This is a genomic window from Dyadobacter psychrophilus, assembly GCF_900167945.1.
Classification (GTDB): Bacteria; Bacteroidota; Bacteroidia; order Cytophagales; family Spirosomataceae; genus Dyadobacter; species Dyadobacter psychrophilus.
The window spans coordinates 461,372-519,042 of sequence record NZ_FUZA01000003.1; the positions used below are offsets into that span (position 1 = coordinate 461,372).

Sequence of the window (57,671 nt, forward strand, 5' to 3'; positions counted from 1 at the left end):
AAGGTCCGGAAGCTGGCTGGGCCACTTTGGAAGAAATCCGGAACCAGCTTTTAGAATTCAAAAAATCGAAGAAATTCATCGTCACTTACGGCGAATCCTACTCAGAAAAAGGTTATTACATTGCTTCGCTAGCCGACAAAATCTACCTCAATCCGGCAGGTGGCATTGAATGGAACGGGCTCTCAGCTGAATATAGTTTCTTTAAAGGCACATTTGATAAATTGGAAATTAAACCATTGGTTTTCCGGGTGGGTGAGTTTAAAAGTGCTATCGAAATGTTCTCCCGTCAGGACATGAGCGAAGCCAGCAAAAAACAGTCATCCGAGCTGATAGGTGCTATTAATGGTAATTTTCTCAAAAATATTTCCGCGTCCCGTAATATTTCGGTGGCCGAATTGAAAGGACTTGCAGATTCGTTGGCAGTTGATAACCCTAAATCAGCATTGCAACATAAATTCATCACAGACCTTGGTTATCAGGACGAATTGGAGGCTTATCTGAAAAGGAATCTGAAAGTTGAAGAAAAAAAGAAGATCGCTTATGTGGGTGTTGACAAATATCTGAAAGGTGGAAAAAGATCAGAGGATGGCGATTTTAATAAAAGAATTGGTGTTTTGGTAGCCGAAGGAGAGATTACAAGCGGTGAGGGCGGTGATGGAAACATTGGTTCTGAAAAGTTTGTGAAAGAACTGAAGGAAATTCGGGAAAATGACAAGATCAAGGCCATTGTGATCCGCATTAATTCCCCGGGTGGAAGCGCGCTGGCGTCTGATGTCATGTGGCGTGAAATTCAGCTTACTGCCAAAAAGAAGCCTGTCATTGCTTCAATGTCTGATGTTGCAGCTTCCGGCGGCTATTATATGGCTATGGGTTGTGACAAAATCGTTGCTCAGCCGAATACCATTACGGGCTCAATCGGGATCTTTGGACTAATTTTCAATGTCACCGACTTCATGAACAACAAGCTCGGGATCACATTCGACGGCGTGGGCACCAGTCCGCACGCTGACTGGCCTACCGCAACACGCGACATGACCGAATTTGAAAAATCGATGATCCAAAAGAGCGTTAATGAGGGTTATGAGACTTTTACCAAAAAAGCAGCTGCCGGCAGAAAGATGTCAGTTGAAAAACTAAAAAGCCTTGCGCAAGGACGCGTTTGGTCTGGGGTTGAGGCAAAAGAAAATGGGCTTGTAGACGTTTTGGGAGGTGTTGATGATGCCATTAAAATAGCTGCAAAAGCTGCCAAACTCGATGAAGGTGATTACAGGGTTCGTTACTATCCTGAAAAGAAAAAGCCTTTTGACGAGCTCATAACCAAAATGATGGGTGACAACGAAGAAAAAGCAACCACCAAAGCGCTTGGCGATCTTGCTCCGTATGTTAAAATGTACAAGAAGCTTACCAACATGGGCGGCATGCAAACTAGGATGCCATTTGAGCTGGTGATCCGCTAAAAATTAATCCACAATCAGCTTACCCGTTTTTTCATCGATTTCTCTTCGCACGATCAGCACGGCGTGTTTATTTGGCGCAATGCCAATGCCGTCCTGCCTGGCGTAAACTTTGGTAAATTCCGCCCCGAAGTAGAGGATAATGGAAGAATAATAGATCCAGGTTAGCAGGATGACGATGGAAGCTGAGGTGCCATATGCGGCCCCAAGATCCGATTGGCCTAAGTAAAAGCTAATCACAAACTTGCCTATCAGGAACAAAATGGCTGTAAAAGCAGCTCCGACCATACACTCTTTCCATCGCAGGTCACCATCGGGCAACACTTTGAATATGACTGTAAATAATGCCGTAATAATAGTTAAAACGAGTGCGAGGTTTATGATATAAAAAATCACAACTGAGGCCTCGGAAAAATATCTTTCCAGTTGATTACTAAGCACATCCACAAGCGCGCTCGCGCCTAAGGAAACCACCAGCAAAAATCCTAACGTAAGAATAAGCGAGAAGGAAGTAAGGCGATTTTTGAGATATTGAAGCCAGCCTTTTTTGGGTTTTGATTTGATAGACCATATATAGTTGATCGAATCCTGCATTTCCGCAAAAACACCCGTTGCCCCAATAAGCAATGTTCCAATCCCGATCGCGGCGGCAATGCCCGATTTATTTGATAGCTCCGCATTTTTAAGAATTTCCTGCAACTGAAGCGCTGCGTTCGCGCCAACAAGGCCTCTGATTTGCCCAAACAACTCACCCTGAATGGCCTCCTTTCCAAAGAAAATGCTGAAAATCGAGATGATAACCAGCAACATAGGAGCCAGTGAAAATATCGTGTAGTATGATAAAGCCGCGCTCAGTTTCAGCCCGTTATCATTCATAAACTCATTAAAACTTTCCTTGATTATAGAGAAATACAGCTTTACGTTTTTCATATTCGCGTTATCTAACAATGCCTAAGTGTGGCGACATAAGCTGTTAGACACAAATATCCATGCCAAAGCAAGGCATTTTGAAGCATTAGAGTAGTAATCCCGCCAGCGTCGCAGACATGTAGGAAGCCAACGTCCCGCAAATGAGCGCTTTGAACCCCAGCCGCGCGAGGTCAGCGCGCCGGGATGGAGCTAGCTCGCCAATGCCACCAACCTGGATGGCGATGGAGCTGAAATTGGCGAATCCGCAAAGCGCAAAACTGGTGATAACAATGGTCTTATGGTCAAGCGTATCCTTCATTTTTACCAGATCCAGATATGCGACAAATTCGTTGATAACCATTTTTGTTCCCATCAAGGAGCCCGCCGCTTCAATATCCTTACCCGGAACACCCATGGCCCAGGCAAACACCGAGAACACTTTGCCCAGAAGAAAATTAAAACTCAGTTGCGGAAAAGCGAACAAACCACCGATCAGTCCGAGTAAGTAATCCAGCAGCGCAACCAATGCTATAAAGCCGATCAGCATGGCAATTACATTAAAACCAACTTTTAAACCTTCGCCGGCCCCTGCTGCGATTGCGTCCAATAAATTCGCGTGTGTTTTCTGAATTTCCAGTTTGACAACACCCTTCGTACTGGAATGCTCCGTTTCCGGAAAAACAATTTTTGATATAACCAATGCACCCGGCGCTGCCATTAAACTTGCAGCAATGAGGTAAGGAGCGGGAACGCCCAGCGAAATATAAACGGCCATAACCCCACCTGCAATACAAGCAAAACTGCCTGTCATTGAAGCCATTAACTCTGAGTTGGTCATGTTTTTAAGATAAGGCTTAATCATGATCTGAGCCTCCACCTGACCTACGAATGTACTGGCAACATTGGAAAGCGCTTCTGCACCGCTCACACCCATAAGCCAATAAACGCCGCGGGCAATAATAGAAACAACCCGCTGCATAATGCCCAAATGGTAGAGCATATTCACCAGAACGGCGACGAAAATGATCGTAGGAATTACCTTGAAGAAAAATACAAAGTCGTTGCCGGGACCGAATGCGCGTTGCATTAGGTCAGGCCGAACTAAGGTTCCGAATACGAAATCTGCACCCCGATCGGAAAAAGAAAGTAATTTTTGGACTTTACCGCCCAACCACTGAAAAATGGCCTGACCGGTTTCCGTACGAAGAATAAAGACAGCCAAACCAAATTGAAGTGCCAGCCCCACGCCTACTGTCCGGTAATTGATAGCTTTTCTGTTATTCGACATCGCGAACGCAATGCCCAGGATCAATATAATACCCAGTAGTCCTGTAAATCTTTCCATAAATTGTTAAGTCGCCCTTTGCCAAAAGGTGCAAAATAACAACAAATTAATTGGAAGCTATGTATTGAAGAAAATATAGAGAAGCGACAGGAATTATTTAACTGCAATAGCAGACCCTACTGTCATAGCCAGCTCATCAGATTGGCGGTGGACAATTTTCCATTGATTGTCCTCGCGACGGAAAACGATGGTTACATGAAGATCAAGATTTTGGCCGTCTGCAAGCACATAATGTTCTTTTTGAAGCACATATCCCTGTTCCGGACCTGCATGGCTTGCGATCTTTTCCAGCTTATAAGTCTTCCTATTGGCAATTTTTTTTCCAAAGGCATCTATACTTCTTTCTACATCCTGCCATCCTTTGGATTCCTTACTATTAAGACCGCAAACATTGGTAACTTCCTCCTTGCGAGACCAAAGCGATTTGTATGTTGAAGCATTGCCCTGCGCAAACTCTCTGTTTCCCTGCTGCATCTTTAACACCGTTTCATCAAATGTGGACGACTCCAAATCAACGTTGGAAACCAATTTTTCGGTACCAATATTAGATGGTAAAACAGCCTCCCGGGTTTTTGACCTGTATTTAAATGACGATGCGAGGAGTATGAGTAGGATAAAAACTGAAATATTTCTTTTCATGGCTAATAAACTTTTAATTCTTACTTAGAATCGTAATACAAATATTCAATGTAAAAAATTAATAAAATAGCGTAGTACTACCTGTTTACAGCACATTACACCACCTTATTACGACTTTTGGCAAAGAAAAGTATACAAATAGTCATAAAAAATGGGAGAACAGGTTGCCCCGCTCTCCCAATGAACCTTAAGTATTAATATTCTAATAACCTAAAACAGGTGACAACCACCTTTCGATTTCTTCCAAAGGCATATCTTTACGTCGTGCGTAATCTTCCACCTGATCCTTAAATATCTTACCCACAGGGAAATAACGGCTATCCGGATGAGAAAAATACCAGCCGCTTACACTGCTGGCAGGGTACATTGCGTAACTCTCCGTTAATGTGATTCCCAGCTGTTCAGCGTCCAGCAAGTCAAACAACATGCGCTTCTCGGTATGGTCAGGGCAAGCCGGATATCCCGGTGCCGGACGAATGCCTACATAGCTTTCCTTAATGAGGTCCTCGTTGCTGAATGTCTCATTTTTGGCATATCCCCAAATTTCTTTACGAACACGCTCGTGCATTAGTTCGGCCAATGCCTCGACCAGGCGATCCGCCAGGGCTTTCACCATGATGCTGTTGTAATCATCATGGTCTTTTTCATATTTGTCCAGAAGCGCTTCGATGCCAATTCCGGCCGTGACCGCAAAACCGCCAACATAATCCATTTGGCCTGTTTCCAGCGGGGCGACGAAATCAGACAAGCAATAATTAGGCAAATTTGACGCTTTCTGGCTCTGCTGACGCAAATGATGCAACACAGCAGCTGTATCGGCAACCAGTTCGCCGGCATTCAGATTTTCTGTTGCGTGCTGGCTGATCTTGTACTCAATGTGCTGGTGCGAACCGTGCCTTTCGCAAGGCACCTCGCGCGTTTCCTCCTCGAAATGATGCAAAACAATGTCGTCCTGAATAGCATTTGCAGGCCAGAAACCAATTACAGCTTTGGCTTTCAAGGTCTTATCCCGAATAATTTCTCCTAGGAGAACGGCCGCATCTTCATATAACTTAACCGCCTCAGAACCAACGACTTTATCTTCAAATATTTTTGGAAACTTCCCATGCAATTGCCAGGTCTGGAAAAATGGCGTCCAGTCGATGTACTTGGCGATGTCGGCCAGATCATAATCGTCGTAAACGCGTGTTCCCAGAAACTGCGGCTTGGTTGCCTGGAAATTAGTCCAATCAATTTTTGCTTTGTTTTCACGTGCTTTTCCTATCGCAACATGCGCTTTTTCACCGCCCCGTTTGGCATGGTCTTCGCGCAGCTTTGCATATTCTGCCTTGATATCCGTCAGCACATCTGCCTGGCTCTGCTCATTTTGAATGAGCTTACCTGCAACCGGAACTGATCTTGAAGCGTCCAAAACGTGAATGACTGCTCCGGAATAATTTGGGTCGATTTTTACTGCCGTATGGATACGCGAAGTGGTTGCACCACCGATCAGAAGCGGCATTTTGAAATTTCTGCGCTCCATCTCTTTGGCAACGCCCACCATTTCATCCAGCGAGGGCGTTATCAATCCCGAGAGACCGATAATGTCCACATTGTGCTCGATGGCAGCCGCCAGGATTTTGTCAGTCGGCACCATTACGCCGAGATCGATTATTTCGTAATTGTTGCAGCCCAGCACCACGCCAACGATGTTTTTACCAATGTCGTGGACGTCGCCTTTTACCGTCGCCAGCAAAATTTTCCCGGCTGAATTATTGCCCTCACTTTTCTCCGCTTCAATGTAAGGCTGCAAGTAGGCAACGGCTTTTTTCATCACCCTTGCAGATTTAACAACCTGGGGAAGGAACATTTTACCCTCTCCAAAAAGGTCACCGACAATGCTCATTCCGTCCATTAGAGGGCCCTCAATCACCTCCAATGGCCTCGCAAACAAATGCCGGCATTCCTCTGTATCTTCATCAATATAATCTGAAATTCCTTTTACCAAAGAGTGCGATATGCGTTCTTTTACAGGCAACTGCCGCCATGAAAGATCAGGCCCGCTTTGCGTTTTCCCTTTATCTTTTACAGTTTCAGCATAGGTTACAAGGCGCTCTGTTGAGTCCGCACGGCGGTTAAGCAACACATCTTCAACCAGTTCCAGGACATCTTTTGGGATTTCATCATAAATACCAATTTGTGCAGCATTCACAATCCCCATATCCATTCCCGCACGAATTGCGTGGTACAAAAATGCGGTGTGAATGGCCTCACGAACGGGTTCATTTCCTCTGAAACTGAAAGAAACATTGGAAACACCACCTGAAACTTTTGCGTGCGGCAGGTTTTCCTTGATCCAGCGAACCGCGTTAATGAAGTCAACTGCGTAGTTGTTGTGCTCCTCCATTCCGGTAGCAACCGTCAGAATGTTCGGGTCGAAAATAATGTCCTCGGCAGGGAAACCCACTTCCTCTGTCAGGATGCGGTAAGCTCTGGAACAAATTTCAATGCGTCGTTCCAGGTTATCCGCCTGGCCTTGCTCGTCAAATGCCATCACAACCGCAGCCGCTCCATAGCGCAACACCGTTCTGGCCGACTCCTTGAACTTTTCTTCGCCCTCTTTCAAAGAAATCGAGTTCACAATCGACTTGCCTTGTACACATTTCAGCCCCGATTCGATCACCTCCCATTTGGAAGAGTCGATCATTAAAGGCACTTTTGAAATATCAGGTTCGGAAACAATCAGGTTTACAAACGTTTTCATTGCTTCGACGCCATCGATCATTCCCTCGTCCAGGTTAATGTCGATCACCTGCGCGCCACTTTCAACCTGTTCGCGGGCAATGGCAAGCGCCTCGTCGTATTTTCCTTCGCGAACGAGTCGGGCAAATTTCTTGGAGCCAGTCACATTGCAACGCTCCCCAATGTTCACAAAATTGCTCAGCTGATTGATCTTAACTGGCTCCAATCCTGACAATTTCATGACCGTTTCGGTCGAAGGAAGTTCCCTAGGGCTATATTTTACGGCCAGGTCCGCAATGACGCGAATATGATCGGGCGTCGTTCCGCAGCAACCGCCGATGATATTAACGAGATTATCCCTCAAAAATCCGTCAATAACTTCGCCCATTTGCTCGGGTGACTCGTCATATTCGCCCATTTCGTTTGGTAACCCGGCATTCGGGTGTGCTGATGTGAAAAACGGGGCCTCCTTTGCCAGAATCTGCACATACGGCCGCATTAAGTCTGCTCCCAATGCACAGTTCAGACCGACTGAAAGTAATGGTAAATGTGAAACAGAGGTCAAAAATGCTTCCGTCGTCTGGCCTGATAATGTCCTTCCGGAAGCATCTGTGATCGTTCCGGAGATCATGATTGGCAATGATTCGCCGGGCTTATTTCTCCACGAATCCAGACGTTCCACCTTACCATTTTTGGCATCAACAAAAAACTTATCTATTGCAAAAAGCGCTGCTTTTGCATTCAATGTATCGAATATGGTTTCAACAAGCAGCACATCGCAACCTCCATCGGTCAAGCCCTTAATCTGCTCATAATAAGCCTCAACCAGCTGATCAAAGCTGATGGCACGGTAACCCGGATTGTTAACGTCCGGTGACAGTGATGCTGTCCGGTTAGTGGGCCCGATTGAACCTGCTACAAAACGGGGCTTGTCCGGATCTCTTTCTGTGAATTCATCTGCAACTTCCCTCGCAAGGCGTGCGGACTCGAAGTTCAGCTCGTAAACCAGTTCTTCCATACCGTAATCGGCCATGGCTATGGTGGTGCCCGAGAATGTATTGGTTTCAGCAATGTCGGCTCCTGCTTCAAAATATGCCGCGTGAATGGCTTTGATAATGTCCGGGCGGGTCAGCGAAAGCAGGTCATTATTTCCCTTTACATCGCGTGGCCAATCCGCAAAACGCTCGCCTCTGTAATCATGATCCTCCAATTTGTATCGCTGGATCATCGTGCCCATAGCGCCGTCAAGTACCAGAATACGATTTTTCAGAATTTCACGAATATCTGCCTTTTGCGTTGCTACCATTGTGTTGTATTTGTATTGACAAAAAAATTTGTACTTGGGATTCCAGTGCTAATTGGAAAGCAAATTTAGCTTAATAGATGTTTTGTTCAATAAATTCAAAAAATTTAGACTAATAGTCTGCCATAACTCAATTGCCTAAATTATTTATCTACTTTTGAAGCAATCAAAAAGTGAATAAAGATATTCTATCTATGTATAATCCCGACGAAACGGATGCTAAAATCCTGCATTATCTGCAACAGGATGCTACCTTGAAAACAAGGGAATTATCAGAAAAGTTAAATCTGTCCTACACGCCTGTGTATGAAAGAGTAAGAAGGCTGGAAAAAGAGGGGATCATTAAGAAATACGTGGCGCTCGTTGACCGTGAGAAAGTCGGCAAGAAACTAATGGCTTTCTGCAACATTGCCTTGAAAGAACATTCTAAATCTATGGGAGAAAAATTTGTGAAAGCCGTTGTAGCGATGCCGGAAGTGATGGAATGCTTCAACATTTCCGGTGACTATGATTTTTTACTGAAAGTTGTGGTGGACGATATGTCTCAATATCAGCAGTTTTTAATGCAAAAACTGGGCTCTCTTGAAAACATCGGCAGCACGCATAGCTTGTTTGTAATGGGGGAAATCAAAAATTCTTCTGCACTGGAAATGCACGTCCAGAAAAAATAAATACGGCACCGGAAATTCCAGGCCGTATTCCAACTCACCCCTAACAAAAATTTTTAATGTCTTTGAATGCAAGGGCATTCCTATAACTATTTACGTCCATCACAAAGCAGCTGTTGCAAAATCAATCAAATTTCTGCCATATAAAAAGCCTTTAACGTTTTTTAAGACTGGTTTTGAGCGACTTGAAAATATAATCGTACATTTTTGCAACAGAATAACGGTGGTAACCGTAATCCTAATTAAGAATTCAATCCCTGACAATCTGATCCTCTAACTTTGCTCTTCGGAAGAAAAATATCTTTTAACGAGAACGACTTTGATACAGTCGTTGCTGCGTGCATTGCTGGCAATAACCAGGCGCAGAGACATCTTTATAAACAGTTTTTCGGCTATTCGAAAAGTATTTGTCTGCGCTACACATCCACAACCGAAGAAGCGGAAGAGGTGTTGAATGAGGGGTTTTTGAAGGTTTTTAATAATTTGGGAAAGTACGACTCCAATCATCCGTTCAAAGCCTGGCTGAGAACGATCATGGTGAACACGGCGATCAGTTATTATCGCAAGCATAAGAAGCACAGCGAAGATATGATTTCCCTTGAAGACGCTCCTTATCCCAAATTTGACGAAGATATAATCGGGCAGATCACCGCAGATGAGATCCTGGAACTGATCCAGAAGATCAAGCCCGTTTACAAAAACGTGTTTTTACTATACGTTGTCGATGGTTATAACCATCGCGAAATAGCAGATTTGCTGCAAATAAACGAGGCAACCGTTCGCTCACACTATGTTCGTGCAAGGGCACGTTTGCAGCATTTAATCAAACAATATTACCCAAATCTCTTCCCAAGTGATTGGGCTGTAAAGTCATTCAGAGGAAATGAAAACTAATAAATTTGAGGATACTATACGCCGGAAATTAGAAAGTATTGAACCTGACTTTCAGGAGAAGGACTGGGCTAAAATGCAAAATTATATGCACGCCCAAAGCCCTCCGAGTTTCTGGCAACAACACAGTTCATGGATCGGGTACGCCGCCGCAGCTTCGGTTTCGACGGTGATGGCATTTATGTATGTGAACCAGCGGACGCAAAACAACCATCTTACAGCTGATGTAAAGAAATTGCAGCATCAAATAGAGGCAATTAAGAATACGCCGACGCTGGCTCAAAAACCGGACACAGTATATTTGATTCAAAAAAGTGACGGTTCTGGTGAGCTGATGGCACTTTCCGAAGACGTTACTCCTCCTGGCATTGCACCGAATGAGTCCATAGCAAGACGGAAAATCATTGTTAGTGAAAAAATTACCAGATCTGCTCCGCCAAAAACGACTGTTGCTCCGACACCAACGAAAGCTTTCTCCACGAATGATCAGCTTGCAGAAAACGCTGACCAACCGGTTTTGAACACCGTTGTACCATCTGCAAACTCATTCCAGGCTAATGGTAGAGGTGGTTCAGGCATTGTCATCAACAGTAGCAATTACAGTCAAAACAATGCTGGTGCAGAACGTTTTGCGATGCCGGCTGACATTGAGTTGAATTTACAGCGGCCGGTTGATGTGAAAAACAGCAATTTTGGCGTGAATAAGATGAAATACAATCTCGCAAGCCGTATTTCAAAACGTCATTATCAGCAAGCAATGCTGGCTTCGACCATGCAGAAACCTATTTTACCAGTCTCTGAAAAGAAAACCGAGCAGGTTGCCCAGACTGAAACTGTCATTCCGAAACGGAACCTGAAAGTGCCTTACCGTTTCGGTGTGGGCATTGCTACGGATGGCGTTGGTAAAACCAAAAGCATAACGGGAGAAGTTTTAATCGCCAAGAAGTTCTCAATTTCGGCAGGCATAAGCTGGCTGAAAGTGAAGCCGATGGAGTTTTTCAATGAAAAATTGTTCAGAGAGAAAAACCGGCGTGACTTCAAGGGAACACATCCCGGTGAGATTCCGCTGGCATTCCAGGTTTATAACATTAAGGTCGATCCTACGGTCGTTCAAATTCCCCTAACAGTTGCGTTCAGGAACAATATAAAAGATAACTGGGCCTATTATGCGGGTGCAGGCACCAATATTACCGTATCGGCGAAGGAAAAAATCTCGTTCGACTGCAAAGCGCCTAATTTCGAATATTTCAGCCAGCGTTTCGAAGCAAAATCCGATGTCCCAATGATCAATTCGGTCAATTTTACAATGGGCCTTGAAAAAACCTGGTATCCGATCGTGGTGCAGGCCGAGGGATATTTATACACTTACTTCAACCAGCTCACACCGATGAGCCAGTCTGCCGGTCCTGGCGTTAAAGTTAAGCTGATGTATCAGATAGGAGGAAAAATGTAAATAGCCAGTCCCAACTTTCAGGAATAATAAGTAGAATGTTGTTCCTGAAAGTCCTATTTTTGGTTTTTATTTACTCCCCTACTTCACATAGCTTTTGAAATTCGCTGCAATAGATATTGGATCCAATGGTGCCCGCATGCAAATATCGTCGGTACTGCATGACGAGGGAATTTCCCGTTTTAAGAAGGTTGAATATGTTCGTTTTCCGCTAAGGCTTGGTCATGACGTTTTCACAGAAGGCCGGATAAGTCCCAACAGCGAGGACCGGATGATGAAGCTGATGCTCGCCTACCAGCTGCTGATGGAACTGCACGAGGTGGACGATTATATGGCTTGTTCAACCTCCGCCATGCGTGAAGCTGACAATGGTTATGAGGTGCGCGAGCACATTCAACAGCGCACCGGCATCCACATTCAGATCATTGACGGCCAGAAAGAAGCGGAACTGGTTAATAATGTTGTTGTGAAATCGCTAAGCGAAGGCCAGTATATTCACATTGATGTAGGTGGCGGCAGCACGGAGCTGAATGTGTATAAGGACAGGCAAAAAATCGCCGCCAAATCGTTCAAACTGGGTTCAGTAAGGCTTTTGGAAGGAAAAGAATCTAAAAATTCATGGCTGAAAATTAAGGAATGGATCAATCAGTATGTGGATTATTCCTTGCCTATCGAAGCCGTTGGAACGGGTGGTAACATTAACAAGCTCTTTGACTTATCTTCCAAATTATCCGAAAGCTCCACTAGTCTGGACGAGATCGAAAGAATGCGCGACTACATTGCTTCTTTTACGCTGGAAGAGCGGATCAATAAACTGCAACTTAACCCAGACAGGGCAGACGTAATTGTACCAGCAGGCGACATTTACACCTCTGCAATGAAATGGGCAGGTGCCAGCGTGATCCACGTGCCTGATGTGGGCTTGAAAGACGGAATGCTGCAACTGCTTTATGATCGGGCATGCCGCAAAAAAAAGCCCGAGGTTAAGCCCGGGCCTTTGTCAGCGTAATATTTTAAAGGTTACCAAACCTGTTCAAGGTCCTTCGCGGAATATTTGTGGTTTCTCTCAACGAAAACGGAGTCTTTGGCTTCGCGCTTCAATGCTAACGGGTTTTTCTTGCCCAATTTGGCGATAGCAGCAACCGGAAAAAGAATCACAAAGAATACAAGCGACAACAGGATCCTCCCGTTTATTGCACCCAAAATTTCCGCAATCTTGTACCAGCCTTTCACGATCAGGTCTCCTGCTGCTGGAATTGCAATGCTCAACACGCCAATAACAGCCGCTGCGATAAGGAAATAAGGATATTGTGATTTGAAAATAAAATACAGAACCACTAAACCGGTAACGATGACCAATTGTGCTTTGGCCTTATCTGATTCACTCATTTTGAATATTGGGGATAATTAAATGCAGTGGCTTTTGAAACCACTGCATATCTGAAAAAGTCTAATCGATCGGGTAAACTAGAATAGGGTGTAAATAAACGGAGCAACCGCTGAACCTCCACCGATAACAATCAGAACACCGATAAGTAGTAAAACGACAATCACAGGAGCCAACCACCATTTCTTACGCTCCTTCATAAAGGCAAACAAGTCTGTCAAAAAATCCATTTCTTTTGTTGTTTTTTATTTCAAAGATAAATATTTCAATATTTTTTTAAACTATATTCCAATTATATTATTGTTAAGGCTTCTTCATGGCTTCTGTAAGCCTGTCGGCAATGAGCTTGTTTAATGTAGCGCTGCCGTGCCCATCGTTTTTGCCAACAACGCGTTCCTTTTCCGGAATTTTCAAAACACCATCATTTATGCCCACAACGGTTACGCCTTTTGATCGCAAATAATCTTCAACAGGCTTGGTATAACCTGCACTTTTATCCACCTGGAATAGAAAGGGAATGAAAACTGCATACATTTTAGCGCCAGTGCTATCGCGGTAATCGATCATTTTTGAAAGATCTCTCAGATGCGCATTGAGCACTGTTGTGTCGGTGTAAGCGGTTTGAACGAACTTCTCAAATGTGCTGAAACCTGTGTGCGGCAATTGCCAGTAAATGAAGTTGGGCAGATAAAAACGCTTTACCAATGTTGCCATCGGGCCTTTCAAGTCAGCATAAGGTTCTGCTCCTGACAGAGAAAGTCCTTTTTCGCGACCTACCTTTTCGATGTCATTGGGGAAATATTCGAGAACAATGACATCCGGTTTCACCGGAAATTCTTCAAGTCTTTTCGCTTCGTCACGCGTATCGGCACCAGACATTCCCAAATTGTAAACAGAATGTTTGTCGGCTCCCAGTGAAGCTTCCAATTGATTCGAAAACCGTTCATTCACATCTTTCAAACCATGACCCGCTGCGAATGAATCGCCAATAACCAGGATCTGCTTTTTACCTTGCTCTTCTTTGATTTCCTTATCGTGGTAACCCAGTGAATTGATTGGTTTCCAATATTTTTCCCACCAAATCTGCGAAGCTTTGGAAAGCACGCCCTCGTGGCTTTGAGGGATGTACATGAAAATAATTTCAAGGAAAATAAGCGTTACGATCAGCGGAACAGTGATTGTGACAATGTTAGCCAAAATCCCTTTCGCTTTGCTTTTGACAACGCCGTAATAGAAGATCCTGAGTATTTCAATGACAAAAAGAAACCAGAAGGCAAACTTCGCAAGCCGGACATACCAGCTGTCTGCTTGCGGAAATCCTGGATAATCAAATTTGATCTCGAACTTATCGGGATAAAACAGGAATATGAATAATAAGCCAAGAAATAAAATGCGAATTACGCTTGTAACTATTTTAGAAGTCATTTGTGTATGTTACTGATATTCAGGGCTATTAATCCAGAACGAATTCTTCTTTCCAGTTGTCCTTTTCAAGCCATTCCGGCTGTTGTCTTTTGTCAAAAATGAAGTTACCAACCACGAGATAATCCATTTCTGTACGCATGAAACAGCGGTAAGCATCATTTGGCGTGCAAACGATCGGTTCTCCGCGAACGTTGAAACTGGTGTTCACGATAACCGCATAGCCTGTAAGCGCCTTGAAAGAATCGATGAGCTCGTAATAACGCGGGTTGGTTTCCTTGTGAACCGTCTGGATACGCGCCGAATAGTCAATGTGCGTAATCGAAGGAAGATCTGAACGCTCGAAATAAAGCTTTTCACGCAGGTCCATTGCTCCGTAATTGGCAGGAACAGGTTTGCGCCTTGCTTCTGCAACCGGGTGTACGAGCAGCATATAAGGGGAAATGCCATCGTAATCAAAGTACTCAGCGCAATCCTCGGCCAAAACAGATGGTGCAAATGGCCTGAACGACTCGCGGTATTTGATTTTCAGGTTCAGTTTTTTCTGCATTTCGGCATTTCGGGGATCTCCCAAAATGCTTCTTCCGCCCAATGCGCGCGGCCCGAATTCCATCCTCCCCTGAATCCAGCCCACGACATTCCCTTCGGAAAGCAATTTGGCTGCGTCAACGGAAAGGTCTTTGAAATTCTCGTAGTGCGTGTAAACCGCTTTGTATTTTTTGGCGGTTAATGCCACATCGAGATCGGAGAATGTTGGCCCAAGATAAGAACCTCTCATGGCATCTGCCTTCCAGGTGATCTTTCTTTCCTGACCGAAGAAAATATGATATGCAGCTTGTGCAGCACCTAATGCACCGCCGGCATCGCCAGCAGCTGGCTGTATAAAAATATCCTTAAAAATATTGGCTTTCTGCAACTTACCATTCGAAACGCAGTTCAATGCAACACCGCCAGCCATACATAAGTAATCTGCGCCAGTAAGGCGTTTTGCCTCTTTTGCCATTCGGATCACTGCTTCTTCTGTGATGTTTTGAATGGCGAGCCCGAGGTTGCAATGTACAGGTTCAAGAGCGTCTTCCGGTCTTCTGGTTTTAAAACCGAAAAGCGCTTCCCATTTATCTTCATTAACCATTTTCAGACCGGTAGCGTAATCAAAGTAGTCCTGATTCAGCCAAACGGAACCGTCTTCTTTCAATTCAATGAGATCTTTGAGAATAATTTCCTCGTATTTTTTAATATCAGGAGAAGTCGGGTTGCCGTAAGGGGCCAATCCCATTAATTTATACTCTCCTGAATTAACCCGGAATCCAAGAAAATAAGTGAATGCAGAGTATAAAAGCCCTAATGAATGCGGGAATCTCAGTTCTTTTAAAATGCTGATATCCTTTCCTTCTCCCAAACAAATGGAAGCGGTCGCCCATTCACCAACGCCATCAATGGTAAGAATGGCCGATTTTTCAAATGGTGAAGGATAATAGGCACTTGCCGCGTGCGACAGGTGATGTTCAGGGAATAGAAGCTTTACTTTTTTCTTTTTATCATAACCCAATTTCACCAGCTCTTCGTTGATCAGACGCTTTAAAAACATCTTTTCTTTGATCCAGACCGGCATTGCAGTTAAGAATGACCTCACTCCTTTCGGTGCGAAGGCATAATAAGTTTCGAGAAGTCTTTCGAATTTCAGAAGTGGTTTGTCGTAGAAAACGATCGCGTCCAGTTCATTTAGGGTTAATCCGCCATATTCCAGGCAAAATCTTACGGCTTCGGAAGGGAAACCCGGATCGTGTTTTTTTCGGGTAAAGCGCTCTTCCTGCGCCGCTGCAACAATTTCTCCATTATCAATAAGGGCCGCTGCCGAGTCATGATAAAAAGCTGAAATACCTAGAATTTTCATTTACCTAATTAATAATTTACCACTACGAACGCTTCCGGAGACATTTAAACCAGATGGCAATAGTGTGTTTTCCTGAACAAAACCTTTTATATTTTTGATTATCAATATCTTACAGAAAACCAATTGCACTATACCCTTAAATTGACGACAAAGCTAGCAAAAGTTGACACAAGTTAGGTATTATACATATTTACAAAAAAGAGAACAATCCAGCGGTCTTATGATTTTATCGGATAAGCTTACTGGATACAACGAAGTTTGAAAGTGCTTTGGCAAAACGCTGAGCACCCGGTTCACTGAGATGGCATACGTCACAGAACATGGCCGAATCCTTTGGCATGGCTGCTGGCATATCAAAAAAATAGGTTTTCTGAGCATTATGGACCCTTTCGAGCATTGCATTGTGCACGCTAATCCCCTTCACGACATTCTCGGGTTTCCCCCAGGTGGTTACCGGTGATACTATATAACATGGTGTAAAATACTTTTTATCAACCGGTTCGCCGGTAAGTGTAACATCTTTCGGAAAAAACGAGGCGTACTTCACCAATAACAACGGGTCGTGTTTCTCATTGGCCAGGCTTGCGATGGCATTTATGTTATCATAATAAGGCACGGCAGTTTTAATGTCCTTACCAAATACGGCGTAATTCGGGTCTACCTGCTCGTTGCTGATATAATTCCGGCGTGCCAGTTTATCCTTTACGCTTTTGAACAAATAGTGCACCGCATAAGGCATAACAGTAACATTCATTTCCGGGTGTTTGAGCAATAGATTTATCTCATCATACCATTTGATATGGCTGTAATCCGCATAAAACAAATCTGACGAAATGTTATTGGCGCGGTTCTCATTGATCGCTTCGTAATAGATCACCAAATCATAGTGCTGTTTTTTTAACAAATTGTATTTGACCATGTTATCCCGCGAATTATGACCAGGCATGGCAACATTAAAAAAGTTGAATTTCCTGACATTCGGATAAGCTTTTTGAAACAATGTATCAAGCCGCAATTCCAACCTGGACCAATGTGTGTTCACCACCGACCCTCCCATAATGAGAATGTTGCGCGTATCACCTCCCCGCTCGACCACAGCCTGTTCCATAGGTTCGATAAACGGGTAATATTTCTTTTCCAGATAGCGCGCAGGAAGGAGAAAAGGATAGCCAAAAAGGCAAAGTGCACATCTGAAAACCAATTCTGAAAACACAAAAAACAACACTGCTAACGTTAGCGAAAGATATACTTTTCGGGAGGACATGCGGAGATACTATGACTATACAAGCAGTATAATTATGAAATATCTTCGTATAATGAAACATCATTAACATAAATGTATTCTAGTATTTACTGAAAGGTTATTCTACGAGCTTAGAATCAATAATATACGTTGCCAGGCTATTCGAAAATTTTTGCGCGCCTCTTTCACTAACATGGCAAACATCGCAAAAAAGGCTCCCATCCTGAGGCATATTCCCGGCCATATCTAAGAAATGAGCCTTGCTCTTTTTTGCCAGATCCGTCAAAATCCGGTTATGTACTTCTATGCCTTTTTTCACATAATCTGCCTCGCCCCAAATCGTTACGGGAGACGCATAATGGCAGCCTGCAAAATGATCCATATCCTTCTGTTCGCCCGTCAGCTTCACGCCTTTGGGAAAATAGGAAGCATAACTGATCAAGAGTAATTCGTCCCCGCGCTTCCTGGAAAGATCAATGAGGCCACGAAGGTTTTTTTGGTAAGAAGGACCCGTTTTAATGCTGGCACCAAATTTCGCAAACCCCGGATCCACCTGCTCCCGGCTTGCATATATTTTTCTGGTCATTTTGTCCCTTATTGCCCTCATTGCGAGATCAAAAACGTAAGGGACTACGGTAATGTTGATTTCCGGATGCGCTTGCAGAAGATATATGTCGCAATACCATTTAATATGCGCATAATCCGATCGGAAATCTACGCCTGGAATGCAATTAGCACGGTTTTCATTAATTGCCTCATAATAAATGACCAGATCAAACCGCTTGTCTTCAAGCAATTTGTATTTGATCAGATTATCCAGGGATGTATGACCGGCGGCGGCTGTGTTGTAAAAAGCAAACTTTTTTGCTTTGCCATATTTCTTACTCAAGATTGTGTCCAGCCGGACTTCCATGTTGGACCATGGCGTGCTGATCACCGATCCGCCTAGAATAAGAACATCCTGAATATCATCATCATTCCGAATTTCTTTGCCGATCATTTCCTTGATCGTGGGATAGAAACCGGAATACAGATAATCACCTGGTTTTAACAGCGGATAGCCATAACACATTAACGCTATCCTGAGACCTATTTCAGTGACAACGAAGAGAATAACAAAGAAAATTAACGAAAAGAGGAACGGACGCCAGCTCATTACGACAATAAGCCGATACGTAAATGTTTGTTAAAAAGAATAATCTCCTTTTAGCTGTATCGGTTTTGCCATATACGAGCAGCAACTGGATTTGGATTTTTAAACAATAATTTTTGTTGGTTTATGATGCTCGTCGAGCGCTACGAAGGTAAAAATTCCGGTTACGGCTTTCTCACGACCCTCTTCGTACATTTTCTCAACAAAAATATCCACCCGCACTTTCATACTCGTGTTACCAACTGTTTCTACACGACCCACAAGTTCAATAATGGTTCCGGCTGGTATGGGATGAGTAAAATCAATGCGGTCGGAGGACACTGTGACACAGCGTAATCTTGAAAAACGTGTCGCTGCAATGAACGCAACTTCGTCCATCATGGATAATGCCGTTCCGCCAAAAAGAGTGTCGTAATGATTGGTATTATTGGGAAATACGGTTTTGAAAACGCGTGCTTCCGAGGTAAGTATCTTTTCTTCTAATGTCAAAATCGTGATGTTTTTATTTTGGCAAATGTAAAAAAAGAGTCAGGAATTGTTTGTCCCTGACTCTCATCAACCTGATCTAGTGCACTGCCGAAACAGATTCCCGAAGGATATTAGCAGCGGCGATCATGTTTTGCAATGCAGCGTCAGTTTCCGGCCACCTACGGGTTTTGAGGCCGCAATCCGGATTAATCCAAAGGTTTCTGGCCGGAATCACTTTCAATGCTTTTTCCAGTAAAACGATCATTTCATCTACCGTAGGCACGCTCGGCGAGTGAATGTCGTAAACACCCGGGCCAATTTCATTGGGATAATTGAAATTGGCAAAAGCATCCAGCAGCTCCATTTGTGAGCGCGACGTTTCAATTGTGATCACGTCCGCGTCCATGGCGGCAATGGACCCAATAATGTCGTTGAACTCGGAATAGCACATGTGCGTGTGGATCTGGGTCTGGTCTGCAACGCCGGCTGCGCTTAACCGGAAGGCGTCTACGGCCCATTTCAGATAATCATTCCATGCATATTTACGCAACGGCAAGCCTTCCCGAATGGCCGGTTCGTCAATTTGAATGACCTTAATGCCTGCTTTTTCAAGATCAACCACTTCGTCGCGGATAGCAAGCCCGATCTGGAATGCCGTTTCTTTTCTCGGCTGATCGTCGCGCACGAATGACCATTGCAAAATGGTTACCGGGCCTGTTAACATGCCTTTCACCGGCTTTTCAGAGTTTGCCTGCGCAAATGCCGACCATTTTACAGTCATTGCTTCCGGACGTTCCACATCTCCGAATATGACTGGCGGTTTTACACAGCGGCTGCCATAACTCTGCACCCAGCCATTCTGCATAAAGACAAAGCCCGACAAGCTTTCACCAAAATATTCCACCATATCATTCCGCTCAAATTCGCCATGCACCAGGACATCGATTCCCAGCTTTTCCTGCCAGCGCAACGATTCAACGATTTCCTCCTTAATCCTGGCTTCATATGCTTCAACCGTCAATGTTCCCTTTTTCAAATTCGCTCTTAATTGACGCACTTCATCCGTTTGCGGAAATGAGCCGATTGTAGTGGAAGGAAATAATGGCAGTTTTAATTTTTCAAGCTGAATGGCCTGGCGAACCGGAAAGGCATTTTGTCTTGCGAAATCACTTTCCTTCACACTTTGCACACGCGCCTTCACGGCCGGTTTGTGAATAAGCGGCGAATTTTTTCTGGTTTTAATGGCTTGCTGATTGGCAATAAAAGCTTCATCAGCGCGCCAATTTGTTGTTGCAAGCCGCTTAACGGTTACCACTTCTTCTAATTTCTGCTTTGCAAAAGCCATCCAGCTCTTTATTTCCGACGTCAGCACTGCTTCATTATTTTCCAATTCCAAATCCTGGGGACTGTGCAGCAATGAAGAGGAAGGCGCTATCATCACGCGATTTTCCCCCAAGACTTTGACAGCACTTTTGATAAAATCCAGTGACTTTTGGAAATCATTTTTCCAGATATTTCTGCCGTCCACAATGCCCAGCGAGAGTTTTTTGGCAGAAGTCACAAAATCCTGATCAGCGAGGATCTGCGGCAATGTTCCTGCGCATCTTGTAAGGTCAATGTGCAATGCGTCAATGTTCAGACTTGTTGCCGTGGCCAGATTATCTTCCAAAGCACCGAAATAAGACGTTACCATCACTTTCAATTTGGGCAAAGCTTCACGGATCTGTTTATATGCGCTTTTTAATGCTAATTTATCCTTATCCGCAAGATCCAAAACCAGCGCCGGTTCGTCCAGCTGCACCCATTCCGCTCCCCTTGAGGCTAGCTCTTTCAAAACAGATATATATATGGGCAAGAGGTTATCCAGCAAGTCAATTCTCTCAAAACCCGCTTCTTTCTCCTTTCCTGATAACAAATAAGTAACGGGCCCAACCAGAACAGGTTTGGTCAGAATTCCTTTTTGAAGGGCATCTTCAAATTCAAGAACAATCTTATCGGAATAGCGGCTGAACTTTTGATTTTTGGTAAACTCCGGCACCAGGTAATGATAGTTTGTATCAAACCATTTGGTCATTTCCATGGCTTTAATGTCCAAGCCGTCACGTTGTACACCGCGCGCCATGGCGTAATAGAGATCCAGCTCGCGGTTGGACTTGCCATCGATCAGCTGGTGATAGCGTTCGGGAATGGCACCAGCCATTAATGATGTGTCCAGAACGTGGTCATACAAGGAGAAATCATTGGAAGGGATCAGATCCAGACCTGCATTTTTTTGCGTTTCCCAGTTCTGATGGCGGATTTTACGGGCTACTTTTTGGAGCTCTTCCCTGTCGATTTTTCCAGCCCAAAACTGTTCACTGGCTTTTTTTAATTCGCGATTACTCCCCACGCGTGGGTAACCAAGATTGTGTGATAACATAACCATTCGTGTTTAAGAGTTAGTAAAAACCCTGTGAAACACCCCTCATCGACTATCCGCGTATAAGCACACGGATCCTTTTTAATTTTGGCTCATTGGATGAGGGCTCCAACAGCAAAAACCACTATCCCGATTGACGGGCGTTCACAAGAACGAGGTAAAATTAAAATCAATATTTTCGGATCGCCACTCAGGGTCACGATTTAAGTGAAAGCGGTTACAAATAGGATTTGAGCAGGGATAAAATATCTGTTTTGCCCAACATCTATTCGCGGAAAAGTAAATTTTATTGGCACGAAATTCCTAAGATTAATGCCTGTTCACCCGCATGCGCACGGTCCGGAGGTTAATGTATTTTTTGAGATTATTAATGGGTGATTCAAAAAAGAACCAGGAAAGCGAAGCAACTGTAATCACCAGCGCGAGGCCCAGAGCTTTTCCCAATGCATCGGTTAGAATAATCTCAACTTTGAAGATCCGTTGGAAAACTTTGATAACGAGCGGCAAAAGAATTGACGGGACGACCATGTGATAAATGTAGAGTCCGTAACTGATCTTGCCAATGTACCGCAACATTGAATTATCCAGGATTTTACCAAAAATTGATTTAAAGCCATTCCCGTGGCTGGCGTGTGCGACGAAAAACAAGCAAAACACGGCCATGGAAGTCCGGAAAAACAATGTTACCAATACGGAATCTGCGTGGGTTAAGCAGAAAAACAAGAAAAATGTAAGCCCGCCCGCTGCAAAAATTTTTAAATTTCTCAGAAAGGCTTCGGGAGATCGGTCATAAACCAAAATATAGGCCCACAATGCGCCCAGCCCGAATGCGTCCAGGCAAGTCGGCATTAAAACGCCCAGGTTGTGTCCGAAAAAAGAAAGCACAAGCCTGCTAATGATTCCAAGCAAAATTGTTCCACCAATCACTTTTTCCATGTATCGCAACGGAACACTAAGCATCACCAATGGCCAGAAAATATAGAATTGTTCTTCAACTGCCAGTGACCACAATGTTGATAAGAGGTCCGACCAGTTTGTGGTTGTTTCCAAAAGGAAGTTGGAAATATAAAGAATGTAATGCGCGGGATAGTTGTAAAAATCTGTATTAATGGTTGGGATAAAAGGAATGGACTTAGCCTGCCAAACAGTAAAAAGCAGGAAGTAGTACAACGGAAAGATCCTCAGCACCCTTCTTAACAGGAAGTTCTTATAAGTTTGTCCAATGCCTGTTTCCTCAGCAGAGGCCCTGCTCAAAAGCAGGATCCGCGTGATCAGAAATCCGCTCAAGACAAAAAAAAGAGTCACACCCAGTGGCCCGTTTGCGAGCACATTTATCCCCTGCCCTTCGGGAAACCAGTGAAAAAGAATGACCAAAATGATCGCAATTGCGCGCAGGCCATCCAATTGAGAGAAATATTCCTGTTGTTTTTGCATTTATTCATATGGATTAGGCCGCTATAAATAAAATCACATTCCACTAAAACGAAATTCTCTACACTTGGCTGATTATCAGCAACTCTTTATTACGTATTTCAATTTTGTATCAACCTTGCCGCTTCCGCATCAAGCAGCAGTTCCGCGTTCATGTGGTTTTGCAAAGCCGTCGCGGGGAACGCTGTTGTGACAGGAAATGCCAGTGCACGCTGAATAACCGCCGCTTTTGCACTTCCCGACGCCATCAGGATCGCTGTTTTTGCTTCCATAATGTGCCGTATCCCAACCGTAATCCCCAGACTAATAACTGTTGGTTGCTTAAAATATTTTTGTCCAACCTCTTTAGTTACGTTTTCGAGTTCCGAGACATGCGCATAACTATCCCAGGGCGTTCCCGGCTCATTAAGAGCAAGATGGCCGTTCATACCCACCCCCAGGATGATCAGATCCAGTCCGCCGAGACTTGCTACAACCTTATTAACACGCGTACATTCTTCCTCCGGGTCGATTGCTTTCCCATCAAAAAACACGATCTGATCCTCCCGTAAACCAATAGGTTTGAGAAAATCTTTGTTAAGCAAATTTCTGCATCCGCCATCGTCCTCAGCTCCAAAACCGATCCATTCATCGAGGCCAACAAAAACGCATTGGGAAAAATCGGTCATGCCTTTTTGGTTTGCAGATACCAAAATTTCAAACATGCCAAGAGGCGTGCTGCCGGACGGCAGACAAATAACCGCGGTGGGTTTTTTGGAAAGTAGAGCCATTACACGCTCGGCCGCGGCTAGGCTCATTGTTTCATAATCCTGGTAAACGTTGAGTTTTGGTTTCATAATTTAAATAAAAAGTGTTTGAAAAATTCATAATCTAGACATTCTTTTCGCGTAAGAAACATTTATCCTTGAAAAACACCAAAAACTGAAAGTCCAATCCTAACTTTACCGCATAATCCCGATTGTTCATTCTCACTAATTAAAAAATGGAATACCGTATAGAAAAAGATACTATGGGCGAAGTGCAAGTGCCGGCTCATGTATACTGGGGCGCACAAACGCAGCGATCGATCCAGAATTTCCCTATTGCCCAGGATATCAACAAAATGCCTAAGGAAATTATCAAGGCATTTGCATATTTGAAAAAAGCCGCTGCTATTACCAACCACGAAGCAGGCATTCTCGCAAAAGAAAAAAGTGACCTCATCGGTCAGGTTTGTGATGAGATTTTGACCGAACAGCTCGACGACCAGTTTCCACTCGTAGTATGGCAAACCGGTTCGGGAACGCAGTCGAACATGAACTGTAACGAGGTGATCGCTTATCGGGGACACGTATTGCAAGGAGGCGAGCTGGCTGATAAAACAAAATTCCTTCATCCGAATGATGATGTGAACAAGTCACAGTCTTCTAACGACACATATCCGACGGCCATGCACATTGCGGCCTATAAAATTCTCGTGGATGTCACCATTCCGGGCATTATCAAGCTCAGAGATACATTGAAAGCCAAATCGGAGGCGTTCAGAGATGTGGTAAAAATCGGCCGTACGCACTTTATGGATGCGACCCCGCTTACATTAGGACAGGAATTTTCGGGTTATGCATCTCAGTTGGACCACGGCCTACGCGCAATCTACAACACATTGGCGCACCTTTCGGAGCTGGCTTTGGGTGGAACTGCTGTTGGAACAGGCATTAACACGCCCGAGGGTTATTCGGAAAACGTTGCCCGTCACATTGCCGCGTTAACCGGCCTGCCATTTATTACTGCCGAGAACAAATTCGAAGCATTAGCAGCGCACGACGCGATCGTGGAAGCGCATGGTGCATTGAAAACGGTTGCAGTGAGCTTGATGAAAATTGGTAACGACATTCGGATGTTATCATCCGGTCCGCGTTCAGGCATTGGCGAGATCCATATTCCTGATAATGAGCCGGGAAGCTCCATTATGCCAGGAAAGGTAAATCCTACACAATGCGAAGCGATGACAATGGTGGCGGCGCAGGTGATGGGTAATGATGTGGCGATCGGGATCGGTGGTTCCAATGGTCATTTCGAACTGAATGTTTTCAAACCTTTGATGGCTTACAACTTTCTGCATTCAGCGCGACTGATCGGGGATGTATGCGTGTCATTTAATGATAATTGCGCTGTGGGCATCGAACCGTTGCACGAGAACATTAAGAAGCACGTAAACAACTCATTAATGCTTGTTACTGCATTAAATACGAAAATCGGCTATTACAAAGCAGCTGAAATCGCCCAGACGGCACATAAAAACGGCTCTACGTTGAAAGAAACGGCTGTTGCCCTGGGTTACCTGACGCCGGACGAATTTGATGCGTGGGTAAAACCGGAAGAAATGGTTGGCGACAACAAATAATTTGAGATAAACATTTAATTAAATGCTCTGCCAGACCGGTGGAGCATTTATTTTGATTATCATGCCCATGAACATTCGCAGTGCATTATTGGCAGATCCAATGCAATCCAAAAGGCGGGCGAGCGAGGTTGCGGCATATGCTTGCCTGGATAGCGCGCACTTTGATGAACTGATGGACTGCTTTCTTTCTGATAATTTCAGGCTTGCCCAGCGCGCGGCATACAGTGTTAGTATAGCGGGCAGCGAGCGACCGGATCTGATCGAGCCGCACATTGGTTCGCTGGTAGATCAGCTCAAGAGAAAAGACATCCACGACGCCGTTATCCGTAACAGCGCCCGGATCCTTCAGGAGGTTGAAGTTCCGGAAGAACTGCATGGCCGGTTAATGGATGTTTGTTTTGATTTTATTCAAAACCGGCAGATTGCGATTGCCATCAGGGCATTTTCTTTGACCATTCTTTACAACTTTTCACGCATTTATCCTGAAATAAAAAAGGAGCTGCGTATTATCATCGAGGAGGCATTGGAATATGAAAAACCAGCTTTTGTCTCACGGGGAAAGAAAATCCTCAAGAAGATTTAAAAAGGCAAAAGCGTCCTTAACACAGGTAAAACTCTTTACTTTACTTCTTTAAAACAAAAACAGCAAATGACCATATACTGTTATTCCATGCTGGATGAATCGCTGAGAAATAACCTCAGTGAAGCTCTGCAACCCCATCACAACGTCCAGTTTCGCACTGAAACGACGACTGAGGAAGAAAGCCTTGCGGCCTTCAAAACAGCAGATTATATCCTCGGCAACCCGCCGGTCGAATGGTTTTCTGACGCTTCCGATAATCTGAAATTCTGGCAGCTCGATTCGGCTGGATTTGACCAATATGCTTCCGTGACCATTAATGAAAGCGTGAAAGTCGCCAATATGGGCGATTGGTTCGCACGTCCCTGCGCCGAGTCCATCGTGGGTGGTGTACTTGCATTATATCGCGGTCTGGATACGCTGACATTATTGAAACAAAAGTCGGAATGGATCGGATCGAAACTTCGGTCGGAGCTCAAAATCCTTTACAAACAAAATGTAGTCATTCTGGGGGCCGGTACGATTGGTTTAGCTGTCAATACAATTTTGAGAGGATTCGGCTGCACAACGCATTTAATGGCCCGCACTTCTCGCGAGGCGGACCTGCATAGCAAAGAAGAACTTTTCATTGAGCTGCCTTTTGCGGATCTGGTCATTAACACGCTTCCGGGAACTGCTCAACATTTTGTTGACCAGACATTCTTTTCCAAAATGAAAGAACGCAGCGTTTACGCAAGCGTAGGCAGAGGCAGCACGACGGACGAAGATGCCTTGATCGATGTGCTTCAATCAGGTTACCTGGATGGTGCCGTTTTGGATGTCACCGAAATTGAACCTTTGCCCGAAAGCAGTCCGCTTTGGATTATGGAGAATGTAATCCTGACGCAACATACGGGTGGCGGGCACAGTAACGAGCATATGGGTAAAGTGGATTTGTTCCTTAATAACATTTTTGCAATGGAGAATGGGGGGAATATTGTCAATGAAGTGAACCTGCGCAAAGGTTATTAAGCAATCATCAGATCAGAACATTAATGCAACAATCAGATATAGTAGAAAAAATAAAGGAAAAGTATTTCCAAAAATTTGGTGAAACATCAAATCCTGAACAAGTAAGGACTTTCCGTTCACCGGGAAGAATTAACCTCATCGGCGAGCATACAGATTATAACAATGGTTTCGTGCTGCCGGCCAGTGTGGATAAGGCGGTTTATTTTGTGATTGAGCCAAGGGAAGACGATCAGGTTATACTGCATGCGGCGGATCTGGATGAGACTTATTCTTTTTCAATTCAGGATCTTTCCAAACCAGCCCAATCCTGGCCACACTATCAGTTGGGAATTATCGAACAGATCTATAAAAAAGGCCTCAAAATCGGCGGTTTCCAGACCACTTTTGGCGGGGACGTTCCGGTGGGTGCCGGATTATCCTCCTCAGCGGCATTGGAATGTTGTCTTTTATTTGCTCTAAATGAATTGTACGACCTCGGATTGGACAGGTTCAGCATTGTAAAAATGTCGCAAAAGGCCGAAAACGAATATGTTGGTGTGCAATGTGGCATTATGGACCAGTTTGCGTCGGCATTCGGTAAGGAAGAATCTGTGATCCGCCTCGATTGCCGTTCACTGGAATACGAATATTTTCCGTTCCCGATGCAGGACTATCTTTTAGTGCTTTGTGACACAAGCGTCAAACATTCTCTGGCCAGCTCAGAATACAACACCCGCCGCCAGGAATGTGAAAAAGGCATTGCTATCCTGCAAAAATATTACCCGGAGGTGCAGAGTCTGAGAGATGCGACGCCTGAAATGGTGGAAAAGCATCAAGACGAATTGGGAGATGTTGTGTACCGCAGATGCAAGTTCATCACGGAGGAGATTCAGCGCGTTCAGGATGCTTGTGATTTGCTCGTGGAAGGAAATCTGGGCGATTTCGGAAAAAAAATGTACGCTACGCATCAGGGACTGCAACACGAATATGAAGTAAGCTGCCCGGAACTGGATTTCCTGGTAGACCAAACATTAGCCGATCCTGACGTGCTCGGTGCCAGAATGATGGGCGGAGGTTTTGGTGGCTGTACGATTAATCTCGTTAAAAAAGAGGCGGTTGACGCTTTTGAACAAAAAATGAAAGCAGCTTATCAGGAAAAATATCATATTGACCTGCCATGTTATAAAGTGAAGATCACCACAGGCACGGAAGAGATTATCTGAACTTGCTAACCATTCTAAGGAAAACCTTTAACCATTGATATGAAAAAAATATTCCTTTTACTCACTGCGCTGACCAGCTTTTACCTTTTCAGCTGCTCCAAATCAAACAAAGAAGAAATGATCAGTACGATTTCAAAAGAATCTTTCGGCAAACTGCCCGACGGCCAGGAAGCAGATCTTTACACGCTTACCAATGCAAAGGGCATGACCGTGAATATTACCAATTATGGCGGCATCATTACCAAATTGACGGCGCCAGACAAGAACGGCGAGTTTGCAGACGTCGTGCTGGGTTTCGATTCGCTGGCTCCTTACCTGACTGGCCATCCGTTTTTTGGCGCGTTGGTGGGTCGTTACGGTAACCGGATTGCGAAAGGGAAGTTCAAACTGAATGATAAGGAATACAAACTGGCCATTAATAATGGTCCCAATGCACTGCACGGCGGCATTAAAGGCTTTGATAAAGTGATCTGGAAAGCAACGGAGATCAATCAGGATTCGGTTGTGGGCCTTCAACTCGAATATGTGAGCAAGGATATGGAAGAGGGTTATCCCGGAACATTAACCGTAAAAGTGGTTTACACATTGGATAACGATAATGCATTAACCATTAATTACACGGCTACAACGGACAAGCCAACCGTGGTAAATTTGACAAACCACTCTTATTTTAACCTTACAGGTTTAAAAAGAGACATTCTCGATCACGAAATTTCCATCGAGTCGGACAGCATCGTGCCCGTTGACACCACACTGATCCCGACCGGAAAGCTGCGTGCTGTGGAAGGAACGCCATTTGATTTCAGGAAGCCAACCAAAATATCCGCTGGTATTAATAAAGTCGAAGATGAGCAGATCAAAAACGGCGGCGGTTACGACCATTGCTGGGTGCTGAAACGCTCAGAACCAGGCTTAGTCTTGTTCGCAACAGCAAAAGATCCTGAAAGTGGCCGTAAATTGGAAGCGTTCACGACCGAACCTGCCGTTCAATTCTACACAGGCAACTTCCTGGATGGAACATTAAAAGGCAAAAACGCCACCTACGTCAAAAGATTCGGTTTCTGCCTCGAAACAGAACATTATCCGGATTCCCCAAACCAACCGCAATTCCCATCAACAGTTTTGAACCCGGGAGATACATATAATACAACAACGAAATATCGGTTCTCAGCTAAGTAAGACTGCGTTCGGATTATTTTGGTAAGGGCAATGGCAACAAGACGTGTGAACCGTCTCCCAGTCATTGTCCTTATTTTTTAGAATCTTTTTGAGTAATTTTGATTTACACACTATGATATATGTATGCCCAAAATCCTGGAATATTTCGGAATTGTTTTCTATTTCTATTCAAATGATCACCTACCCATTCATGTACATGTCTCATATAATGAGTTTGAAACTGTGTTTGAGATTTTCTTTGAAGAAGGCAAATTAAAGGAGGTTCGTTTGCGTGACGTTCCAGGTATTGAAGCCTTACCAGCTGTTCAATTTAAAGAAGCTAGAAAAGTAATTGAAGCTTACGCAGAAGTCATTGTGAATCGCTGGACGGATTTTTTTGTATTAAAAAAGAAAGTGTCAATTATAAAGATTACGAAGAGGTTATGACTTTGACTATTAATGTAACTGCCGCCGAATATCTGTCTGATTATAAAATCTTGGTCAAGTTCAATGATAGTACACAACAAATTTTGGACTTTGAAGATTTCTTCATTGCAAATCCTCATCCGCAGCATGATATTTACAGGAACAAGGAACATTTTAAGAATTTCAAGATAGAAAAAGGAACATTAGTTTGGGGTGAAGATTGGGATTTGATATTTCCTGTTGAACAGCTTCATGCCGGCCACATACAATTTTAAATCCCGACGAATTAAAATCATTACCCGCAATGCTTACCAGAACAGTAAAAATCAGCAATGTTACTAATTTGTCCGATGCGCGTTATTGTGCGGGGATGGGGGTTGAAATGCTTGGTTTTTCTATTGATGAAGATTCTCCTAACTATATTTCTCCCAAAAAATTCGAGGATATCTGTTCCTGGCTGGCTGGTGTGAATCTGATCGCCGAAACCGCACAAACGGATCCTGAGGCTATTATCCAGACCTTGGCAAACTATCCGGTGCATTCTGTGCAGGTGGAAGCGCCTGGCCTTTTGAACTACCTAAAAAGTGAATTAAACCTCCCGCTGATACTCAGAATCAGCGTTGACCTATACGAAGCAGACGAAATCAATTCTATCTTGAGTCGCTACGAAGGAGAAGTGTCGCATTTCCTGCTCGAAAGCGACAACGACGCCGAGTTAACAGAAAACTGGATGCAGGTGCTGGGCAATCTCGCCGGCGAATATCCTATCCTGAGTGGCTTCGGATTGGATAATGAATATACTGTAAGCGCACTGACAGAGCTTTTTCCTAACATTGGCATCGCATTGCGCGGAAGCGAAGAAATCCGCCCGGGATATAAAGATTTTGGCAGCATGATGGACATTCTCGAAGCTTTGGAGGAACAGTAACCTCAAAAACCTCTCTCGTAAGCCAATCTTTTATAGTTCTCACTAAAAAAATCCGCTCAACACGCCCTTTCGCCGATAATAATTTTCCGATTTGCAGTATCTTGCATTACCTACTACCTTTGATTACAAATAAACGCTAAGCTAATCATGGAAAAGAAATTGCATCGCATACCTGACCAGGCAGTTTTCGGAGGGGTTGCATCCGGAATTGCTCAATACTTTCAAATTGATGTTGTTATAGTCCGCGTGCTCTTCGTTGTAATGCTGCTGCTGCCTATTCCGCCTACATTTGGAATGACCGCATTTATTTACATCATTCTGTGGGCAGTACTGCCAACAGGACCAGTCGAAACGATCTATACAACCAACACATCATTCGATCCAACTCCTCCAAGACCATCCGATCCGGTGTCGGACAAAAAGAAGTCGGACCAGACGGTGATGATCCTGGGCGGGGTGCTGATATTTTTCGGAGCTGTGATGCTTATTGATGATTTTCCGGTTTGGTATCAATTCAAAAAATATTTCTGGCCTATCGTTTTGATCGCAATCGGTGCGTTTTTGATCCTTCGCCAAAGAGATAAGGAGCATCAAAATAACACAACGGTGTACCCAACAACGCCTCCGCCACCAGTGGATCCAATTGCACCAGAGCCCGAACCACAACCATATACACCTTTTACGCCGTCGTCAACGACCACGACCACAACACATTTCCCCGAAGATCCTGAGGCAAAAAGGCCGGACGATGAGGACGACCAGGTGATCAAAGTGAATTAATGTTATTGACTTACTATTTTCGGTTTCACAGATTAACCAACCATAGCCATGAACTTTCGAAACATTTTCTGGGGAGTTATCCTCATCATTGCCGGATCTCTTTTCTTGATCGAAGAACTGACCTCATTCGATTTTGGCCGCTTTTTTTGGCCGATAATCCTGATTACAACAGGTGCACTTCTGCTTTTGCGTAATTATTTGAATTCTGATATTTCCAACCGTTCAAACATTTAAAACGATGAAAAACTCACGCGGTATAGTTTGGGGTGGATTACTGGTTATACTTGGGATGCTCTGGCTTCTCCGGAACATGAACCTCCTGAACATAAACTGGGACGAGGTTCTCCCCTACTGGCCTGTATTACTTATAGTTGCGGGAGCATTACTGCTCGCAACCGGTAATGAAAGCCGCGGATTCGGCGGATTGATCGCCTTGCTTATAACCCTTGCCGTATTTGGCGGGATTGTCAACAAAACCGACAAAGCCTTTGACCGCCACGCCGGAGACTGGGATTGGAACTGGGACGACGACGATGACCGTCATTTTGGTTACAGGGATCACGATGACAACCATCACGACGACAACGACAATGATGATGACGAAGATAAGGACGAAGATTATGAAAACGATCGTGGGAACCGGGACGGCAGCAGGCCCATAAACGGCAACTACAAGTATGAAATGGAAGATTTTATCCAAAAAGCTAATTTTCATCTTGAAGGCGGAGCGGGTTCTTTCACTTTGAATGGTAATACACAAAAGCTGTTTGAAGCCAATACAAAAAGCACAATTGTGGGCTTTTTATCCAACACGTCCATTAACAAACTGGATAATTCTGCGACCGTCAACCTTAAAATGGAGGAAGGAAATGTGAAGATTAAAAAAGGAGAGATTTCCAATCAGGCTAAAATCCAATTGAATGAAAGGCCGGTCTGGAACATTGACCTGGGAATTGGTGCCGGAAAAGGTGACTTCGATTTCAGTAATTACAAAGTTGAAAAGCTGAAAGTGAGCACAGGCGTCGCTGATATGGACATTAAAATGGGTGATAAAGTAGCCACCTCAAACATTGACATTGAAGCGGGCGTTGCTTCCATCACTCTGGAACTTCCACGGTCTGTGGGCTGTGAAATGCATATGGACGGCGCATTGAACGCGAAAAACATGGATGACCTGGACAAAATAAGCAACGGACTTTACCGGTCGCCTGGTTATGACAGCGCATCCAAAAAGATCATTATCCACTTTGAAGGCGGCCTGACCAGCGTCAACATCAGGCGCTACTAATCCCCCTGAAATCAGAAATGAATATCTTTGCAGCCTATCGCAACGATATTCATTTTTTTATGCTCCAAAAAGCCTCCTGTCTAAGTTTTTTCCTGCTTTTTTTCTCCATAACAAACTTTGCCCAAAAAGCTCAAAAAGAATCTGTTAAGAAAACCACAATCCCGGCAATTGAACAAACAATGATTGAACAGGGATTGGTGGACATTCAAAAACTGGATCCGAACATTCAGGTTGAACTCAAATATTCCACAACCGACAACTTTGTAGGAAAAGACGTTTACGGCGACCTTAACCGCGCTTATCTGCAACCTGAAATGGCAAAGGGACTGGTGAAAGCAAATGCGCTTTTAAGAAAAAATCATCCTGGTTATACATTGCTGGTTTACGATGCAGCCCGCCCGAATTCGGTGCAGTATGCGCTTTGGGATGCATTGGATAACCTGAAAATCCCTGCAAAAAACAAGAGAATGTATGTGGCAGATCCCAAGATCGGCTCCAATCATAATTTTGGCTGCGCGGTGGATTTGACTGTTGTTGATAATAACGGAAAACCATTGGATATGGGGACCAAATATGATTTCTTCGGCCCCCTCGCCTATCCTCGTTCGGAACAGGAAATGCTGAAAAAGGGAAAGCTCACAATTCAGCAGATCAACAACCGCCAAATCCTCAGAAAAGTAATGAACCAGGCCGGTTTTGCAACGAATACGACTGAATGGTGGCATTTTGATGGCATGTCCAAAGCCCATGCGCGTGCGAAATACGGCATGATCAAATAGATTATTCTTGCCTTACTGTGCTGCCGCCGGACGTTTTCTTATCCACGTTCGGATTGCCTTTGTAGCGAACATTGCTGGCGCCGCTGGCATCAACTTTCAGGAATTCGGAAACGCAAACCCTGGCTGTGCTGGCTCCCGATAATTCAAGATCAGATTCCTGCGTAATAAGGTCAAAAGCATCGAGTTCCGAAGCGCCGGAAAGATCGCCGTACAGATATTTTCCCTGCCCAAATAAAAACAATTGAGAAGCTCCTGAAAGGTCGAAATTAAAATCCCGTCCCGAACCTTCAAATTCAACTTTTGAGGCGCCAGATAACTCGAATTCCAAACCAGGTAAGTTTTCAAAACCTACCAGCTTCGCCTTCACCGCACCCGAAAAATCAACTTTTTGAATATCAGGCATTGTAATGTCAATGTACATCGGCTCCCGGTGGTTGCGCCACGAATTGTTGTAACGCGCAACCAGCTTTCCCTGTTCTACAAACAGATTCAGATCGTCCAGATCATTTAGCTCGCCCTTTGCAGTAACGGAAAAGGAACTTCCGGCTTTCACATTGACACGAAAAGCATGGCCCATTTCCAGTTCGTCAAAATTCCGAAAATCGTAAGTTCTTGTTCCTTCGCCACGCGGCGGAATGTCATCCTGGGAATCGACGTAAACACAGGATTGAAGACCAAAAGCAAGGAGGGCAAGCGTAAATGAAAAAAGTAATTGTTTCATGGCTAATAAATATAATTATGAAATATGGCTAATGAACGCAAATAAGCGCGTTTGGTTAAAGACAACTGCCCCTCTCGGCACCCCTATTCAGAAAAAAAATAATTATGCATAGGGGTTCCTGAGGAATGAGTTGTCTTATTGAAAAGCGACTTAAACTTGATAGCGACCGCTCTTCTTTATCGGGAACCATTAATCGAAAGAGATTATTTATTTTTGACCGAAAATCAAAAATATAACTCGGTGTACTCTTCCGATCCAGATATTGTCAATGCAATAAGGCGGGGCGACGAACAAGCCTTTGAGCAGACTTTCCGACAGTACTATCAGCGACTTTGCAATTATGCCTGCACTTTACTCAAAGATGAGGAAGAGTCAGAAGAAGTTGTACAGACCGTTTTTTTAACAATTTGGGAGAAAAGAGAAGATCTTGAAATAACATTATCATTAAAATCCTATCTCTATCGTGCTGTTCACAACCATTGCCTCAACCGCTTCAAGCATGCGTCGGTAAGGCAGGTGCATAAAGAACACACCTTGAATTTCGGAGCGCAATCCTACGAATCGGTAACAGAAGTGATCCATGCGAATGAACTGGAAGAACGAATAGAAAAAGCAGTGAGCACATTACCCGAACAGTGTCAGAAAGCATTCAGGCTCAGCCGCTTCGAAGAACTGAAATACCACGAAATAGCAGAACAACTGGGCATTTCAATTAAAACAGTTGAAAACCAGATCGGTAAGGCGCTGAAAATATTGCGCGTTGAGCTCGCAGATTATTTGCCCGGGATGCTATGGCCAGTTTATTTTATCGTTGAACAGCTAACCAGATCGTAACCATGAACCTATCTCATGAAAACATATCGGAAGAGCTGTTAGCACGTTACCTGGCAGAAACCGCTTCCGAAAAAGAAATAGAACAAGTGAATGCCTGGCTGGCGCAGTCGCCTGCGAATGAGCGCGAGCTGGCCACTTACAGGCTCATCTGGGACCATTCGGCGCAGGCAGCGAAAACCAGTTTTCCGGTTAATACGGACGCTGCCTGGAACAAGATGAAAGCGAAAATGTCTCCCGTTATTGCTTCTGAAATTCAAAAACCGGCAGCACGTGAAATTGAATTTACACCTAATACAGCCCAACGGAAATTCCCTGTAACGGTCTGGGCTGCGGCAATAGTCACTCTGGCTTTGCTAGCCTTCGGTTGGTTCCATTTCCAATCTACAAAATCTACTGAAACACAACGCATTGCAACAACAAATAATACGAGCGACAGCGTGTTGCCCGATGGAACCAAGGTGTTCCTGAATTACAATTCTTCATTAACCTATCCCGCCAATTTCAACGGAGATCTCAGAACGGTCTCACTACAGGGAGAAGCCTTTTTCGATGTAAAACCAGATGCAGCGCATCCTTTCGTAATAGATGCAAACGGCACGGAAATACGCGTTTTGGGAACATCATTCAATGTTAAGGCCTACAAAGAAGCGCCGGTGCGCGTGGATGTTTCAACTGGAAAAGTGGAAGTGAGCAAGGCTTCTAAAAAGATACAGCTCGTAAAAGGGCAAGGCGCAGAAGTGCTTGACGACACGATCAGAGGTCTGGAAGCTAACAGGAACATGCTTAGTTATCACACGCAGGTTTACGATTTCAATGCGGCCGACCTGAACGAAGTAATCACCTCAATCCGTGACGGTTACCATGTTGATGTGCGGCTTTCCAACCAGCAGATCGCGCAATGCAGGCTAACGATCCGTTTCGAAAAAGAACCATTGGATGCTACGCTCTCGGTCATCGCGGAAACATTGGATCTTGACCTGAGAAAAGAAGGAAAAGTTTACTGGCTCGACGGAAATGGCTGCCAATAATTTATTTAAATACAAAACAGGCATTATCTTCGCCTGGCTTTTAACATTGGCCAGCTTTTTAAATGCGCAGGATCTTCTTGAGAAAAGGATTTCCCTCAATGTTACCAACCGCCCGCTGGACGAAACACTGCAAAAGATTGGCGATCTGGGCGGATTCAGCTTTTCTTACAGCCCGGACATTGTTGATGTCAAAGGAAGGGTTTCTATTCAGGCCAACAATCTGAGTGTCAGGGAAATTTTGACGGCACTTTTCAAAGATAAAGTCTCCTTCAAAGAACGTCGCAGATACATTATCCTGCAAAAAATAGAAGTCCCGAAAGATGAAAAGCCCGACAATTTCAATTTGAACGGCTATATCATCGACAACCAGACGGGAAGAAAGCTGGCCAATGCAAGTATTTACGAATCGGCCACGCTCGCGTCCGCGGTAAGCAACCAATATGGTTATTACAAAATCCGCTTGCCAGTCTCGCTGACGGCCGTTCGGCTGGAAGTCAGGAAGGAAGATTATATCGGCAAAACCATTTCAATAGCGAGCAGAGAGGATAAATATTTACAAATCAAGCTTAATCCGGACACTTTAAAACCACTTTCTGGAAAGGCGGCCCGGGCCGTTTCGATCAAAGATTCGCTGCATCATAAAGTAGCGATCCCGCAATTTGAGATCGCGTCAGAAGCGGAATTTGAGTTGGACACTGTCATTGCGCAAGTGGCTTCCAGCCGGGCTTCCAGCAGGCCAGAGTTCAACCTTACCAAGGAATCCGAGAAGTTCAGGACAACTTATCGCAAGGTCCAGAGCAGCTTTGTCAGTGCGTTCGCGTCTGCCAAGCAGGCGATCCACACCCGCAACATTGAGGACACGTTATACCAACAATTCCAGGCCTCTATTTTGCCTTTTTTGGGAACAAATCATGAGCTGAGCGGAAACATTATCAACGATTATTCCGTCAACCTGATCGCGGGTTATTCACTGGGTGTCAATAAATTAGAAGTCGGAAGCTTGCTCAATGTCGTTCGGGGAAATGTGAATGGATTTCAATTGGCCGGATTCAGTAACATTGTGGGCAGGGACGTGAGCGGTTTTCAATATGCTAATGTCTTGAATATCACCTTGGGAAGCGTTCACGGCTTTCAGGGCACGAATTTCATCAATTACATCGGCAAAAATCTCAGGGGTTTTCAGTTTGCGGGCGTAGGCAATGTGGTCGTAGGGACCTTGGAAGGTTACCAGCTTTCAGCAGGTTACAATTATGCTCACACCGTGCGCAGAGGCCACCAAATTGGCTTTGTAAACTATGCGGATTCGACTGCTACAACGCCGTTTGGCTTATTTAGCTACGTTCGTACGAATGGCTATCGCCGCTACGAATTTTCGACAGATGAATTCAATTATTTCAACACCGCTTACAAAACGGGCGTGCGTGCGTTTTACAACATTTTCAGTCTCGGAACGAGCGGCGTAGTGAATAACAAACCGCTCCTGACATTAGGTTACGGCTTTGGAACAGCACAAAACCTGGGCAAAGGCTGGGGAATCAATGCGGACATTACGGCCAACCTGGTCTTATTCAAAGACGAGCCGCTGGAAGATGTCGGAACGGGCCTTTTCAAAGCAACCCTTGCCGTCGAGAAAAAGCTGGGGAAGCAGTTTGCGCTCTTTGCCGGACCATCTGTTAATTTGCTTACCAGCCGGCATTCCGGCATAATGGACGCAGAAAAGTCAAAAGGCCTGAGCCCGATTTGGTTTTGCGGGAGACCAGATGACTCCCGCAAAACCTATGGCTGGGTGGGTGTGCAAGCCGGGATCAGATTTTGTAATTAGTTAAAAACCAATCCGCTTTCTGCTATTTTGCAAAGCAGCGCCCGCCGCATATTCCTTCAATTCTTTCAATTCTTTTTCAAAACCACCTGAAAGGATGGGGAAGCGGCACCATGATCTTGGATCCAGATTAAGGTCGTCTAAATGGAAAGATGGTGCATAACGTTCACGTTTCCACTGATTTCTGCTCCACAATTTAAAGAAACGCTCCGTCCAGGCCAGCAACTGCTCCGTCTCGTAAAGGCCTTTATAACGAACCTGCAAATGGCGGTAAGCTTCCAGCGGCGACTTTTTATCGCGGATTGCCAACCTTTCCAATGCATTCAAAAATTCATAAGGCATCAGATCCGCCTCGTCCGTTTGTGTTTGCGCCAGCGGCCTCAGCTCGGCCGTTGGCTGTAAGCTGTTCACTTTTTTCAAACCCTCAATCTTAATGTGCTTGCCTTTCACCTCGCAACCCGCCGTTTCCAGCCAACGCAGCCATTGACGCAAATAATGCTTGTCGATGCCTGCCAGCGGGCTAATGCTGCCAGCTGTGTCGCCGTCCATCGTGGCATAACCCACGGCAGCCTCAGACCGGTTGGAAGTGGCCAGCAGCAAATGATTGGAAAGGTTGGTTAGCAGCCACACGCCTGGGGCACGCACACGCGCCTGAATGTTCTGTAAAGCAATGTCATCCTGCTCCCAGGATAACTTTCTGCCAATTTTTTCTTCAATCAGGCCTTTGTAAGTTTCGACGAGGCCATTGATATTAATATTATAAAATGTAGAACCAATGGATTCTGCAAGCGATTGCGCCGATTCGAGCGTGTCCGTGGAGCTGTTTTCTGTTCCCTGGTAAATGTTATGGATCAAAACCAAAGCCAGGTCTTCCTCCGTTTTAGCTGACTGAATGTCTTTGATGTAGGCCAATTTCTCCTTCAGACGGTCCATACCAATGCTTTCATCCGCAAGCCTGATCATTAACCCGCACAATGCCGTGCAAGCGCACGAATCTGCACCGCCCGAAAGTGAAATTGTAAAGCCATTAGAACGGCTTTTTCTCAAATAATCAAATAGTGCCAGGCAAACTGCGCGGGCGAATTCTTCTTCTTTCAATGCTCCACCTTTTTCAAATGGCTCAATGTCAGGAACCTGTGGCAGAACAGGATCGATGTCCGGGAAGTCGAAACGCCCGTTAACACGCCAGGTCCGGTCTTTATAAGCCAGCGCAATCTTGCTTTGCACCTGGCTCAGGCGTGTGTATTCCGTGTCAATAACAGCCGTCGTGATCAGGAAATCCTCATAACTGAAACGCGGACTCGACGCCAGCAGGTCACCATTGGAAGCAATCATTGCGTCGCCGTCGTAAATCGCTCTTCCCGCCTCGTTACCCAGCAAATTGGTATAAATATAACTGCATGAAAACGCCCTGGAGGCATCCACAACCAGCTTTTCGCGCGTCATAAACTTATTAAATGCAAAGTGACTTGCGCTTGGGTTAAGGATAATGTCCACGCCCCTTTCATAATGTCTGCGAGCGGGCCGGTTGGAAACCCAGCCATCCTCACATATCTCAAAACCCACTTTCACACCGTTGGTGCCACCCTGGATCGGGCCATTTGCCAGATCAAAAAGCACATCACCGATCGGATAGAGCATTTGATTCACTTCAATGGATTCCACAATCCCGGGCTGCCAGGGACGAAACCACCTGGCTTCATAATGAATGCCGTTATTAGCAAGATTTTGTTTACAATAAAACCCCTGGATCTGCTTGTTGGAAATGAGGCAGGCCGCATTGTAAATACTGCCGTTATGCCGTACAGGCAGGCCCACAGCCACAACCATTCCGGCCGTTTCCTGCACAATTTCAAGCAGGCATTCTTTGGCTTGCTCAACGAGGTCCGGCGCAAAGAAATAGTCGTCGCAACCGTAACCCGAAATACACAGCTCGGGCAGGCAAAGCAGGGTTACTTGCTGCTTTCTGGCCTCATTTATTGCATTAATGATGTTCTTCGTATTCCCCTCCCACGCCATCGGCGTCTGATTCACCACTCCGGAAGCAACTTTGATCAACGGCATAAAAACGATTCTGGTTTGTGCCGGCAACTTAATAAAATTGCTTGTGCGTACCGGCAAATGTTTTTCCCTATTTTTGCCAAACATAAAAATTAACCAGTAGATTCCTCTTGCAATTTCCCTCATTCATCGCAAAACGCATCCGTCACAACGAAGCAGGCTCATTTTCTGCCACAGTTTCACGCATCGGAGTTGCCAGTATTGCCATCGGGATTGCGGTAGGGATCATTGCTTTTGCCGTGCTGCTGGGTTTCAAGCAAACCATCCGCCAGAAGATCTTCCTGTTCGGAGCGCACATCAATATTTCCTCATTTGCAGTCGGTAACACCTATGAAGAGGCGCCGCTCTTTGTAAAAAACCCAATTACTGAAGCATTGCCCAAAATACCGGAAATCCTTCGCTGGCAGGGCGTTGCGCATAAATCAGGGATTCTCAAAACAACTGACGAGATCAAAGGGGTTATTCTGAAAGGCGTAGGACAGGATTATGACTGGAAAACATTCAAAGGAAGCCTGGTTGCCGGAACGTTAATTACCAACAAGGATTCAACTTCGATTAAATACGGATATTCTTCCGAAATTCTGATCAGCCATAAAATCGCCTCACAGCTCCGGCTCAAATCCGGCGATAACGTGATCATGTATTCCTTGCAAAACCCTCCCCGACCACGTAAACTGACGGTTGTAGGCATTTACGACACGCAAATGGAAGAATTTGACAACAACCTGATCATCGGCGACATTAGTCTGGTGCAGCGTCTGAATGGTTGGGGAAAGGACTCCGTCGGGACTTATGAAGTCTATTTGAAAGATTTTGAGAAACTGGATGAAGTTGCAGCACTGCTGAGACGGACGCTCCCGCCGTCTATTTATTTACAACGGGTCACCAGCATTTTCCCTCAGATTTTCGACTGGCTTTTGCTTCTGGATCGCAATACAGCCGTTTTTTTAGCATTAATACTTTTTGTCGCCTGTTTCAATATGATCTCGATCTTGCTGGTAATGATCATGGAAAGAACGCCGCTGATCGGACTTTTGAAGACATTAGGAAGTCCAAATAAACAGATCAGAATGGTGTTTTTCAGAGTTGGGCTGCATATGGTGCGCAAAGGCATCATCATAGGGAACATTGCCGGATTACTGATCTGCTGGATTCAATATAAGTTTAATGTCATCTCGCTCGATCCCGTCAATTATTACATGGACACCGTGCCCATCGTTTTTGACTGGCCTATTTTCATCATGGTTAATGTGATTACCGTTGTGATTTCCGGGCTTATTTTGCTGATCCCGACATTGATCATCTCCCAAATCACGCCGATTAAGGCACTTTTATTCAAAAAATAAGGGTTTGAAGTCTGCTTTCACCAAACAACTTTCCGCAAGAGTTCGGCAGCTCTCAAAAGCGTGTCATCATTTTTCGCAAAACAAAAACGCAACGTCTGGTAATTCGTGATCTGATTGTAAAAAACAGAAACCGGAATGGATGCCACACCGGCCTCAATGGTCAGACGTTCAGCCAGTTGCCTGTCATTTTCCTCACTAAGTTCTTCATAAGAAACATTTTGGAAAAAACTTCCCTCGGACGGCCTCAAACCAAATCCAACATCCTGGATCGCATCCACAAACAAATCCCTTTTCCGCTGGTAAAATGCCGATAATGTCAAGTAATGCTCAGGGTTTTCCAGATATTCCGCAATGGCAAACTGAACAGGCGTTACCACGCTAAAGACCAGAAACTGATGGATTTTCCTGAACTCGGTCGTAAGTTCTTTGGGGGCAAGACAATAGCCTATTTTCCAGCCGGTTGTATGAAATGTTTTGCCAAACGAGCCGCATAGGAATGTGCGTTCCGCCAGTGCAGGAATGGAAGCAGCGGAAATGTGCTCCCGGCCATCGAAAATAATGTGTTCATAAACTTCATCGCTGATCACCATTAAGTCATGCTTCTCCGCAATGTCTGCAAGCTGTTGCAGATCAGACCGTTTCCAGACATTACCAGTCGGATTATGTGGTGTATTAATGATTACTGCCTTCGTTCTCGGACTGATTTTCGATCTTACTTCTTCCCAATCAATGCTTTCGTATTGCGGATGCAATGTTACAAAAACCGGAATGCCGCCATTCAGTTCAATGGCCGGAACATAGCTGTCGTAGGCCGGTTCGAATACAATGACTTCATCGCCCGGATGCACCATCGTGGACAAGGCAACATACAATGCTTCCGTAGCACCGCTTGTAATTGTAATTTCAGTTTCGGGATGATATTCTTTTGCATTCGCAGCAAAGACTTTTTTTGCAATCGCTTCCCGCAGTGCCATCACGCCAGCCATGGGTGCATATTGATTTTTGCCCTGCGCAATGTATTTTCCAACCAGTTTTTGTAATTCCGGCGCACAGTCAAACTCAGGAAAACCTTGCGCCAGATTTATCGCCTGATGCTCTTCGGCCAGCCGGGACATTTTTGTGAAAATCGTGGTTCCAACGCGTGGAAGTTTGGAGCGGAAGGCGGCCTTAAAATGCATATGAGATATTTAGGAGCTTCAAATATAACTTATAGCAATGTTCTATTGCTGCATAGCGCCCATTTGCCGGAAATTTTACCACAATTTTTAGTATAAAATAGGAGTCCGAACTTATATTAATTCAAAACCCCGTTTCCTATGCCTAATGTCTCCTGCCTGCGCTCCTTACTTATCCTGCTTTGCCTGATTCCAGCAACATTAGCTGCCCAAACTATTCAATGGCAGGAGATATATCCCGGCGTTTGGAAAGGAGTTGCTGGTAAGCCGGACGATTACGATCTGCTTAAAGCCGCAGAAATAACGCCTTCACAGGCGCTTGCAAAGCTGTCAAAAGAAGCATTTCCTTTGAATAAGGCCGAAATCCAGGTGCAGCAAAACAATGGTAAAACTTATCTCAGGCTGCCTTTGGTGAAAAACGAACAGCTTTTTGGCTTCGGGTTGAATTTTCAAACGGTACACCAGCGCGGAAGGATCATGCAGTTGCACGCCGACCACTATGGAAAAACCGATAATGGCCGCACACACGCGCCTGTGCCGTTTTATGTGTCGTCATTGGGTTATGGTGTTTTTGTAAATTCAGCCAAATACATAGATGTGTATGCGGGTTCCAATGTGCGGAAAGACAGCAAAAATCCCCCGGAAGTAATGGACCGCAACACTAATAAGAGTTGGAGCGCACACCCTTATTCCGATGCAGTGGAAATGCTGATTCCCGCGCAAGGCATTGAAATATACGTATTTGCAGGTCCAAAACCGATCAATGCAATCCAACGTTTCAATTTGCTGAGCGGGGGCGGATGCCTGCCGCCGCGTTGGGGACTGGGTTTTACACAGCGCGTGCACCGGCTTTACACGTCAGAGCAAGTGAAGCAGGAGGCAAAAGCATTTGAAGAGAAGGGTTTCCCACTTGATTTTATCGGCCTGGAACCGGGCTGGCAGAGTAAGTCCTACCCCTGCACATTTGAATGGGACAAATCGCGCTTCCCCGATCCGGCAGGTTTTGTGAAAGAAATGGATGCAATGGGCGTTAAGATTAATCTTTGGACTAATCCTTATGTGTCGCCCGACGCCGCGATTTACAAACCTATATTGCCCTTCACCGGTTCGCATACGGTCTGGAATGGCATTGTGCCTGATCTTTCCATGCCCCAGGCACGGAAAATTCTGTTTGATCAATTTGAAAAAGAACATGTAAAAATTGGTGTAAGCGGTTATAAAATTGATGAAGTGGATGGTTTCGACTCCTATCTGTGGCCAGATGTTGCCACTTTTCCATCCGGACATTCTTCTGAACAGATCCGCCAGACTTACGGATTGCTCGTTCAGAAGCACAGTTTTGAAATGTTCCGCAGAAACAATGCACGTACATATGGGCTCGTGCGCGCCTCCAATGCTGGCGGCGCTTCTTTTCCCTATGTGATTTACAATGATAATTATAGCCACGAAGACTTCATTACCGCATTGATCAACAGCGGTTATGCAGGCGTTTTGTGGACGCCGGAAGTGCGTGCTTCCAAAACTGCCGAAGAATGGTTGCGGCGCTTCCAAACGGTCTGTTTCTCGCCCATGGCCATGATTAATGCCTGGTCCAGCAGCACGCAACCGTGGACATTCCCGGAAGTTGCCGCGCAGGTTAAAGCTGTGGCAGAATTGCGGATGCGCATGATGCCTTACTGGTATTCCGAATTTGCCAAATATCATTACGACGGAACGCCGCCATTCCGTGGAATGAGCCTTGAAGAAGGTTTTTCAGGCAATGTCATCAAGGAAAAAACAGCCACAGATCTGGAAGCGAACCCCTATGAAGAAGCGCTCATTAAGGAGGTTAAAGATCAGTATATGGCTGGCGAATTCCTGCTCGTTGCGCCCCTGTTTACCGGCCAGAAGTCTCGCAAAGTCATTCTTCCCAAAGGCAAATGGTTTGACTTCTACACGGGAAAATTGGTTGGCGACGGAGAAATTATCACGATCTCACCAGGCCTTGACCAGATTCCGGTGTTCGTCAAAAACGGCGCGATCATTCCCATGATGCCCGCATTGCTGCACGCACCAAAAGCCGAGCAGAAAGTGGACCTGGAAATAAGACATTACGGCGACCAGAACGGAAGTTACAAGCTCTATGACGATGACGGCGAGACATTTGCCTACGAAAAAGGTATTTTCTCCTGGCGCGACATAAAAGTTGAGAAACAAAAAGACGGGAAATTAAAAGGAAGCATTTCAAATGCAGAAGCCAACAAACCTAGCACAGTTGGCAACATTAGCTGGCGTTACATGACGGAGTAATCAGGCTTTGTCCAGATCAATAAAACCAGAGGCAAATTGCTTTACACGAAGCGGATTTTGCGCCAGTTCCTCAGTGAGAAATTCAGGATAAACCCGCAGGTTGGAAATTTCATTGACCGGGTGCCATTTGAAAAGCAGTTCACTATCCCCTTCCACGCCTATAAAGTCGTTCAGATCTTTCAAAGCCGGGATTTCCATTTTATAGTAAAACCCAAGCTCGTGATGTTTGATGTCATTGTAAACAAAGAAATTTTCAGAAACCCACAGCATTTCACCAACCAGAACGTCCATTGCAGTTTCTTCCTGCATCTCCCTGATCAATGTATCTTTGGAGAACTCAAACAAGGAAGCACGGCCGCCAGGCAGGCTCCAAAATTTGTCTGACGGTGTTTTATGCAACAGCACTTTCCCGTCTACAATAGCAACGCCAGCGACACGGTAATTGAACAATGCATCATTAATAGCCAGGCTGATCATTCATTAAGGTTATTTTGCAGATTACAATGCTTCGGCTTTTCCAACGGACGATTCGCGGATAATGAGTGAGGTTTTTAAGGATCTGGTTTCGAAAACATCTGTCTTTTGCGGGTGCTCAATAAGCCTGATCAGCAGTTCAACCGCCTGCTGGCCCATTTCCATGGCCGGTTGCACAACAGCTGTCAATGGAGGATTCAGCAATTCTGCAACACTGATATTCGTAAAACCAACAATAGCGATCTGTTGTGGGATTTTAATATTTTTCTTTTGCAAAACAGACATACAGCCAGTTGTAAGGCGGTCGCTCGCTGTAAAAATAGCGTCGGGCGGCTCCGGCATTTCGAGCATTTCCTGCACAGCAGCCTCATTTTCAGTCGCTACTTTGCCTCCATGGTAACAATATTTAACATAAGATTCATCAAAAGGAAGCCCATAATCCTCCAAAGCCTGCTTATAACCCGCCAAGCGTTCGGTTGTTATGGATAAATAAATAGGGCTCGTCAAATGTGCAATGCGCTTTCTGCCTGATTTGATCAAATGCTCTGTCGCCTCGTAACTTCCCGCGAAGTTATCTACAACCACTTTGTGTGTTTCAATGGCATTAGGCACGCGGTCCAGAAAAACGATTGGTAGGCCCCTTTCCATCAGATCCTGAAAATGAAACAGGTTGGTCGTGAGGCTGGAAAGTGAAATTAACAGGCCATCCACTTTCCTGGAAACCAGATAATTTGTATTGGCAACTTCCCGCTCGTACGACTCATGACTCTGAAAAATAACCACGTGATAGCCCAGGTTGTAGGCTATGGATTCGATGCCATTAATGAGTTGTGAAAAAAAATGGTTGGCGATTTCAGGAATAATAACTCCTATGGACTTGCTTTTACTATCCCGTAAACTAAGGGCAATGGGATTGGGGCGATAATTCATCCGCTCCGCATATTCCATGACCAACTTCTTGGTTTCCGGGTTTATTTCATAGCTGTTGCGTAAGGCACGGGAGACGGTCGAAGTCGAAAGTCCCAGTGCTTTGGCAATGTCCTTGATTGTGATAGTCTCCAAAGAAAAATTGGTTTATTCCAACTTAATGTTCGATTAGATATACTTTATTGAACATCGTGTTAATGTACTAAAATAGAAATGAATATCGAAACGGATCGGGAGATGTTTACCGCCGTGCATCAACTGGTAACGTTCCCGATAACGATTGCACAAAAAAAGACAATTCATTATTTGATAATTCTAACTATTCGGCCTAAACTGCCGAAGTGAACGGCCTTCTTAGACCGACGCGTAATTTAGGGGTTACCCCGAAAAACACAATTTGCCATTCCTTAATGAATACAATAAATTTATTTGATCTGACGGGCAAAACCGCATTGGTAACCGGTTGCAACCGGGGAATAGGAAAGGCGATGGCGGAAGCACTGGCAGAGGCAGGAGCCGACATCATTGGCGTTTCTTCATCTGACATTCAATCAGCCAGCGACTTACAAAACTCAGTTTCAAAAACCGGCAGAAAATTTTCTCCTTACCAGGCCGATTTTGGAAACCGTGAAAGCATTTATGCATTTATTGAAAAAGTAAAACGTGAGCATAACCGCATCGATATTCTGATCAATAATGCAGGCATTATTTTGCGCCAGCCAGCAGCGGAGCATTCAGACGAATATTGGGATCAGGTGCTGAATGTCAATCTGGACGCGCCTTATATCTTATCCAGGGAATTTGGCCGGGAAATGATTGCGCGTGGTTACGGGAAAATCATTTTCACTGCTTCGTTGCTGACGTTTCAGGGCGGCATTAATGTGCCCGGATACACTGCATCCAAAAGTGCGATCGGAGGCCTTGTGAAGGCGTTAGCCAATGAATGGGCCGGAAAAGGGGTAAATGTGAACGCCATAGCGCCGGGTTACATCAATACAGATAATACGGAGGCTTTGAGAAACGATCCGGTAAGGAGCAAATCCATCCTGGACCGCATTCCGGCAGGAAGATGGGGCATGCCGGAGGATTTTAAAGGCCCGGCCGTGTTCCTGGCATCAGATGCTTCAAGTTATGTGAATGGGGCGATATTAACAGTTGACGGCGGTTGGATGGGCCGGTAATCTTTCCAAATTTTTATAACCCAGCTAAAATCATGCAAATCAGATTTGAAAGTAGCCGTAGAGAAGTCTCACAAATGGACACGGCGACTTTGCGCGAGAATTTTTTAATTGACAATATATTCCAAAACGACCAGATCAACTTCGTTTACACGCATTACGACCGCGTCATGATCGGCGGTGCCATTCCGGTTGCCAAGCCGCTTACATTAGAAACTTACGGTCCGCTAAAAGCTGAGTATTTTCTGGAAAGAAGGGAAATCGGGATCATTAACATTGGCGGAACGGGCCATGTTAGAGCGGATGGAGCAACGTTTGAAATCAGTAAACTGGGCTGTGTCTATTTAGGAAAAGGCACAAAAGAAGTTAGTTTTTCCAGTGAAAATCAGGCAGATCCGGCGGTATTTTATCTCCTGTCCTCGCCTGCGCACCAGTCGTTTCCAGCTACATTATATACAAAAGAAGACGCTGCACCAATGACGATGGGCAGCATGGAAACTTCTAATCACAGGACCATTTACAAATACATTCATGCAAGCGGCATTCAAAGCGCCCAACTTGTGATGGGGCTCACCGTTTTGCAAACAGGCAGCGTTTGGAACACCATGCCCGCACACGTACACGACAGGCGAATGGAAGCTTATTGCTACTTTGATGTGCCTGCTAATCAGCGCATTCTGCATTTAATGGGCGAACCAACCGAAACCCGCCACCTGTGGCTGGCCGACCGGCAGGCTATCATTTCCCCGCCCTGGTCGATCCACTCAGGTTGCGGCACTTCGAGCTATTCGTTCATCTGGGGAATGGCAGGCGAAAACAGGGATTACACGGATATGGACGCAGTAGCGATAACTGATTTGAGATAATGAGCGATATAAAAGGACGTGAATTTATAGACGATGCGGACATTCCGTGGGAAGAGTTGGGCGGCGGTTTAAAGCGGAAGATCATGGCTTATGATGACAATCTGATGATGGTCAAAGTGGCTTTTGAGAAGGGCGGCGTTGGTGCGTTACACAGCCATTTTCATACACAGATGAGCTATGTCGAAAGCGGGAAGTTTGAAATAACAATTGGCCCTAAAACCGGCATACTGAGAGGCGGCGACGCTTATTACATTCCGCCGGATGTTATTCACGGCGCGTTGTGCCTGGAAACAGGAATGCTCGTGGATATTTTTAATCCTATGCGGGCCGATTTTATAAAAACCTAGTTATGTTCCCTCTTTCCCGATGAAAAAACTGCTACGCAGCATTTCCGTAATTGCACTTTTCTTCTCTGCACCGGCCATTATATTGGATGTTTCGGCACAGGAGATTCCCATGTCTCGGCAAATGGCTGACTCGTTTATAGCGCGTCACAAGGATTCTATTCTGGTAGGAAAAAATACAGTTACCAAATGGGATTACGAACAGGGACTAATGCTGAAAGCCATTGAAAAAGTTTGGTACAGAACGGGTGAGGGCAAATATTTTGAATACATCAGAAAAGACATTGACCAGTATGTTAAGCCGGACGGCAGCATCAGAACTTACAAATTTGATGAGTTCAACATCGACAACATTCCGCCGGGAAGGGCATTACTTACGCTTTATCAACAAACGCAACCTGACAAAGAAAAATACAAAAAAGCGGCAGATCTGCTCTGGAAGCAGCTGGAAGAACAGCCGCGCACCAAGGAAGGCGGTTATTGGCACAAAAAAAGGTATCCGTACCAAATGTGGCTGGATGGCCTTTTTATGGGCGAACCATTCGCAGCAGAATACAGCCTGCTGTTCAACCATCCCGAGCATTTCGATGATATCGCCAAGCAATTTGCATTGATTGAAAAGTATGCGGTTGATGAAAAAACGGGACTGATTTACCATGCGTATGATGAGAGCCGTGAGCAGAAATGGGCGGATAAAACGACTGGCCGTTCCCCTAACTTCTGGGCGCGCGCCATTGGCTGGTACGCCATTGCATTGGTAGATGTGCTGGATTATTTCCCCAAAGATCATCCAAAGCGAATTGAACTAATTCAATATCTGAAAAGACTTGCGCCTGTTTTGACAAAATATCAGGATAAGCAATCGGGCTTATGGTATCAGGTGATTGATCAGGGAAACAGGAAAGGGAATTATTTCGAAGCATCCGCCTCCTGCATGTTCATATATGCACTGGCGAAGGGTTCCAGGATGGGTTACATTGATCCGTCATTTGAAGCCAATGCTAAGCGCGGTTATGCAGGCGCATTGAAACAATTTGTTGAAATTGAATCAGATGGATTACTTAGTTTGAATAAAACAGTCAGCGTAGGCGGACTTGGCGGCACGCCTTACCGCGACGGAACCTACGAATATTATCTCTCAGAACCGATCCGCAAGAATGATCTGAAAGGAATCGGCCCATTCATTTTCGCCAGCATCGAGATGGAAATTGCTGCCGAAAATGCGGTGGGTAAAGGCAAGACAGTTGGGTTGGATTATCATTTCAATCAAGAAACAAGAAAACTGCCCGAAGGAAAAAGTGAGCCATTTCATTACACCTGGGAAGACCGGTTGCATTCGGGATTCTGGTTATGGGGCCAAACATTCAGAGAGTTAGGCGCAAAAACGGTTGCAGTTTCCGGCGCGCCTACCGCCGAAAGATTGAAAGACGTTGATGTTTACATTATCGTAGACCCGGATACAAAAAAGGAATCGCCCAACCCTAATTTTATTCAGACCAAGGACATTAATGTCATTGAAAATTGGGTGAAAGATGGCGGTGTGCTTGTGATGATGGCGAATGACACCGCGAATTGTGAAATCACGCACTTCAATGAACTGGCTAAGAAATTTGGTATACAATTCAGCACCAAGAACCGTAATATGGTGCAGGGAACGCAGTTTGAGCAGGGAAAACTGATGATCCCGGCCGATAACAAAGCCATTTTCAAAACCGCAAGCAAAATATACATTAAAGAATTATCTCCCCTCCTCCTCTCTTCACCAGCCAAATCCGCCCTGACGGATCAGGGAGACGTAATCCTGGGCGTTTCCAAATACGGCAAAGGAACTGTTTTTGCCGTGGGTGACCCCTGGCTTTACAATGAATATGTCGACGGACGGAGGATTGATACGAGCTTTGAGAACTTTGAAGCAGGAAAAGATCTGGCCGACTGGTTACTAAAACAGGTTGTTAAAAAGTAAAACCATAATGTTATGAGCCGCCTTTTTCGCGAAAATCTTGGCCAGTTAAGAAATCAGCCCGGGCTTGTGGTCCCGGATGACAGTATTTTTCAACTGCCTGAAAAAGTGCTTCAATTCGGCACAGGAGCATTTTTACGTGGCCTCGCTGATTATTTCATTGATAAGGCCAACAGGCAGGGCGTTTTCAATGGCCGCATTGTGGTGGTCAAGTCTACGGACGAAGGTGATCTGAAAGCATTCGAGCGACAGGATAACCTTTATACGATCTGTTTACGAGGCAGCCAGAATGGGGTTGTAAAGGAGGAAAACATCATTTCTTCGGCTATAAGCAGGGTTTTGCCTGCCAAAACGCAATGGTCACTCGTTCTCGACCTTGCCAAAAACCCTGCGATCAGCATTGTAATTTCCAACACTACGGAAATTGGCATTCAGCTCGTTCAGGATGACATTTACCAATGGCCACCCGTTTCATTTCCAGGTAAATTGCTGGCGTTTCTGTATGCACGTTATGTGGCATTTGATGGCAATCCGGATTTTGGCGTCGTCATTATTCCAACGGAGCTGATCACCAATAATGGTAAAAAACTAGAATCCATTGTGCTCGAACTCGCACATAGGAACGGCCTCGAAGCAGCGTTTATAGACTGGCTTGAAAATCACAATTCATTTTGCAATTCGCTGGTGGACAGAATTGTACCCGGAAAGCCTGACGAAAATATTTCCAAAGAGCTGGCAGCAGAGCTGGGTTATCAGGATGATTTACTAATTACCGCAGAACATTACCATTTGTGGGCCATAGAAGGCGACGAGACCATCCGTAAAAGACTGCCTTTTCACGAAGTGGATAAAGGTTTAGTCATTGAACCGGACATTGAATTATATCGTGAACTTAAATTGAGGCTGCTTAACGGCGCGCATACACTCGGAAGCGGCCTGGCGCATTTGTGTGGCTTCAAAACCGTGGACGAGGCTATGGAAAGCCCCCTTTTCGCAACCTATCTGACCAATTTAATGGAGACTGAAATTGCACCTGCAATTCCTTATCCGGTTGCCGAACAGCGCGCTTTACAGTTTGGCCGCAGTGTGCTCGAACGCTTTCATAATAAGCATTTAAGGCATAAATGGCTGAACATTACACAGAATTATTCTGCTAAAATGCTTTCCAGGGTTATGCCGGTTTTTCTGAAATATGAAAAGATCCGTGAGACTTTCCCGGAGCACATTACATTCGGTTTTGCTGCTTACATATTCTACATGAAGCCTGTGCGAAAAGATGGCGACAACTATTACGGGCTTGCTAATGGTGCTTATTATCTGATACAAGATCAAAAAGCGGCTTATTTTCATCAAAAGTGGCAGATTAATTCGCTGGAAGATATGGTTACTGCTATCTTGAAAGATCAGTCGATCTGGCAAAAAGATCTTTCCAAATCGGAGGTAATCCGAAAAAATGTCGTCTCTTATCTCGAATCCCTCAAACAACTGGGCGCGCTGGACACATTGAAATTATTCCTTGAAAAAACCGAATACGCCTGAAAAACAAGCCGAAATTTTATCAGCTCAACTTAATCTGCAACATATCCCTACATGGAAAACCAAATGACCAAATACCGCTGGCGGATTGTGGCCCTGCTTTTTTGCGCAACTACGATCAACTATCTGGACCGGCAGGTTCTGGGCTTGTTAAAACCAACATTAGAAGCAGATTTTGGCTGGTCCGAGCAGGATTTTAGTCACATTGTAATGGCTTTCCAAACGGCCTATGCCATTTCTTTGATCGGTTTTGGGGCCGTTATCGATAAAATTGGCACCAAACTTGGTTATACGATTTCAGTGGTGGTCTGGAGCATTGCGGCTATGTTGCACGCCGTTGCTACCGGCACGTTCAGCTTTGGATTCATGCGTGCATTGCTCGGACTTGGCGAGGCAGGCAATTTCCCCGTGGCCATAAAGGCAACCGCAGAATGGTTTCCAAAACGCGAACGTGCGCTGGCTACTGGTATTTTCAATTCCGGCGCAAACATTGGTGCAGTCGTCGCCCCTATCATGGTTCCCTGGATTTTAGGATCCTATGGTTGGCAGGAAGCGTTTCTGATCACCGGCGCCATTGGTTTTGTATGGTTATTTTTCTGGTTCCGTTATTATGAAGTGCCCGCAAAGCAGCAACGTATTAATCAGGCCGAGTTTGACTATATTCACAGTGATAATGAGCCCGATACGAGCAAGGAAGCGCCCGTAAAATGGTTGGATCTGTTTAAAGTAAGACAAACATGGGCATTTGTTTTTGGCAAAATGCTCACCGACCCGATCTGGTGGTTTTTCCTCTACTGGCTTCCGTCCTATTTTGCCGAAGCATTCAAGCTTAATCTCTCGAAACCAAGCCCGGAACTTGTCATCGTCTACACCGCAACGACGATTGGGAGTATTGGAGGCGGTTATCTTTCAGGTTATTTTATCAAAAAAGGTTGGCCCATTTTCAGAGCCCGCAAGACGTCGATGCTTATTTTCGCATTTCTCGTAACGCCCATCATGCTTGCGCAGTACACGACGAACATCTGGCAGGCTGTAATTCTGATCAGCCTTGCGGCGGCGGCGCACCAGGCCTGGAGCGCAAACATCTTCACTACGGCTTCGGATATGTTTCCTAAAAAGGCGGTTAGCTCCGTTGTGGGGATTGGCGGGATGGCGGGATCAGTAGGAGGCATCCTTTTTCCGCTTTTGGTAGGGATAATTTTGGATAATTATAAGGCTGCGGGTAACATTGGCGGCGGTTATAACCTCATTTTTATCATTTGCGGCTTCGCATATCTGCTCGCCTGGGGCGTTATGCATTTTTTTGCGCCTAAGATGGAAAGAGTTGATATTTGAAAAGCCGACACATTCTGCATCATTAACCAACAGTATTTTTTACAATGAAAAAAACATTAATAATAGCCGTATTTCTCTTGCTGGGAAACATTCTGGCTTTTGCCCAAAGCGGCGACGAAAAAGCAGTAGCCGAGGCCGTTGAGAAACTCCGAGTAGCCATCATCGCCGCAAAAGAGCCGGATTTATTGAAACTCACATCCCCATCTTTATCGTACGGACATTCAAACGGCCTCCTGGAAGATCAAAAAGAGTTTATCCGCGCCCTGACCAGCGGCGAATCAAAATTTACGAAAATTGACCTTTCTGAGCAAACCATCACTATTTCCGGTGACGTGGCAATGGTCCGCCATAAACTGATCGGAGACACGCACAACAAAGGCAAAGATCCCGCCCCGGTCCGCCTGGGGGTATTTACGGTTTGGCAAAAAGTTAAGGGACAATGGCTTTTGATTGGAAGACAAGCGTTTAAGTTGGTCTAAATCCGACTTTCTGACGAGCAATTTCGACAGCCTTATGTAGCTTTTCCTGTAAAAGTTCTTGCGAAGGCAGCGCAGTAAGATAATCCGCAACACGAATGTTCGATTGATCCAACTGCATTAGCTCCACATGCTCCTTGTTTTTACCACTACATAGTATCAGGCCGATGGGTGCATTTTCACCTTCGGCCTGTTCGTATTTTTCAAGGAAGCGCAAGTACAATTCCATTTGGCCTTTAAAACCCGCTTCAAAAGCACCCATTTTCAGATCATATGTTGCGTAAACAATTATGTTGTGTGTAAATCCTATCGCTTTCATTCATAGCACTTTTCTTCCTTGGTAAAGTAACATAATTTTTTCTGATGTGTTGATTTCATACAACCATAAAGAACAGATTATGTTAGAAAAATTAATCAAACGTGCTTATTATTTAAGAAGGCACTTGGAAGCCCCGCTTCTGGAAGAGCGGGAGAATTATTTACGTCAATGGGCGGATAAGGGCGCTGCCCGGAGTTCGCTAAAAAGTGTGGCGAACTACCTGCTTAGGATCGTCGAGTTTCTGGAACTGGGAAAAGCCGAGGCGAAGATATCGATGGAAAGTATCGAAAAGTCCGCCAAGGCCTGGGGAGGATTGCATTACAACCACCCGATGAAGAAGAAGTATTCTCAAACTGGCGAGCAGCGTTTTATCTGGTTCAGCATTGATTGGTTAAAGCAGATATGTCGGTTGGCACCCCTTATTGAGGAACAGGAGCCACTCTTTATGTGGCTTTTCGAACGACGCCATGCCCGTATGCGACAAACGTCCGCCCCATTGCTGAGGGAGCGCCTGGACTACCTGCAATATCGGGTGGGACTTCATGCTTCTGATAGTACATTACGCAAGATTGCACACTACCAATTGTGCATCATGGAACTGCTACCCTTCCGCGAACTAAGGCCAGTTTATAGTGATGAAATAGAGCGTGCAGCAATTGAATGGGCCAGTAACCCGAAGGTGTTGCTTAGGAAAAACAACTACTCAAAAGTCTCAGAGTTACGATTTATACATGATGCTACCGAGTGGCTCAGGATGCTTGGATGTCTGGTCGAGAAACAAGCGACAGTCTCTCCATTCCAGCAATATCAGGATCGCTATCTGGAGTATATGGGACAGCAACAAGGGCTTGCGATCGGAACAATTAAAGGCCGGTCTTTTATATTGAAGGACTTCCTGATCAACCTAAGCAAGGTTGTAACCGAGTTCAGTGCAATCGGGCCAGGCATCATGGATGGGATACTGACCTTAAAACATGAACGGGATGGTTTATCAAGAAGAACCATCCAATCCTATGCTTCGGTGGTACGGTCTTTCCTGCGGTATGCGGAAAGCCAACACTGGTGCTTTGGTGGGGTGGCTGATTCCATTCTGGCACCAAGGGTATACCGCTTTGATACACTCCCGTCTTCCCCCCAGTGGAAAGATGTACAGGCCCTATTTGCCAACTGCCGCACGGATGACCCAACGGATATACGGGATTACGCGATTATGATGCTACTGGCCGTGTATGGTTTGCGTAGGAGCGAAGTTGCCAATTTAGCCTTGCAGGATATCGATTGGAATGCTGAAAAGATCCATCTGAGGCGTTCCAAGCGGTCAAGGCCACAGGTCTTTCCCCTAGCATCGACCGTCGGGACGGCTATGCTGCGTTACCTGAAGGACGTCCGGCCAGAGCACTGCAAACTAAAGGAATTGTTCATTGCGCAGCGTTCACCATATAAAGCGCTTACACCGGGGGCCATCTACGCCATAGTGAACAGGCGGCTTAAACCGCTTAACCTTCCCATAAAACACCATGGCCCCCATGCCCTACGGCATGCATGCGCAACCCATCTGATCAACGAAGGCGTGTCACTAAAAGAGATCAGCGACCATCTGGGGCATCGGGGACTGGAAACCACCAGGATATATTCAAAGGTCGATCTGGTGAATCTTCGGAAAGTTGCCGAGCAAAATTGGGAGAGTCTTTTATGAATCTCATAGAATTGGTCGACCAGTATGTAGCATACCGGCAGGCCCTGGGCGAAAAGTTCAAAACCAACCAAGCATACCTACGGGCATTTTGTGCCGCTGTTGGTGGGGACACTTCCATCGGTGCCATCACTGGGGAAATTGTACACCGCTTCCTTTACGGTAGTTCCAGTGTAGTAACCACTGGATGGTTCGTCAAGCATACCGCGATTTCGGGGTTGTACCGATACGCCGTGAGCCGCAACCTGGTACAGGAAATACCGATTCCGAAGATACTACCTAAGCGTCCGCAGGGCCTTGTCCCTTACATCTATTCCAGACAGGAGCTGAAACGCCTCTTCGACGGCGCATTGACATACCAGAAAAACAAAAGTCATATTGATCCCTACATGGTACGGGTATCCTTGATGCTAACTTATATGCTGGGGCTAAGGGTGCATGAGACATTGTCTTTAACAATCAGCAATATCGACATGGAAAACCAGGTGGTTACAGTTTGGCAATCCAAGTTCTACAAATCCAGGTTGGTCCCGTTCAACAAACAGGTGGAAAAACTACTTGTCGAATACCTTCAATGGCGAAAGACGCATCCATATCCACAGGGGGTAGAATCTTCTTTATTTATCAACCGTCGTGGCCAACCGCTCAAAGCAGACACGTTGAGAGAGTTATTCCATCGGATACGCGACAAGGCGGGGATCAGGCGTGAAGATGGGGCGGCTTTTCAACCCAGATTACATGACTTGCGACATACCTTCGCAACGGATAGATTGTTGAGCTGGTACCGGCAAAACAAGGACGTACAACAGCTGCTGCCTTTTCTGTCCGTTTACATGGGACATAGCCACCTGGCCCACACATCGGTATACCTTAGCACGACCGACGAATTGCTTAGGGAAGCGGGAGACAAGTTTGAAAACTACGTAAAAATCCAAGAACCATGAAAGACACTGCATTCATAAGCGTATGGATTAAACGCTTTTTATTGGAATACCTGGTTACGACCAGAAACCTGTCGAAGAATACGCAATTAAGCTATCGGGATACGTTCCGGTTACTATTGCCCTTTGTGGCAACAAACAGCCGTAAGCCCGTCGACCTGTTGTTGGTCGAAGATACTGACCCGGTTACTGTTCGCACCTTCCTTAGTGATTTGGAAACCCAAAGGGGGTGCTCAATCGCTACACGCAACCAGCGGTTATCTGCCATACATGCCTTTGGCAGGTTTGTCGGGATGCACAGCCCAGAACATTTGGAATGGTGCCGACAGATCCAGCTGATTCCAATCAAAAGAGCGGAACACACTTTGATTACCTATCTGGAAAAACAAGAGATGGACGCATTACTTAATGCTCCAAACCGGAGTAACAGACAAGAGCAAAGAGACTATGCGCTGCTACTTTTCCTCTATAACACCGGAGCCAGGGCTGATGAAGCCGCCCAATTGAAAATCGGGGATCTTAACATATCGGGAAGTTCCAAAAAAGAACTGACCACCGTGCTCATCAAAGGCAAAGGGAATAAACCGAGGCGTTGCCCACTATGGCAGAAAACCGTTGATGAGCTCAGGAACATAATCGGTCAGCGCAGTCCATTGGAACCCGTGTTCCTAAACCGACTCAGACAGCCAATCACTCGGTTTGGAATCCATAATATAGTGAGAAGATATGTCAATAGGGTTATTGAACAACATCCGCAGTTGACCCTCAAACGGGTAAGTCCCCACACTATCAGGCATACCACGGCAACACACCTGCTCCAGGCTGGTGTGGATATCAATACGATTAGGGCATGGCTCGGGCATGTATCGATCAATACTACTAATGTCTACGCAGAAGTGAATATGGAAATGAAAGCACGGGCGCTGGCATGCTGCGAAATCGAAGGCGACAAGACACCTACTCATTGGAGAAATGATAAGGGCCTAATGTCTTTCCTGGAGAATATTTAAGATATTA

The 57,671-nt window shown here is 45.2% G+C and carries 52 protein-coding genes (1 of these 52 cut by a window edge); 32 read left to right on the forward strand and 20 right to left on the reverse strand.

All coding sequences use genetic code 11. The features are described from left to right. Positions 1 to 1,457: the 3' portion of a signal peptide peptidase SppA gene (gene sppA, locus B5X68_RS15750; protein WP_082215692.1), read on the forward strand. The gene continues 310 nt to the left of window position 1, outside the view; only the last 1,457 of its 1,767 coding nucleotides appear in the window; its start codon lies off the left edge, out of view; it ends in the stop codon at positions 1,455 to 1,457. Positions 1,458 to 1,460: 3 nt separating this feature from the next. Here sppA and B5X68_RS15755 read toward each other — a convergent pair whose 3' ends face one another. From B5X68_RS15755 to metH, 4 genes are all read right to left on the reverse strand, one after another. Beyond that, a complete protein-coding gene (locus tag B5X68_RS15755) occupies positions 1,461 to 2,384 on the reverse strand; it encodes a YihY/virulence factor BrkB family protein (RefSeq protein ID WP_082215693.1) in 924 nt (307 codons plus the stop codon). 85 nt (positions 2,385 to 2,469) lie between these two features. Next, entirely contained in the window at positions 2,470 to 3,708 is a 1,239-nt protein-coding gene (locus B5X68_RS15760) for a NupC/NupG family nucleoside CNT transporter (protein ID WP_082215694.1), read from the reverse strand. Between the two features lie 93 nt (positions 3,709 to 3,801). Next, positions 3,802 to 4,347 carry a nuclear transport factor 2 family protein gene (locus B5X68_RS15765; protein WP_082215695.1) on the reverse strand — a complete coding sequence of 182 codons (546 nt, stop codon included), beginning with the start codon at positions 4,345 to 4,347 and terminating at the stop codon, positions 3,802 to 3,804. Between the two features lie 202 nt (positions 4,348 to 4,549). After that, a complete protein-coding gene (gene metH / locus B5X68_RS15770) occupies positions 4,550 to 8,374 on the reverse strand; it encodes a methionine synthase (RefSeq protein ID WP_082215696.1) in 3,825 nt (1,274 codons plus the stop codon). Positions 8,375 to 8,565: 191 nt separating this feature from the next. Here metH and B5X68_RS15775 point away from each other — a divergent pair, with 191 nt between their 5' ends. The 4 genes from B5X68_RS15775 to B5X68_RS15790 all read left to right on the forward strand — a co-directional run bounded on the left by B5X68_RS15775 (position 8,566) and on the right by B5X68_RS15790 (position 12,389). Beyond that, the gene (locus tag B5X68_RS15775; RefSeq protein WP_082215697.1) at positions 8,566 to 9,042 is read left to right on the forward strand and encodes an Lrp/AsnC family transcriptional regulator; all 477 of its coding nucleotides are present in this window, start codon (positions 8,566 to 8,568) and stop codon (positions 9,040 to 9,042) included. Positions 9,043 to 9,318: 276 nt separating this feature from the next. Then, positions 9,319 to 9,933, forward strand: coding sequence for an RNA polymerase sigma factor (locus B5X68_RS15780; protein ID WP_082215698.1), 615 nt, complete (start codon positions 9,319 to 9,321; stop codon positions 9,931 to 9,933). After that, positions 9,923 to 11,383, forward strand: coding sequence for a hypothetical protein (locus B5X68_RS15785; RefSeq protein WP_082215699.1), 1,461 nt, complete (start codon positions 9,923 to 9,925; stop codon positions 11,381 to 11,383). Before B5X68_RS15780 ends, B5X68_RS15785 begins: the two co-directional genes overlap by 11 nt. A 94-nt stretch (positions 11,384 to 11,477) precedes the next feature. Continuing rightward, positions 11,478 to 12,389 (forward strand): Ppx/GppA phosphatase family protein, encoded by a 912-nt coding sequence (locus tag B5X68_RS15790; RefSeq protein WP_082215700.1) that lies wholly within the window; start codon positions 11,478 to 11,480, stop codon positions 12,387 to 12,389. 11 nt (positions 12,390 to 12,400) lie between these two features. Here B5X68_RS15790 and B5X68_RS15795 read toward each other — a convergent pair whose 3' ends face one another. The 10 genes from B5X68_RS15795 to B5X68_RS15835 form a co-directional block, all read right to left on the reverse strand. Then, positions 12,401 to 12,769: an SxtJ family membrane protein gene (locus B5X68_RS15795; protein ID WP_082215701.1), complete on the reverse strand. Its 369-nt coding sequence runs from the start codon at positions 12,767 to 12,769 to the stop codon at positions 12,401 to 12,403. A gap of 78 nt (positions 12,770 to 12,847) precedes the next feature. Then, positions 12,848 to 12,997, reverse strand: a complete 150-nt coding sequence (locus B5X68_RS28945) for a DUF5989 family protein (protein ID WP_169719989.1) — start codon at positions 12,995 to 12,997, stop codon at positions 12,848 to 12,850. Positions 12,998 to 13,070: 73 nt separating this feature from the next. Continuing rightward, positions 13,071 to 14,192 carry an SGNH/GDSL hydrolase family protein gene (locus B5X68_RS15800; protein WP_082215702.1) on the reverse strand — a complete coding sequence of 374 codons (1,122 nt, stop codon included), beginning with the start codon at positions 14,190 to 14,192 and terminating at the stop codon, positions 13,071 to 13,073. Positions 14,193 to 14,220: 28 nt separating this feature from the next. Beyond that, positions 14,221 to 16,083, reverse strand: a complete 1,863-nt coding sequence (locus tag B5X68_RS15805; protein ID WP_082215703.1) for a carbamoyltransferase family protein — start codon at positions 16,081 to 16,083, stop codon at positions 14,221 to 14,223. 226 nt (positions 16,084 to 16,309) lie between these two features. Then, positions 16,310 to 17,347, reverse strand: coding sequence for a hypothetical protein (locus B5X68_RS15810; protein WP_082215704.1), 1,038 nt, complete (start codon positions 17,345 to 17,347; stop codon positions 16,310 to 16,312). A gap of 97 nt (positions 17,348 to 17,444) precedes the next feature. Beyond that, the gene (locus B5X68_RS15815; RefSeq protein WP_082215705.1) at positions 17,445 to 18,482 is read right to left on the reverse strand and encodes a hypothetical protein; all 1,038 of its coding nucleotides are present in this window, start codon (positions 18,480 to 18,482) and stop codon (positions 17,445 to 17,447) included. Between the two features lie 99 nt (positions 18,483 to 18,581). Further along, positions 18,582 to 18,968 (reverse strand): acyl-CoA thioesterase, encoded by a 387-nt coding sequence (locus B5X68_RS15820; RefSeq protein WP_082215706.1) that lies wholly within the window; start codon positions 18,966 to 18,968, stop codon positions 18,582 to 18,584. A gap of 76 nt (positions 18,969 to 19,044) precedes the next feature. Beyond that, positions 19,045 to 21,366, reverse strand: a complete 2,322-nt coding sequence (gene metE / locus B5X68_RS15825) for a 5-methyltetrahydropteroyltriglutamate--homocysteine S-methyltransferase (protein WP_082215707.1) — start codon at positions 21,364 to 21,366, stop codon at positions 19,045 to 19,047. Between the two features lie 309 nt (positions 21,367 to 21,675). Then, entirely contained in the window at positions 21,676 to 22,800 is a 1,125-nt protein-coding gene (locus tag B5X68_RS15830; RefSeq protein WP_082215708.1) for an acyltransferase family protein, read from the reverse strand. A 98-nt stretch (positions 22,801 to 22,898) separates the two neighbouring features. Then, entirely contained in the window at positions 22,899 to 23,633 is a 735-nt protein-coding gene (locus B5X68_RS15835; RefSeq protein WP_082215709.1) for a glucosamine-6-phosphate deaminase, read from the reverse strand. Positions 23,634 to 23,779: 146 nt separating this feature from the next. On the opposite strand from B5X68_RS15835, the gene fumC reads away from it, so the two are divergent. From fumC to B5X68_RS15895, 12 genes are all read left to right on the forward strand, one after another. Next, positions 23,780 to 25,180: a class II fumarate hydratase gene (gene fumC / locus B5X68_RS15840; protein WP_082215710.1), complete on the forward strand. Its 1,401-nt coding sequence runs from the start codon at positions 23,780 to 23,782 to the stop codon at positions 25,178 to 25,180. 22 nt (positions 25,181 to 25,202) lie between these two features. Next, positions 25,203 to 25,763 (forward strand): HEAT-like fold family protein, encoded by a 561-nt coding sequence (locus B5X68_RS15845; protein ID WP_229208438.1) that lies wholly within the window; start codon positions 25,203 to 25,205, stop codon positions 25,761 to 25,763. A gap of 66 nt (positions 25,764 to 25,829) precedes the next feature. Further along, the gene (locus tag B5X68_RS15850; protein WP_082215711.1) at positions 25,830 to 26,771 is read left to right on the forward strand and encodes a D-2-hydroxyacid dehydrogenase; all 942 of its coding nucleotides are present in this window, start codon (positions 25,830 to 25,832) and stop codon (positions 26,769 to 26,771) included. Between the two features lie 23 nt (positions 26,772 to 26,794). After that, a complete protein-coding gene (locus B5X68_RS15855) occupies positions 26,795 to 27,973 on the forward strand; it encodes a galactokinase (RefSeq protein WP_082215712.1) in 1,179 nt (392 codons plus the stop codon). 39 nt (positions 27,974 to 28,012) lie between these two features. Then, positions 28,013 to 29,152: an aldose epimerase family protein gene (locus tag B5X68_RS15860; protein WP_082215713.1), complete on the forward strand. Its 1,140-nt coding sequence runs from the start codon at positions 28,013 to 28,015 to the stop codon at positions 29,150 to 29,152. A 123-nt stretch (positions 29,153 to 29,275) separates the two neighbouring features. Beyond that, positions 29,276 to 29,578 (forward strand): DUF4160 domain-containing protein, encoded by a 303-nt coding sequence (locus B5X68_RS15865; protein WP_082215714.1) that lies wholly within the window; start codon positions 29,276 to 29,278, stop codon positions 29,576 to 29,578. Further along, the gene (locus B5X68_RS15870; RefSeq protein WP_082215715.1) at positions 29,575 to 29,832 is read left to right on the forward strand and encodes a DUF2442 domain-containing protein; all 258 of its coding nucleotides are present in this window, start codon (positions 29,575 to 29,577) and stop codon (positions 29,830 to 29,832) included. The genes B5X68_RS15865 and B5X68_RS15870 overlap by 4 nt, the downstream gene beginning before the upstream one ends. Before the next feature lie 29 nt (positions 29,833 to 29,861). Next, positions 29,862 to 30,485: a hypothetical protein gene (locus B5X68_RS15875; protein WP_082215716.1), complete on the forward strand. Its 624-nt coding sequence runs from the start codon at positions 29,862 to 29,864 to the stop codon at positions 30,483 to 30,485. Positions 30,486 to 30,632: 147 nt separating this feature from the next. Further along, positions 30,633 to 31,265: a PspC domain-containing protein gene (locus B5X68_RS15880; protein WP_082215717.1), complete on the forward strand. Its 633-nt coding sequence runs from the start codon at positions 30,633 to 30,635 to the stop codon at positions 31,263 to 31,265. A 48-nt stretch (positions 31,266 to 31,313) separates the two neighbouring features. Further along, positions 31,314 to 31,499 carry a LiaI-LiaF-like domain-containing protein gene (locus tag B5X68_RS15885; protein ID WP_082215718.1) on the forward strand — a complete coding sequence of 62 codons (186 nt, stop codon included), beginning with the start codon at positions 31,314 to 31,316 and terminating at the stop codon, positions 31,497 to 31,499. A 4-nt stretch (positions 31,500 to 31,503) separates the two neighbouring features. Continuing rightward, a complete protein-coding gene (locus B5X68_RS15890; RefSeq protein ID WP_082215719.1) occupies positions 31,504 to 32,553 on the forward strand; it encodes a toast rack family protein in 1,050 nt (349 codons plus the stop codon). Positions 32,554 to 32,732: 179 nt separating this feature from the next. Further along, entirely contained in the window at positions 32,733 to 33,332 is a 600-nt protein-coding gene (locus tag B5X68_RS15895) for a M15 family metallopeptidase (protein ID WP_082215776.1), read from the forward strand. A gap of 1 nt (position 33,333) precedes the next feature. Here the strand turns inward: B5X68_RS15895 and B5X68_RS15900 are convergent, their stop codons facing one another. Continuing rightward, positions 33,334 to 34,053, reverse strand: a complete 720-nt coding sequence (locus B5X68_RS15900; protein ID WP_082215720.1) for a head GIN domain-containing protein — start codon at positions 34,051 to 34,053, stop codon at positions 33,334 to 33,336. Positions 34,054 to 34,293: 240 nt separating this feature from the next. On the opposite strand from B5X68_RS15900, the gene B5X68_RS15905 reads away from it, so the two are divergent. From B5X68_RS15905 to B5X68_RS15915, 3 genes are read left to right on the forward strand one after another with little or no spacing between them, the layout of a single operon-like run. Next, a complete protein-coding gene (locus B5X68_RS15905) occupies positions 34,294 to 34,887 on the forward strand; it encodes an RNA polymerase sigma-70 factor (protein WP_229208439.1) in 594 nt (197 codons plus the stop codon). 2 nt (positions 34,888 to 34,889) lie between these two features. Beyond that, entirely contained in the window at positions 34,890 to 35,915 is a 1,026-nt protein-coding gene (locus B5X68_RS15910; RefSeq protein ID WP_082215721.1) for a FecR family protein, read from the forward strand. Beyond that, a complete protein-coding gene (locus tag B5X68_RS15915; RefSeq protein WP_229208440.1) occupies positions 35,902 to 37,737 on the forward strand; it encodes an STN and carboxypeptidase regulatory-like domain-containing protein in 1,836 nt (611 codons plus the stop codon). The genes B5X68_RS15910 and B5X68_RS15915 overlap by 14 nt, the downstream gene beginning before the upstream one ends. Here B5X68_RS15915 and nadE read toward each other — a convergent pair whose 3' ends face one another. After that, positions 37,738 to 39,798: an NAD(+) synthase gene (gene nadE, locus B5X68_RS15920; RefSeq protein WP_082215779.1), complete on the reverse strand. Its 2,061-nt coding sequence runs from the start codon at positions 39,796 to 39,798 to the stop codon at positions 37,738 to 37,740. A 107-nt stretch (positions 39,799 to 39,905) separates the two neighbouring features. On the opposite strand from nadE, the gene B5X68_RS15925 reads away from it, so the two are divergent. After that, the gene (locus B5X68_RS15925) at positions 39,906 to 41,141 is read left to right on the forward strand and encodes an ABC transporter permease (protein ID WP_082215722.1); all 1,236 of its coding nucleotides are present in this window, start codon (positions 39,906 to 39,908) and stop codon (positions 41,139 to 41,141) included. A 17-nt stretch (positions 41,142 to 41,158) separates the two neighbouring features. Here B5X68_RS15925 and B5X68_RS15930 read toward each other — a convergent pair whose 3' ends face one another. Next, a complete protein-coding gene (locus B5X68_RS15930; RefSeq protein ID WP_082215723.1) occupies positions 41,159 to 42,319 on the reverse strand; it encodes a methionine aminotransferase in 1,161 nt (386 codons plus the stop codon). A 138-nt stretch (positions 42,320 to 42,457) separates the two neighbouring features. On the opposite strand from B5X68_RS15930, the gene B5X68_RS15935 reads away from it, so the two are divergent. Beyond that, a complete protein-coding gene (locus B5X68_RS15935) occupies positions 42,458 to 44,605 on the forward strand; it encodes a glycoside hydrolase family 31 protein (protein ID WP_141110313.1) in 2,148 nt (715 codons plus the stop codon). Here B5X68_RS15935 and B5X68_RS15940 read toward each other — a convergent pair whose 3' ends face one another. Beyond that, positions 44,606 to 45,082 carry an NUDIX hydrolase gene (locus B5X68_RS15940; RefSeq protein ID WP_082215724.1) on the reverse strand — a complete coding sequence of 159 codons (477 nt, stop codon included), beginning with the start codon at positions 45,080 to 45,082 and terminating at the stop codon, positions 44,606 to 44,608. Between the two features lie 21 nt (positions 45,083 to 45,103). Continuing rightward, positions 45,104 to 46,141, reverse strand: coding sequence for a LacI family DNA-binding transcriptional regulator (locus B5X68_RS15945; protein WP_082215725.1), 1,038 nt, complete (start codon positions 46,139 to 46,141; stop codon positions 45,104 to 45,106). Positions 46,142 to 46,416: 275 nt separating this feature from the next. Between B5X68_RS15945 and kduD the strand changes: the two genes are divergently transcribed. From kduD to B5X68_RS15980, 7 genes are all read left to right on the forward strand, one after another. After that, the gene (gene kduD, locus B5X68_RS15950) at positions 46,417 to 47,187 is read left to right on the forward strand and encodes a 2-dehydro-3-deoxy-D-gluconate 5-dehydrogenase KduD (RefSeq protein WP_082215726.1); all 771 of its coding nucleotides are present in this window, start codon (positions 46,417 to 46,419) and stop codon (positions 47,185 to 47,187) included. A 32-nt stretch (positions 47,188 to 47,219) separates the two neighbouring features. Further along, positions 47,220 to 48,050 carry a 5-dehydro-4-deoxy-D-glucuronate isomerase gene (gene kduI / locus B5X68_RS15955; RefSeq protein WP_082215727.1) on the forward strand — a complete coding sequence of 277 codons (831 nt, stop codon included), beginning with the start codon at positions 47,220 to 47,222 and terminating at the stop codon, positions 48,048 to 48,050. Further along, positions 48,050 to 48,397, forward strand: a complete 348-nt coding sequence (locus B5X68_RS15960) for a cupin domain-containing protein (RefSeq protein ID WP_082215728.1) — start codon at positions 48,050 to 48,052, stop codon at positions 48,395 to 48,397. The genes kduI and B5X68_RS15960 overlap by 1 nt, the downstream gene beginning before the upstream one ends. A 121-nt stretch (positions 48,398 to 48,518) precedes the next feature. Further along, positions 48,519 to 50,357, forward strand: a complete 1,839-nt coding sequence (locus tag B5X68_RS15965) for a glycoside hydrolase family 88 protein (RefSeq protein ID WP_141110319.1) — start codon at positions 48,519 to 48,521, stop codon at positions 50,355 to 50,357. A gap of 12 nt (positions 50,358 to 50,369) precedes the next feature. Then, complete coding sequence (locus tag B5X68_RS15970) at positions 50,370 to 51,893, forward strand: tagaturonate reductase (protein WP_082215730.1); 1,524 nt, start codon at positions 50,370 to 50,372, stop codon at positions 51,891 to 51,893. Positions 51,894 to 51,944: 51 nt separating this feature from the next. Further along, the gene (locus B5X68_RS15975) at positions 51,945 to 53,225 is read left to right on the forward strand and encodes an MFS transporter (RefSeq protein ID WP_082215731.1); all 1,281 of its coding nucleotides are present in this window, start codon (positions 51,945 to 51,947) and stop codon (positions 53,223 to 53,225) included. 44 nt (positions 53,226 to 53,269) lie between these two features. Further along, positions 53,270 to 53,704 carry a nuclear transport factor 2 family protein gene (locus B5X68_RS15980; protein WP_082215732.1) on the forward strand — a complete coding sequence of 145 codons (435 nt, stop codon included), beginning with the start codon at positions 53,270 to 53,272 and terminating at the stop codon, positions 53,702 to 53,704. Here B5X68_RS15980 and B5X68_RS15985 read toward each other — a convergent pair. Further along, the gene (locus B5X68_RS15985; protein WP_229208441.1) at positions 53,691 to 54,020 is read right to left on the reverse strand and encodes a PDDEXK nuclease domain-containing protein; all 330 of its coding nucleotides are present in this window, start codon (positions 54,018 to 54,020) and stop codon (positions 53,691 to 53,693) included. The genes B5X68_RS15980 and B5X68_RS15985 overlap by 14 nt on opposite strands. Before the next feature lie 79 nt (positions 54,021 to 54,099). Between B5X68_RS15985 and B5X68_RS15990 the strand changes: the two genes are divergently transcribed. The 3 genes from B5X68_RS15990 to B5X68_RS16000 are packed head-to-tail and all read left to right on the forward strand — an operon-like array spanning position 54,100 to position 57,664. Beyond that, positions 54,100 to 55,716 carry a tyrosine-type recombinase/integrase gene (locus B5X68_RS15990; protein WP_082215733.1) on the forward strand — a complete coding sequence of 539 codons (1,617 nt, stop codon included), beginning with the start codon at positions 54,100 to 54,102 and terminating at the stop codon, positions 55,714 to 55,716. Next, on the forward strand, positions 55,713 to 56,657 hold the full coding sequence (locus tag B5X68_RS15995) for a tyrosine-type recombinase/integrase (RefSeq protein WP_082215734.1): 945 nt from the start codon (positions 55,713 to 55,715) through the stop codon (positions 56,655 to 56,657). The genes B5X68_RS15990 and B5X68_RS15995 overlap by 4 nt, the downstream gene beginning before the upstream one ends. Beyond that, the gene (locus tag B5X68_RS16000; protein WP_082215735.1) at positions 56,654 to 57,664 is read left to right on the forward strand and encodes a tyrosine-type recombinase/integrase; all 1,011 of its coding nucleotides are present in this window, start codon (positions 56,654 to 56,656) and stop codon (positions 57,662 to 57,664) included. Before B5X68_RS15995 ends, B5X68_RS16000 begins: the two co-directional genes overlap by 4 nt. The last annotated feature ends 7 nt before the right edge of the window (positions 57,665 to 57,671 follow it).

Coding starts and splice junctions, on each gene's coding strand:
- B5X68_RS15755 (WP_082215693.1), bottom strand. CDS start 2,384: ATGAAAAACGTAAAGCTGTATTTCTCTATAATCAAGGAAAGTTTTAAT.
- B5X68_RS15760 (WP_082215694.1), bottom strand. CDS start 3,708: ATGGAAAGATTTACAGGACTACTGGGTATTATATTGATCCTGGGCATT.
- B5X68_RS15765 (WP_082215695.1), bottom strand. CDS start 4,347: ATGAAAAGAAATATTTCAGTTTTTATCCTACTCATACTCCTCGCATCG.
- metH (WP_082215696.1), bottom strand. CDS start 8,374: ATGGTAGCAACGCAAAAGGCAGATATTCGTGAAATTCTGAAAAATCGT.
- B5X68_RS15775 (WP_082215697.1), top strand. CDS start 8,566: ATGTATAATCCCGACGAAACGGATGCTAAAATCCTGCATTATCTGCAA.
- B5X68_RS15785 (WP_082215699.1), top strand. CDS start 9,923: ATGAAAACTAATAAATTTGAGGATACTATACGCCGGAAATTAGAAAGT.
- B5X68_RS15795 (WP_082215701.1), bottom strand. CDS start 12,769: ATGAGTGAATCAGATAAGGCCAAAGCACAATTGGTCATCGTTACCGGT.
- B5X68_RS28945 (WP_169719989.1), bottom strand. CDS start 12,997: ATGGATTTTTTGACAGACTTGTTTGCCTTTATGAAGGAGCGTAAGAAA.
- B5X68_RS15800 (WP_082215702.1), bottom strand. CDS start 14,192: ATGACTTCTAAAATAGTTACAAGCGTAATTCGCATTTTATTTCTTGGC.
- B5X68_RS15805 (WP_082215703.1), bottom strand. CDS start 16,083: ATGAAAATTCTAGGTATTTCAGCTTTTTATCATGACTCGGCAGCGGCC.
- B5X68_RS15810 (WP_082215704.1), bottom strand. CDS start 17,347: ATGTCCTCCCGAAAAGTATATCTTTCGCTAACGTTAGCAGTGTTGTTT.
- B5X68_RS15815 (WP_082215705.1), bottom strand. CDS start 18,482: ATGAGCTGGCGTCCGTTCCTCTTTTCGTTAATTTTCTTTGTTATTCTC.
- metE (WP_082215707.1), bottom strand. CDS start 21,366: ATGTTATCACACAATCTTGGTTACCCACGCGTGGGGAGTAATCGCGAA.
- B5X68_RS15830 (WP_082215708.1), bottom strand. CDS start 22,800: ATGCAAAAACAACAGGAATATTTCTCTCAATTGGATGGCCTGCGCGCA.
- B5X68_RS15835 (WP_082215709.1), bottom strand. CDS start 23,633: ATGAAACCAAAACTCAACGTTTACCAGGATTATGAAACAATGAGCCTA.
- fumC (WP_082215710.1), top strand. CDS start 23,780: ATGGAATACCGTATAGAAAAAGATACTATGGGCGAAGTGCAAGTGCCG.
- B5X68_RS15845 (WP_229208438.1), top strand. CDS start 25,203: ATGCTCTGCCAGACCGGTGGAGCATTTATTTTGATTATCATGCCCATG.
- B5X68_RS15850 (WP_082215711.1), top strand. CDS start 25,830: ATGACCATATACTGTTATTCCATGCTGGATGAATCGCTGAGAAATAAC.
- B5X68_RS15855 (WP_082215712.1), top strand. CDS start 26,795: ATGCAACAATCAGATATAGTAGAAAAAATAAAGGAAAAGTATTTCCAA.
- B5X68_RS15860 (WP_082215713.1), top strand. CDS start 28,013: ATGAAAAAAATATTCCTTTTACTCACTGCGCTGACCAGCTTTTACCTT.
- B5X68_RS15865 (WP_082215714.1), top strand. CDS start 29,276: ATGCCCAAAATCCTGGAATATTTCGGAATTGTTTTCTATTTCTATTCA.
- B5X68_RS15870 (WP_082215715.1), top strand. CDS start 29,575: ATGACTTTGACTATTAATGTAACTGCCGCCGAATATCTGTCTGATTAT.
- B5X68_RS15875 (WP_082215716.1), top strand. CDS start 29,862: ATGCTTACCAGAACAGTAAAAATCAGCAATGTTACTAATTTGTCCGAT.
- B5X68_RS15880 (WP_082215717.1), top strand. CDS start 30,633: ATGGAAAAGAAATTGCATCGCATACCTGACCAGGCAGTTTTCGGAGGG.
- B5X68_RS15885 (WP_082215718.1), top strand. CDS start 31,314: ATGAACTTTCGAAACATTTTCTGGGGAGTTATCCTCATCATTGCCGGA.
- B5X68_RS15890 (WP_082215719.1), top strand. CDS start 31,504: ATGAAAAACTCACGCGGTATAGTTTGGGGTGGATTACTGGTTATACTT.
- B5X68_RS15895 (WP_082215776.1), top strand. CDS start 32,733: ATGATTGAACAGGGATTGGTGGACATTCAAAAACTGGATCCGAACATT.
- B5X68_RS15900 (WP_082215720.1), bottom strand. CDS start 34,053: ATGAAACAATTACTTTTTTCATTTACGCTTGCCCTCCTTGCTTTTGGT.
- B5X68_RS15910 (WP_082215721.1), top strand. CDS start 34,890: ATGAACCTATCTCATGAAAACATATCGGAAGAGCTGTTAGCACGTTAC.
- B5X68_RS15915 (WP_229208440.1), top strand. CDS start 35,902: ATGGCTGCCAATAATTTATTTAAATACAAAACAGGCATTATCTTCGCC.
- nadE (WP_082215779.1), bottom strand. CDS start 39,798: ATGCCGTTGATCAAAGTTGCTTCCGGAGTGGTGAATCAGACGCCGATG.
- B5X68_RS15930 (WP_082215723.1), bottom strand. CDS start 42,319: ATGCATTTTAAGGCCGCCTTCCGCTCCAAACTTCCACGCGTTGGAACC.
- B5X68_RS15935 (WP_141110313.1), top strand. CDS start 42,458: ATGCCTAATGTCTCCTGCCTGCGCTCCTTACTTATCCTGCTTTGCCTG.
- B5X68_RS15940 (WP_082215724.1), bottom strand. CDS start 45,082: ATGATCAGCCTGGCTATTAATGATGCATTGTTCAATTACCGTGTCGCT.
- kduD (WP_082215726.1), top strand. CDS start 46,417: ATGAATACAATAAATTTATTTGATCTGACGGGCAAAACCGCATTGGTA.
- kduI (WP_082215727.1), top strand. CDS start 47,220: ATGCAAATCAGATTTGAAAGTAGCCGTAGAGAAGTCTCACAAATGGAC.
- B5X68_RS15960 (WP_082215728.1), top strand. CDS start 48,050: ATGAGCGATATAAAAGGACGTGAATTTATAGACGATGCGGACATTCCG.
- B5X68_RS15965 (WP_141110319.1), top strand. CDS start 48,519: ATGGCTGACTCGTTTATAGCGCGTCACAAGGATTCTATTCTGGTAGGA.
- B5X68_RS15970 (WP_082215730.1), top strand. CDS start 50,370: ATGAGCCGCCTTTTTCGCGAAAATCTTGGCCAGTTAAGAAATCAGCCC.
- B5X68_RS15975 (WP_082215731.1), top strand. CDS start 51,945: ATGGAAAACCAAATGACCAAATACCGCTGGCGGATTGTGGCCCTGCTT.
- B5X68_RS15980 (WP_082215732.1), top strand. CDS start 53,270: ATGAAAAAAACATTAATAATAGCCGTATTTCTCTTGCTGGGAAACATT.
- B5X68_RS15985 (WP_229208441.1), bottom strand. CDS start 54,020: ATGAAAGCGATAGGATTTACACACAACATAATTGTTTACGCAACATAT.
- B5X68_RS15990 (WP_082215733.1), top strand. CDS start 54,100: ATGTTAGAAAAATTAATCAAACGTGCTTATTATTTAAGAAGGCACTTG.
- B5X68_RS15995 (WP_082215734.1), top strand. CDS start 55,713: ATGAATCTCATAGAATTGGTCGACCAGTATGTAGCATACCGGCAGGCC.
- B5X68_RS16000 (WP_082215735.1), top strand. CDS start 56,654: ATGAAAGACACTGCATTCATAAGCGTATGGATTAAACGCTTTTTATTG.